The sequence below is a fragment of the Leptolyngbya sp. 7M genome (genome assembly GCF_018128485.1).
Window position 1 is genome coordinate 1035143 of sequence record NZ_CP070897.1, and the last position, 57671, is coordinate 1092813.

Consider the following 57671-nt stretch of genomic DNA (forward strand, 5'->3'; position numbering starts at 1 on the left):
ACAATATACGATCGGGATCGGAGATCCCCAGAAACGCTGACGAGATATTCCCCAATCACGAAGGCGATAGGTCGTCGCAGCCTCACCGAAACCCTGCTTTTGAGCAAAGGCGGTCATCTCCCGTTTAGCATCTTCTGATGCTTTGCCGCTCCAAACATCAGAATGGACAAGCACGCCGTATTCAGTTAGTGGGGCCTCAAGGGCAAGTGCGTGGACTGAGTTATGCTCGTGCACCATATGCGGCTCAGAAATGACCTGACGGACCGGAAGGCCGAATCTCTTTGCGAACTCGAAATCGCGCTCATCATGAGCGGGGACGCTCATTACGGCGCCCGTCCCGTAATCCATCATCACATAGTTGCCGACCCAAACGGGGAGATCCTCGCCGCTAAATGGGTTGGTGGCTCTTAGACCTGTATCTACCCCGTCTTTTTCGATCTCGGCATCATGCTCCACAGGCTTCGCCTTCTCAACAATTATATGATCGATCTTCTCGACGACTTCAGGTGCGAATTTCCTGCGATTTGCTAGTACGATCGGGTGCTCTGGAGCCAGCACAATTGAACTAGCTCCGTAGATGGTATCGATACGTGTTGTAAATATACGCACACTCTGGTCAGAACCAACGATCTTAAAATCAAGTAACGCTCCTTCGCTTCGCCCTATCCAGTCACGCTGGCGTTTGATGACATGCACCGGCCATCCCGATTCTATGATCTTGAGATCATCCAGCAGCTGGTCGGCATAGGCAGTCGTCTTCAAGAACCATTGCTCAAGCTCCTTTTTGGTAACGGGATTTCCGCATCGCCAACATAGGCCGCCGCTAGCCTGTTCATTTGAAAGCGTGGCTTGGTCGTTCTCGCACCAGTTAACCTGCGTTTTCTTTTTATACGCAAGGCCTCTCTCGAACATTTTCAGAAAGAACCATTGATCCCATTTGTAATATTCCGGACGATGAGCCGCGATCTCGCGGGTCCAATCGTAACTTAGTCCGAGCCTTTTCAATTGTCCGCGCATCGCAACGATGTTGTCCTCCGTCCAATCGCGCGGATTCACACCCCGTTTTACGGCAGCATCCTCTGCTGGCTGGCCAAAGGAATCCCAGCCGATCGGATGCAGAACATTAAATCCTTTCAGTCGCTTGAACCATGCGAGAGCATCGCCGACGGAATAATTCCTTACGTGCCCCATATGAAGGTTTCCGGAAGGATATGGCAACATCTCAAGTTGATAGAACTTCGGACGAGACGTGTCGTCAGTTACCGCAAATGCACCGCTTTCGGCCCATTTTTTCTGCCACTTTGCCTCGACCTTTTTTGCAAAATATTTCTCGTCCATAGAGCTTTTGAGCTGGAAAAAGTCCAATTCTAACGGAAAGCTGGTATGCTATCCAATCCGGAAGCCAACTATTGTTGATTGAGTTTTTGAGAATGTGTTCCGCCACCCAAACGGCCGTAGGCCGCGAGTGGCTAAGTAAGGGCGAGGTTGTTGTTGAAGCTCAACAGCATAGACTAAAATTTATAGCCAAACAGTTTCGCTGTCAAATTTTCTTGTTGATAACTACTAGGTGTGGTATCCTGAAAAAACCGTTAAGGTAGGAGTTTTATCACACGAAAGCTGTAATGATGAGAAAAATTCTAACGCGGACGGCACCGGAATGACATTTTCGTTTCGGCCCTGCTGTCCACCGCTACGGAAAGGAGGGTCACGAAATGGTCAACCGAAACTTCACATCTGCTCCTAAAGACATCGATAAGCTTCCTGATACACGTGCTGAACGTCTTATTCCTTCGGACACTGCACGAACAAAACATATTACGGCTGATGAAATAATAGCTTCACTGGCTGGTGCATATGAGAATGTAAGGGCCCGTCAGGTCGGTGAGTGGGAACGTTCTCAAAGAGCGTTTTTCGGCCGCAAAATATAAAACAATGAGGATACATCGAATAAGATGGATGCGATTCTTTTGTGATCCCATCCATCTTATTCTGTTCCTGTCGGTTTTCATTGCGTTTTGTGAATTAACAAATGGACAGGCATCAGATCGAGTTGATCAACTGAGTCGGGTGCTCAGGTCAGGTGATGATGAGACAAAACGGACAGCTCTTTTCGAACTTCGGAACATTGCCTCCCCCGAGGCTTCTCGTGCTGCACTCCCAGCATTAACAGACCGCAGCGAAATTGTGCGGGCAACTGCAGCCGGCAGTGTGATCTTCCTCGAGAACAGCGAAGGAGTAAATGCCTTACGTCCGCTTTTATCTGACAGAATGCCTTTTGTGCGCAGAGAGGCGGCATATGCTCTCGGTAAGATCGGGAATTGGTCCGCCACTGAGCCGTTAATAACTGCTCTAGATCGCGAACGTGATGCAGAGGTCCGGCTTGCCATCATCATCGCATTAGGCAACATCGGCGATATCGAATCGATGCCGATCCTAAACAATATTCTCCGCCAACGCCCACGTGAAGAGAACGAGATGATACGCCGTTCTGCTGCTCGCTCTCTTGGCCAGATAGCGATGCTGATCCGCACCGGGACTAGCTATACGGTCTCTCCTGAAAGCTTTCTGCCCGAAAAATTTAAATCGTTAGGCGACCCCACAGCTATTTTGGCAAATCGAATTGATTCTGATGCAGAGCCTACGATCCGTCTGTTGATACAAGTCCTCGATGATCGGAATGAATCGAATGACACGCGGCGTGAAGCGGCATTTGCACTGGGGGTATTTGGAAACGCGTTAGCGTTGCCAGCTCTCGAACGTTACATTAGTGATGCGGATCCCTATCTTGCAGAGATCGCTCGCGAAACCATAATAAAGATCCGGGCCGTCGAAAGACTACGAGTCAGAAACTGATCCTGATCCGTCCAAATCTTTGCATTCGCTCTACTTTTTGTTTTAATAGCAATATGCAAGCGGTAACGAGCGCCCAGATGGCTTCGGCAGATCTAGCTGAAGCATACCGTCGTGTTCGTGCCCGGACTGAAGAGCTTTGTGAGCCGCTTGAAATAGAAGATTACATTCCTCAGCCGATCGTTGACGTTTCGCCTCCGAAGTGGAATATTGCCCACACCACTTGGTTCTTCGAGGAGATGCTCTTAAAGAGATTTGCTCCCGGTTATCAGGTTTTTGATCCTAATTTCGGCTTTCTCTTTAATAGTTACTATAACTCTGTTGGTGAGCGCACCTCTCGCGACCATCGTGGGGATCTGAGCCGGCCCACAGTAAAGCGTGTTTTCGAATACCGCAAATATGTCGATCAAGCAATGCTCGATCTACTTAGCGGGAAAGATTCGAAAGCTTACCAACCTGAATTGACTGATGAGCCAACGCTCTCTCCGTCACAAAGAGAACTCTTTGATCTTGTTGTTCTCGGCCTAAATCATGAACAGCAGCATCAGGAACTTTTTCTTACAGATCTGAAATACACGTTCGCGCAAAATCCGCTTTTTCCTGTTTATAAAGCTGGATCCGAAATTCACGAAAGTGAGAGACCCAATGCAGGATTCATAAACGTCCCTGCTGGCATTTATGAAATCGGACATTCAGGTGACGGATTTTGCTTTGATAATGAACTCAGCAAACACAGGGTATTTATCAATGACTTTTCGATATCAAATCGATTGGTCACGAACAGCGAATTCCTCGAATTCATTGCTGACAATGGTTATAAAGATCATAGACTCTGGCACTCGGAAGGCTGGGATTGGATAAACCGTGATAGTGTTTCATCGCCGCTTTATTGGCATTTCCATGAAGGTGCATGGTCCCACTACACTCTCGGCGGGTTCGAAAAATTACCTCCCGCGGACAAGGGCTAATTGGCCGCGACAGGCTACCCGTTGATTTTTGTGGCCTGGCGGCTGACAAGGCAAAGCTGCTTTTCTGGAATCACGAGCGGTTCGACCTGCCTCTCGTCTTTCTTGAAAACGACGAGCTAGTGCATAAACTTGGGATCTGCCTCGACTTCTCCGAAGAGGTTGGCGCCGCACTCCGCTTTGGTGTCAAGACTTTGGCTGATGCGCTTGAGACGCAGCGTGAAACGTTCTCGACCGAAGCAAATTACTGGTCGTGGATGGAGGTGCGGTTTCATCGCTTGCTCGGGGAACTTCCGGTAAAGGGTGATGAGGAGATGATAGCGTGGTTTCGCGATACCCAGCGAATTGCGTTAGATGCATTTAACCAGACCGTTATGAGCCTGAGCGGTTCGGCCGCGGAAAACAAGGCCGCGGTTGCGGCCGAGAACGCGATGCGCTCTTCGATCAACAAAGCGATCAAATCAAACGCAACCCTTTGGGCACCTTATCTGCCCGAGAAATTTTATGCAACAGGAGGTAATCAATGACAGACACATCAACACAAACAGCCGAGCAAAGATCTGAAAGCGGTTTGATCGGATATCTGCGCGGGCTTGCACAAAAACAAGATCGAGCCGCTCTGGCACATCTTCGCCGCGGCCTTGGCCGCCCGCCCGGCGATGCGATGGAGATGTATCCATACATCGGTCGCTACGCCGGCGAGGAAAAAGGCCGCGCAAACGAACGTGCAGTATTCCTCACCTCGGCTCTTTTTGCCTATTACCCCGATGCCTCGCAGAACGCTGGCGATCTGGGCAGTTCGGTAAAGCAGATCGCAGAAAAATCGGACAGCATTGAGCGCCGCTTTGTAGCGCTGCTCGATGCAGATGCCGAGGACCTGCATTACTACCTGCGGCAGATGATCGGCTTGCTAAAGGCTAACTCGGTTCCCGTCAACTGGGAACAGCTTTTCAGGGATATACGAAATTGGTCGCACGACGACCGATTCGTTCAGCGCAAATGGGCACGCTCATTCTGGGGCAGCAAGGAAACCAAAGAAGGAAACAATTCAGAAACTACAGGAGGAGAACAACAATGATCTTAGAACTACACCTTATACAGAATTTCGCACCGTCAAACCTTAACCGCAGCGATACGGGCTCGCCAAAGGACTGCACCTTCGGCGGTGTCCGCCGCGCACGCATCTCGAGCCAATGCTTTAAGAGAGCAATGCGGACTTACTTTCGCGATAAGTTCGAAAAGCCTGGAAATCTCGCCGAGCGTTCTACCCGACTAATCGAGAACATCGCCCAGCGTCTTGTTGCAAAGGGGCGAGATGCGGAGCCATCCCGTAAGGTGGCTCTTGAGGCACTTACCTCCGTAGGCCTCAAAGCGTCTAGAAAAGATGCCTCGAAAACAGAATACCTGCTCTTTATGGGCAGAGATGAATTGGATCGCATAGCCGCGACGTGCGAAGAGCACTTTGATGAACTTGCAAGTGACAAGCCCTCAGACGACACAAAAAAGGCGGTCAAAAAGGCATTGATGGATCTTATGAACGAAGGCAAGGCGGCGGACCTCGGCCTATTTGGTCGAATGCTCGCAGATCTTCCTGAGCGCAATCGCGATGCTGCATCTCAGGTCGCTCATGCCATCTCCACCCACAAGGTCGGCCTTGAGTTCGATTTCTTCACGGCGGTTGACGACCTGCGGCCCGAAGATACTGCGGGCAGTGATCACCTTGGTACGATCGAGTTCAATTCCGCGTGTTTTTATCGGTATGCGAACGTCAATATCGACAAACTCCGCGAGAATCTGCAAAAGGACGAAGAGCTCACGAAAGCCACTATCGACGCATACATACGCGCGGCGGTCGAAGCTCTGCCGACCGGCAAGCAAACCACGTTTGCCACGCACGAAAAGCCGTCGCTTGTCTATGCCGTTGTTCGCGACACGGGAATGATGTCGTTGGCAAATGCTTTTGAAAAGCCGGTTTACTCGCCCAATGGCGGCCTGGTTGATGAATCGATCAAAGCTCTTGCCGAGCATTACGGCAAGATAACTGGCGTTTATGGCGATAACGCGAAGTCCCGCGTTTTCATCACCACCGGCGATGCTGACACGGCGGCCGCCTTGGGCGACAACGCCGGCACGTTCGATGCACTTCTCGACCAGACAATATCAGCGATCTTTAACGGCAAGGAGGCGTGAAGCTATGGCACACATACTCTTTATGCGTCTGGCTGGGCCGATGCAGTCGTGGGGCACTATGTCCCGTTTCACGCGTCGCGATACAGGCAAGGAGCCGTCAAAATCCGGCGTCATCGGTCTGATCTGCGCGGCGATGGGAATCGACCGCGAAGATGATCATAACGACGGCCTGAGAAAACTTGTCGATGCTCGACTCGGTATTCGTGTGCTACGTCAGGGCGATATGAAAAGCGATTACCACACGGCGAGCAACATAGCCAAGGCCGAGAAGGGCACCAAGGACACAGAGCTTTCGACGCGGTTCTATCTCTCCGATGCGGATTTCATAGCGGCTTTGGAATCTGATGACCAACGCCTTCTCGAACGCGTCCACGATGCGCTGAAACAACCCAAATGGCAGCTCTTCCTCGGCCGCAAGGCATTTGTGCCTTCGCTACCCGTCTATTTTGCTGATGACGCGGCGATCATCGACAGCTCTAAAGGCCTGAAAGAAGAGCTGGCAAATGACGAACTTCTTTCGCGGCTCGGCATCAGCTACGACAAAAAGCGTCAGGATGATCCGCAGCGGCTCGTGATCGAGGACCCGCAGGGCAGCGAGGTTCGCTCTGACGTTCCGCTTTCATTCGCTGAGCGTCGCTTTACAATTCGCCGCGTAGCAACTTCGTTCGTCGATATTAAAGGAGGTGATAATAATGGAACTATATCTTAGCCGTCTCTATTTGAATCATCGTTCGCGAGCGGTAATGAAGGATGTTAGCGATCCGCGGATGCTTCACAGAACAATTTCCGGTTGTTTTCCGGCGATCGAAGGACAGGAGGATCGTCCGCAGCACGAGCGTGAAACGCCGCGAAGTGCTTTCAACATACTTCACCGACTCGAGCGCCGACGTGATGGCTTCGTGCTTTACGTTCAGTCAACCGCACAGCCCGATTGGTCGCTGCTTACGCCCGGCTATGCCAACCGCATCGACCTAAAGCCGATCAACGGAGCTTACTCGAACATCGCCAACGGCACACGCCTGGTGTTTCGGCTCGCGGCAAACCCCACGAAGCGTGCCGGGAAAAAGGACGAAGGCCAGGAGAAATTCCGCGACGAGAAACGCCGTCGTATCGATATCCGCGACGACGAGGGCCGCATTCGCTGGCTCGAGCGGAAGGGTGCCGATTGCGGTTTTTCGCTCTGCCGCGTCACTGCTCGAAACGATGTTGCCGCGGTCGATGCAATACCGCGGCCTGCCGTGCGCTTTAGGCACGACACAGGCCGCGTAACGCTCGGTTCGGCCATTTTCGATGGCGTGCTTGAGGTTACAGATGCCGACGCATTTCGATCCGCACTTGCTAAAGGCATCGGCACGGGCAAAGCATACGGCTTTGGACTTATCTCTGTTGCACCGGCACGATAGTTCAACGTTTTGCCATCGCCAAATGGCGTCGGTTGCAGGCGGGTCACTATGGCCCGCCTATTTTTGTCGAGGAAATATGAAACTAAAGGATCTTGCGACTTTGCCCAAAGTGCGTGATAGCTACAGCTATCTTTACGTCGAACACTGCCGTATCGAACAAGACGCCAAATCAATTGCCTTCTACGATCTCGATGGAAAGACGAGCGTTCCCGCGGCAAATCTTTCGCTACTGATGATCGGTCCTGGCGCCGCGATCACGCACGAGGCCGTCAAATCGCTTGCCGATAACGGCTGCCTGATAATGTGGTCGGGCGAAGGAGCGGTTCGTTTTTATGCGATGGGCCTGGGCGAAACGCGCGGCAGCCGACGTCTGCTGCGACAGGCATATCTGAGTTCTCTGCCGTCGCTCAGACTCGGCGTCGTCAGGCGGATGTATGAGATGCGCTTTGCCGAAGAGCTCTCAGATGATCTCACGCTCGAACAGATACGCGGCCGCGAGGGCGTCCGCGTCCGCACCGCATATTCTCAGGCATCGGCTGAGACCGGTGTTCCTTGGCATGGACGCTCTTACAACAAAGGCTCTTGGTTTGACGCCGATCCGGTCAATCGGGCCTTGTCCGCCGCCAATAGCTGCCTGTACGGCATCTGCCATGCGGCGATTGTCTCCGCCGGCTATTCGCCCGCACTCGGCTTTATCCACACGGGCCGGATGCTTTCGTTCGTTTACGATATTGCCGATCTCTACAAAGCCGATATCACAATACCGCTTGCGTTTGAGATCGTCCGCGAATCCGAAGAGGAGATCGAGCGGCGCGTCCGCTACAACCTGCGCGATATGTTTCACGAAACTCGGCTACTCTCACGTATCATTCCCGATATCGAGCACGCACTGGATATCCGCACCGATGATGCCGAGGTCGAGTTCGATCTGGACGATTTTGCCTTGGGAGGCCTCTGGGATGGCGGCGACCGCTCCGTCCCCGGCGGTGTGAATTATGCTGAAGAATTTCCAGAGGCCGAAAATGAGGAGGAGAACCAGTTATGATAGTGCTGCTGCTGGAAAAAGTGCCGCCTTCGCTTCGCGGCGAGATAACCCGCTGGATGGTAGAACTCAAAACCGGCGTCTTCGCCGGTCATCTTTCTGCCCTGGTACGCGATAAATTGTGGGACCATATCTGCTCAAAGACCCGCGGCGGCGGCGCTATGATGCTCTACAACGCCGCGAACGAACAGGGCTACGACATCCGTACCCACGGCGAAACCTCCAGAAAGATCCGCTCTTTTGACGGCCTTCTGCTAGCAACCGTGCCCAAAAAAGATAAAAAAGAACCGCCGTAAGAATTCGTAACATCGCCGCCGAGACTTAGCTTGCAAAAATCTCCTGAAACATAGTATTTTCCAAGTGATGTCTCCACGCATGTGGAGATGAACCACAGGTCGCTGATTTTCTTACCACCGAGCTTGAGATGTCTCCACGCATGTGGAGATGAACCGATATCGCTCCGATGTCTATAAATGAATTCGTGGATGTCTCCACGCATGTGGAGATGAACCTAATGGAAGACCTGATCGACCGGATCAAAACCGGATGTCTCCACGCATGTGGAGATGAACCAATAGTAGGGGATAGATACTGAAACCCTCTAGCGATGTCTCCACGCATGTGGAGATGAACCGTTAGCAAGTCCGAACTGAAAAAATTGGGCTACGATGTCTCCACGCATGTGGAGATGAACCTCACCCCGGATCAATGCCGCCACCGCTCGAATCGATGTCTCCACGCATGTGGAGATGAACCGACAACACGATCTTCGGATTCAACCCGCTTTTGGATGTCTCCACGCATGTGGAGATGAACCTTTTCATCGACGAACTGAAATCACTGCTAACGGGATGTCTCCACGCATGTGGAGATGAACCTGTGCATACTGCTGTTAGTTGCCAGCTTCCCTCCGATGTCTCCACGCATGTGGAGATGAACCTTCGTCGAGTCCGTCGTAGGTGTGCCAGAACGCGATGTCTCCACGCATGTGGAGATGAACCGCTTTTATAGCTTATGCTCGTACCCTGGGTTTAGATGTCTCCACGCATGTGGAGATGAACCGTCGGTAAAACGGCACGAGTAGCTTGCGTATGCGATGTCTCCACGCATGTGGAGATGAACCTTCTGCAACGTTAAATTTGCCAGCACTTCGCAAGATGTCTCCACGCATGTGGAGATGAACCGAAACATAACCCCCGTTACCACGCTCAACGTCAGATGTCTCCACGCATGTGGAGATGAACCGTCGGCGACAAAATTTGACGCTGTAGTTTGAAAGATGTCTCCACGCATGTGGAGATGAACCGAATAGCCGCCGAACACGCGAACACGCCGCAGGGATGTCTCCACGCATGTGGAGATGAACCTACACTACCGTTATCTGGAGCCAACCAAAAAAAGATGTCTCCACGCATGTGGAGATGAACCGTTTAATTCTTCAAGAGAAGAAGCGGTATATAAGATGTCTCCACGCATGTGGAGATGAACCGCACCACGCACTATCAGGGAACTTTATGACACAGATGTCTCCACGCATGTGGAGATGAACCGCGATAGCCCGCCAACAGTTGCGACCTGGCACTGATGTCTCCACGCATGTGGAGATGAACCTTTCCATAGTTTCACGCCAGTTAATCCTCTCATGATGTCTCCACGCATGTGGAGATGAACCGACCCGACCGAATTCCAGCGTCTTTTGCTTCTTGATGTCTCCACGCATGTGGAGATGAACCGCGTCACCGTCAACCTGCCGTCGTTCCGAAAACGATGTCTCCACGCATGTGGAGATGAACCGCTAAAGACTGTGCTCACATCAATGCAGCAGGAGATGTCTCCACGCATGTGGAGATGAACCGAGGGTCAGTGGGAGGATCGGTCTATTCGCGATGATGTCTCCACGCATGTGGAGATGAACCGCGAAAGCAATTTTTTCTCACGTGGCTTACGTGGATGTCTCCACGCATGTGGAGATGAACCAGTGATTGCCGATAGGCAAGCACTCGTAGAGTTGATGTCTCCACGCATGTGGAGATGAACCACTGGTGTTCCTACTATCGCGGCCATCGATATAGATGTCTCCACGCATGTGGAGATGAACCTGATCTTGGTTCGCGAAACGTTGCGAAAGGAAGATGTCTCCACGCATGTGGAGATGAACCGCAACACGTCGAAGCTGAACAGATCGCGGCTCTGATGTCTCCACGCATGTGGAGATGAACCGTTCCGCGGCGAAGAGATCTAAACACTCAAACAGATGTCTCCACGCATGTGGAGATGAACCGTCAGGGATCAGATACAAGCGACGACGTCGAATGATGTCTCCACGCATGTGGAGATGAACCTAGACAACAAACTATCGATGCGGAACTTGCTAGGATGTCTCCACGCATGTGGAGATGAACCAGGCCTTGAGGCGCGCCAGGCGTTGTTCGTTGGGATGTCTCCACGCATGTGGAGATGAACCGGCCGTCTTTCGCTTTGCAGAGCTCCGCGCGGCGATGTCTCCACGCATGTGGAGATGAACCGATGACAGGCATCACGACCGATCAGGGGACGACGATGTCTCCACGCATGTGGAGATGAACCGCGACGTGAGACTTTTTGATTTAAAGGCAAAGCGATGTCTCCACGCATGTGGAGATGAACCGTCCTTACGGCAGTACCTTGCAGAGTGGATGCAGATGTCTCCACGCATGTGGAGATGAACCGATTTTTGGGAGGCGAAACTAATGCAAATCATCGATGTCTCCACGCATGTGGAGATGAACCTTCTGCGTTTCACGAAACGGCGGCAACCCCTTGGATGTCTCCACGCATGTGGAGATGAACCTGGCCGAAATCGTCCGCGAAGATCGCAAAGAAGGATGTCTCCACGCATGTGGAGATGAACCGTTGTTGAAAGAGGCCCTCTTTGGCGACGAGGAGATGTCTCCACGCATGTGGAGATGAACCGGTGGTGAGTAGGTTGTACATAGGAGGAGAAGCGATGTCTCCACGCATGTGGAGATGAACCGATCGAGTCCAGGAATTCTTTTGCCTCGGACTTGATGTCTCCACGCATGTGGAGATGAACCGCAACGTCGTGGATTCGTCGCGGTAACCTGCATGATGTCTCCACGCATGTGGAGATGAACCTCGACCGACGACACAGAACGCAGAGACGCGGCGATGTCTCCACGCATGTGGAGATGAACCAGCTGCCTAGACATTCGAACATTCGATTCCAGCGATGTCTCCACGCATGTGGAGATGAACCGGGCGTCTGGCGTCATTATGACATCGGACCACCGATGTCTCCACGCATGTGGAGATGAACCGCCTTCAAGACAAATTACGCCTCGGGTTCTGTGGATGTCTCCACGCATGTGGAGATGAACCACGAGCGGTTGCATCGGTCTGTAACTAGGTCTGGATGTCTCCACGCATGTGGAGATGAACCGTTCTACCGCATTCGACAGCCTACGAATGTGGTGATGTCTCCACGCATGTGGAGATGAACCCTTGCAGTGAACCTCCCTAAACGGTGGTCATATGATGTCTCCACGCATGTGGAGATGAACCCGTGCCGGTCTGGTGATAACCTGTAGATGTTAGGATGTCTCCACGCATGTGGAGATGAACCACGTAACTCGGCTATACGCTTGATCTCAAACGAGATGTCTCCACGCATGTGGAGATGAACCATATCAGATACCCGCCAACGCCAGCCGCGATTAGATGTCTCCACGCATGTGGAGATGAACCACTGAGATCCGATGTCAACAAGAATCTTAAGGCGATGTCTCCACGCATGTGGAGATGAACCTCCAGATTTCCTTTTATTCGCACTTTCCCAATTGATGTCTCCACGCATGTGGAGATGAACCACTAGTGATGGGCGGCGGTTACGGGTTAATGGTGATGTCTCCACGCATGTGGAGATGAACCCACCCGAGCGGCGCCCGCCGCACTGATACAGGTGATGTCTCCACGCATGTGGAGATGAACCTTTGTTGATTCGTTGAATCACAGGCGCCGCCGCGATGTCTCCACGCATGTGGAGATGAACCGCCGGATGTTTTCGAACTTAATCTACTGACTACGATGTCTCCACGCATGTGGAGATGAACCGCCGAAGCGGAAGCCGCTTCGATGACCTCATCTGATGTCTCCACGCATGTGGAGATGAACCGCCGAACGTGATCAACAGAATTGTCGCCAATCTGATGTCTCCACGCATGTGGAGATGAACCGTTCAGCCGGTAGCTCAATTTTTTGTCGTTGTTTCGATGTCTCCACGCATGTGGAGATGAACCGTTAAATGGTCGCTTATTTGCTCACATAATTGGGATGTCTCCACGCATGTGGAGATGAACCTAAGAGGAGCACATATGCAGACAGAGCACACCAGATGTCTCCACGCATGTGGAGATGAACCGCTTCGCCCGATTAACTCTTGGCAAGCGTTACGGATGTCTCCACGCATGTGGAGATGAACCGGAACTCGGCGAATGCTTTAGGTTCCGCGTCTGGATGTCTCCACGCATGTGGAGATGAACCTTGTTCTTCCAATCGATTAACTAGATTACCGGAGATGTCTCCACGCATGTGGAGATGAACCTATAGGTACAGCTCTAAAGAATTATCAGGTTAAGATGTCTCCACGCATGTGGAGATGAACCTGTCGGAAGTAGCGGTATTTAACATAATTCTAAGATGTCTCCACGCATGTGGAGATGAACCACTCGCGCCGTTTCCGGCTGGAATATACGAAGTGATGTCTCCACGCATGTGGAGATGAACCTCGATTTTGACCGAGTCATCTCTGTCTAGGGTTGATGTCTCCACGCATGTGGAGATGAACCCGTCTGGCGAATGTCGAACCAATCTTCGAAACGGATATCTCCACGTATGTGGAGATAAGAATTAGAGTGACTAGATGACTAACCGAGATGAAGATGGCAAGCCAAAGAGTAGTTTAGGTCAGGGATATTTGCCTGCTGAGGGTGAAGATCTGTACAAATTATCAAAATAAATGCGCCACCAAACGATGATCGTTATCATAATAGGAAACTCTGTGTGTCTTTTCATATCAAAACCCACAGAGTTCCACCTAAATACAAAGAGCGGGTGATCTGATCGCTGGTGTTTCTTGATATTTAACCTGAGAATATTTACGCCGGTTCCTGAGCGTGGATAAGACGGCGTGTTTGATCGCCAAAGAGCACGTCTATCTTCTGCGGTTCGAGAACGGCAGTAACCTCACCGTGGCCAAATTTATCATGCATCATTGCCTGCCCCTTTCTGTATTTCTTAAAACGATCATAGGGCGCGGCTGTCTTGCCTTTGCCAACGGAGACGCTTGTTTTTACACCACGATTGAAAGTGCTTACACCCTCACATTCGCTGCAGATAGCTTTTGATATTTTTCCAAGCTTAGTAACAGTTTCGATAGTATGGGGACGCTCATCATCACACCCCGAACACATCATCGTTATCGAATCACCAACCGCATATTTTTCTGCTTTCATAATTTGCTAAATAAAGTCCCCACCAAGGTCGGGCAGTCCTCTACAGGCTTTTATTATAGCGCAGAATGGCGGGATCTTGTTGCAAACACGCGTTACGGAAATGTTCGCCGAATGAAGTCCGCCGCAACGTCTTTTGGGGTTTGTTTGTCTCCATCCACTTTTAAGTTCATTCCCCGCATTTCGTCTGTTGAAATGCTGTTGCCAAGTCGATCTAAGATCGGTTGAAGTGTAGCCTCAACCTCTTTTCTTACAACAAATACGGCCTGGTATGGCGGGAAATAGCGACGGTCGTCCTCAAGCTGAAAAAGATCAAGTGCGGAAATAAGGCCGTCAGTTGAATTACCGGCGATCATATCAAGCTCACCGGACGCCAGAGCACGGTATGTTAGCGCTAGGTCCATTTCGCGAGGCTGTTTTGCAAAACGAAAGCCATAGGTTCCTGCAAAACCCGCGTATCCATCGGCTCGCGACATAAAATCTTGCCCAAATCCGGCCTGCCAATCTCTCGAAATGGGAACCGCATCTGAAATAGTATTCAAGTTAAGTGATCTCGCAACGTTGCCGCGTACCAAGATCGCAAAATCGTTTGCAAATCCAAGAGGTGCGCTCAATGTAAGTCCAAAACGGCTTTCATATTCGGACTTCGTCTCATCGTAAACCGCGATAGGCTCCGTTTTCGGAGTTTTCTTAAGGATAGCAGTATATGCAGTTCCGGTGTACTCGGGATAAACATCGATCTGCTTTGCTATCAGAGCCTCATGCACAAGATTTCCACCTAACTCAAACTGCCTAATAATCTCAAGTCCCTGTTTTTCAAGCATTTGGGATAATATTTCCGCCAAAATGATCGATTCCGAAAAGTCCTTTGAGCCAACAACGATCTTTCGCCCTCCAGTGGGCAATTCGATCTGATCCTTGTTTTCCAAGTTAGAGGCTTTGGACTTAAATCCCGGAATAAAGCCAAGAAATACGATACCGATTAGCGTGATTCCGACGACAGGTCCAAGAATTCTTCCTGCAAAGTTACCTTTTCGCTTTGAAACGGAGAAAGCCCGTTCGATCTGCCCAAGACCGTAATCACAAAGTAATGCCAGCAAAGCAGATGCCAAGGCTCCTGCGATCAAAAGGTTATTATCATTTTGCCTAAGGCCACGAAATATGTAGGTTCCTAAGCCGCCGGCGCCAATAGCGGCCGCAACAGTGGCAACCCCAACAGAGATAACTACGCAGATCACCATCGAGAAAGATAAGTTTGTAACCGCCTGTTCCCGGACACTCTGCGCGGTAGAAAACGCCGTTCTCGGCATCGGGCTTGAGTTTTTTACAGGTTTTACCGGACAGATCGGTATAGACGCTTTTGATCTTCGTCGTTTGCGTCAAACCCTCAGCCGATAAGAGCGTGGACATGACCGCCACCATCAATATGCGTTTCATATATTTCTTTATCCGGCATTCGCCTTGGTCAATAAGCTTGGTTACGAACATCATTAGTTGGATCATTCTTAATACTGAAATTAGTTGCACGGGTATTGTCCGTTATAGATCTCCCGGCTTTCGGAGTTAGTTTTCAAGCTCATCTGGAAATTTGAGCCGAGACGGCCGCGGAACGAACTGACATATAAAGTGCCTGAGGCATTGGGCCCAAAAACACTGGTTTGAAAATACGCCGACCTTTCGCTGTTATTTCTTCTACTTGAACTGAGAAACGCGAAAAAGCCAGGCTCAATCGGTTCGCCGAGAATGCTCTTTACCTGCCTGTCATTTTTTATTTGCGAGATCGCACATTTGTATTCATCCGTGTACTTCACTGAATACAAAAAGACACCGGCAAGCACTGCAAAAAATGCTGCGGTCGTTACGGCAGTGCAACCAATAACAATAGCTGCGATGACAAATGGCCGCTTGCCGTATCCGTTTAACTTTCGACCTGTCAATGGTTGCTCGATCATCTTCTGTGAATTTCCGTATCCGGAATAAAATATTATGCTATCGGGTCTTCACACCCGCGATCACCACCTGGTCAGTGCCGGGAACAAATTTAACGTCCACAATATTGCCCGGCTGAAACGATGGAAGATGCACGACCGAGATCGTTTGTCTTATTTGTGCCGTGAACGCCGGAGCATTATAAGGGCGGACTTCCATCGAAATATCGATCAAAGGATTTTCGTTGATCCGCGTACCGGTATCTTTAAGTGCAAGTATTCGGGCCTCAGCAGCCTGTCCGTGCTCGAGTATCCGGGATTGCTCACGCATACCGGAAAACAGCGGGATCAAGATAGACCCGATCATCAGAAGAATGCCAATTAACGGTATGAGCACAGCGGCTCCGATCCCCACGATCAAAACTATCGGGAGAAGATCTTGATCTGCAGCGAGTATTTCGTCGATCTTTTCACCGAAGAGCAAGGATGATATTAAGCCGCCAAACAACATCACGATCATCGTGCCAATGACCAGGAAAAGACCGCTTATGAACATAAATCTGTTCTTCTTCATAACTTTCTTATCTCCGTTTCTCCGTTGAAACGGTTACCGATCCCGACACTGACCCCAGAATTTTGAGGTTCAATTGTGAGCACCTCGCCGCAGCCTGGACCTAGGCGGAGAGCATGGACTCCAAGATCGACTCCAGGCAAAAATATAAATGTCGCTCTTCCGTGATTCGCACATGAAGGTCACCGCTAGACACTCTTTTGCTCAACTGCAGGGGATCTGTTCCGCTTATGGCAGATAACCCCTCAAAGGACAGCCATTCAACCCTTTTCAGGCAGACCTTGCAAACAGATTCAGGTGTGTTTTGCCGGGAACTCAATTCGACGATGATGCGCTCACGGATTTTTTTCTGATAAAAAGTTTCTTTTCGTTCCATGTCTTTTGCGTTAAACTTCCATCGGATCACTTTTTTCGATACTTCCAAACTGGATAATCTGTCCTAAAGGAATGTAAAGTCTTTTTCCTTTTTCAAAGATTTCTCAAAGATTTCTCATTCTCTTTAATGAGCAATAACGACAACAACTTACGACGATTCGACCGTTATGCGATCGACCTGGAAAGAAAGATCCTCTGGGCCGACGGGGTGATCGTAGATCTGCCCGTTAAGTCGGTTGAATTGCTTTGTGTGCTTGTCGAAAGAGCCGGGAATGTAGTTACTAAAAACGAACTACTCGATCAGGTTTGGCAAGATGCTTTCGTTGAAGAAGGAGTGCTGCCGCAGAATGTATATCTTCTGAGGAAAACCTTCAAGCAATACGGTTCTACAGAGAACCTGATACAGACTGTTCCCAGACGCGGATATCGTTTCACGGGAGAGTGGACGGAATCGTACCCAAGAGGAACCCTAACTATCGAGCGGGAATTTATAGAGCAGAGTTTTGAGAAGCAAACGCAGATATCGGAATCCGAGTTTGAATTGATCGCAAATGAGCTAGATGTGTCCGAGCATTTGTCAGTCGCATCAGAAAGACCGAATGCCCCCAGTGGCTTGACGCGCACCAATCAACGTCTTTTATATTTTGCGCTGCTCTCTGTTCCTGTCGCTCTGCTGGTTGCTGTGGCTGTACTTTTTATCAGTTTTCAACCGTCGGAATCGTTTTTGATCCAGTCGCAAGGTTTCGGCGATCTTAAATACGAAAGGATCACCGCCTCGGGGCGAGCTTTCATGGCCGGTCTATCGCCGGACGACCAAAACGTTGCTTATGTCGTTCACACGCCGGACGATAAATACGGTCTTTTCCTACATCATCTGCCAACGGGAAGCGAAACCGTTATCCTGGAACCACAGGAACTACATCTTTTTAGTATCCAGTTCTCGGCGGATGGCAACTACATTTATTACAGTGGACAGAATGGGACAAAACGGAATTCCGTTTACCGAATCCCTCTTTACGGAGGTTCACCGCAGTTGGTAACGGATCAACTGGCTCATTGCTTCTCGTTATCGCCCGACGGCGAATGGCTTGCATTATATAGACGCGTTCCTGATACCGAAACGCATCATTTGGATATTTGCCGGTCGAGTGATTGCAGTGAACGCAGAACCGTAGCTTCACGCAGCAACGGATCGGGGTTTATTATCTGGGGGGCTTCGCCATCCTGGTTTCCTGATGGCTCCAAACTTCTCGCAGCGGCTTTTACAAAAGACCCGAACAATGGGCGTGCAAAACGCAATCTGATCGAGATAGACCTTATAACAGGTAAGCAGGACGATATTTCCTCCCCAGATTGGTTTGGCATACACCAGGCGTATTGGACAAAAGGTGGGTCAGAGATCATTCTTTCGGTCAGGGAAAACGCCGGAGAACCGGTTCAAATATGGACTCTTAAGTATCCGTCCGGTAAGGCTCAGCGTATTACAAACGACGCCAATGATTATAGGGAATTTCGTCCTGCCTCAGATCTTAGCTTCATACTTACCGCAACCTGGACAAGATCCGATAATCTCTTTCTCATCCCGGCGGATGACTCTCAAAATGCAATTCAATTGACGTTTGATGTTGGTGCTTCGAATGGAGCTTCGGGAATAAAATGGACCCCGGACGGTCACGAGATCATCTACACTAAGACCAGTAGGCACGGGATAGGAAATCTTTGGCGGCTTGCCCCCCAAACGATGAAAGACTCCCAGATAACGTTCGATAAATCTGCGGCTCAAAACTCGATCGATGTGTCGCCAGACGGAAGATCCGTCGTTTTTGGATCAAATCGTACCGGGAGGTCTCACATCTGGCAAATAGATCTGGATGGAAAAAACTTAAGGCAGATAACGAATGGCGGCGGCGAAGGCGACCCCGCATTCTCACCCGATGGTAAATGGCTCTATTACGGCGGCAACGGTTTGTGGAAAATGCCCGTCGAGGGCGGCGATCCGGTCCGCGTTCTTGAACATACGCCCCGATTTCCGAACATTTCCCCAACTGACCCGACGAGATTTGTAGCTCATTTCTACGACCAAAAAGAAACGGAAGGCCAGCCCTACAAGATCGGATTATTTACAGAAACCGACCCGACGCAGCCAAAGATCTTACCATTTACAAGAAGTCCTTTTGACTGGAAACGCGACGGCAGCGGTATCTATTATGGGCATAATGGCGAGACTTTCGGTAACATCTGGTTCATCCCGATCGACGGAAAAAATCCCTTCCAAATCACTAAGTTTACAGATCAAGTTATATCCAACTTTAGTCTTTCGCCGGATGGTAAGACCTTCGCTGTGTCAAGAGGCTCTATTGTGGGTAATATTATTAAGATCCAACTCCGAAATGCGGATCGCTAGCTGGCTCAGTTTTGTCTGGTCGCAGTGAATATGCCTCTGGTTACTGACCAGTTCTATAAATCTATATCTAGTTACGATCTATATTCATATGTCTAAGCGCCTATTATTGATCTCGATATTTTTGGTGTCCTCTTGGCAATGCATACTTTATGGCCAGAATTTTACCGAACTTCAGATGCCGAAGATGCTTACGCAGCGGGAGCAGATGGAGGTGAGAGAGCGCTGGTTGATGGTGCGGTTAGGGTCGAAGCTGCTGCCGATGATGAAGCGGCACGGCGTCGAGATGTGGATAGTTGTAAATGAAGAATTCAATAGCGATCCGGTCACGCCATACATTACGCCGCCGATACCGATAGTCGGCCGACGGGATATTTTTATCTTCATCGACAAAGGCGAACGGATCGAGCGTATAGCGATGGTCCGTTATGACGAAGAACGCCTGAGAAAACATTATCGATTCGTAATGCCCGCCCGCGATAAATTTGGCGAGGAGCTCAGAAAGATCGTGGATGAAAACAAGCCTAAGACGATCGCCTTGAACATTGGCGGGAGCCGCGGCCAACAAAGCGGCCTTTCACACGATTCATACAAGTTCCTTGCCGAATCACTTGGAGCGGAGAACGAGAAGAAATTCGTTTCGGCGGCAGATCTGTTAACCGAATTTTTCGACACCCGCATTCCGGATGAACTTGAACATTATCGCAATGCCGTTACAGTTACCGATGTTCTCACACGACGAGCCTTTTCGAACGAGGTCATCACACCCGGCAAAACGACAGTTGGCGATATACGCTTCTGGCTGATGGAACAAGTGAACAAGCTTGGCCTTACGGTCTGGTTCCAGCCCGATCTGCGGATCCAGCGGCAACGTGCGGTGACCGAGACCACTGGCCCATTTCTTTCGACCGCGAAAGAATCAGAGGTAATTCAACGCGGCGATCTGATCCACGTAGATTTTGGGCTTGATTACATGGGGCTTTCAACTGATTGGCAGAAGCATGCTTACGTTCTGAAAGAAGGCGAGAAAGATGCCCCCGAAGGGCTAAAGGCCGCATTGAAAAATACTATCGGCTGCAGGACATTTTGTTTTCTGTTGCTCGGGCCGGAATGACCGGAACTGAGGTCTATGAACAAACCATGGCCGAGGCAAAAAAGCAAGGCATTGAAGCGATGATATATTCGCATCCGATCGGCACCCACGGCCATGGTCTCGGCCCCTCGATCGATTTTCGGGGCAATATCGGTGGCGGCGGAAACAAGATACTGCCGGGATCATATATGTCTATCGAGTTGAACACCTCAACCACAGTTCCCGAATGGAACGGGCAGAAGGTTACAATGATGGCCGAAGACGATGCATATATGACCGAAAGCGGCTACAAATGGTTCCGCCCGCGGCAAACTGGGCTTTATTTGATCAGATAGATGCACAGATGACGAGCTAAAGCCCCGGAGAATACCCCGAAACCGGCTATCGCCTTTGCGGTTTTATTTGCTCCGAAAAAACTCACTATGATCCCGGTCAAGAAAGCCCTTTCGATCATCGAAAAGAGAACAAAGCCTCTTGGGATGGAGTCCGTGCCTTTGAACGAGTCGGTCGGGCGTGTATTGGCGGAGGATATTGTTGCTGACCAAGACCTGCCGCCGTTCGACCGTTCGCAGATGGACGGCTATGCCGTCAAGGCGGCTGATACTGCGAATGTACCGGTCACGCTGAAACTTGTAGGCGAATCAGCCGCGGGTCGCGGCTGGACCGGAAGATTGAGAAAAGGTGAGGCCGTCCGCATAATGACCGGTGCGCCCGTTCCAGCCGGAGCCGACGCCGTTCAAAAACTAGAAGTTGCGAACGAGTCAGACGGCTACCTCCTTCTTTCAGAACCAACCGAAAAGGGCCGATTCATCGTAAAACGCGCTGCCGAGGTGAAAAAGGGTTCGATCGTATTGAGCAAAGGGGAACGGATCACGTCAAATTCTTTAGCGATCCCGGCTGCGTTTGGTTATTCGACAGTAAAGGTAACAAAAATGCCGCGTATTGCGATATTTTCCACAGGTTCTGAGATCGTCGAAATTCATAAAAAGCCAAAAGCAGATCAAATACGAAATTCAAATTGTGTAATGCTTGGCTCTCTCACCCGAGAAGTTGGTGGGGATGTTAATATTTGGCCGATCGTCGGGGACAATATCTCCGATCTCAGATCTCAGATCACGCTTGCCGCCACATCAGCAGACGTCTTGATAATGACTGGCGGTGTCTCCGTGGGAAAATATGACCTTACAAAAGCCGCATTGCGTGAGCTCGGTGCTGAATTCTATTTCGACAGGGTGAGATTGAAGCCCGGAAAACCAACAGTGTTCGCTCGTTTGGGTAAAACCATTGTATTCGGCTTGCCGGGGAATCCTGTATCGGCGGCAGTTACGTTTCATCTATTTGTCAGGAAGTGTGTGTTGTTGATGCAGTCGGCTAATGTATGCGACCTCTCAAGCGGATATGCCGTGCTGGACGATCCGGTGAAAGGAACTAAGGAACGAGATTCCTATCTACCTGCCATAATAGCTACTAATCCGAGCGGACACTTGATCGCATCGCCGATCAGATGGCACGGCTCATCTGATCTTGTCGGATTCTCTCGCGCCGATGCTCTGATCTTTGTTCCGAAAGATGTTTCTTGTGCTGCCGGGGATCGCGTTGAAGTAAGATTTCTCTGATCAGGCAGATCAGGTCGATCAGTAAAGCGCCTGTCAGTAACCTGAACCTATTTTTAGAACGCCAAAAAGCTTCATCCTAAAGGAACTTTCAGGTAAACTATTTCGTAAATTGATAAACTTACTCTTAAGACGAGGGAGAATACTATGAGATACAGAGTCGCACGCGAAGCAGAACCGGCTTTAACATTGCTGATCGTCGCAACGATCGTAAGCATTGGACTTTGGATCCTCTCATGGTATCTCCCATTTTTGGCATATCTTACTTATCCATTGCGGATATTCACCACATTTGTTCACGAGGGCGGACACGCTCTTGCAACGGTTTTTACAGGAAATTCAGTACAAAGCCTATCCGTTTCGCCGGATGGAAGCGGAGAGGTATATTCTCTTGGCAGCGGCTGGCTCTCATCCCTTATGATCGCTAGCGCCGGCTATCTTGGCACTACTGCGTTCGGGGCCGGGCTTTTAGCATGGATGCGCTTTGACCGGTCATCTCGGGTCGCGTTACTTTTCTCCGCGGGATTTGTCGCAGTGATGACCATCGTATTCGGCCTTATCTCGCCATTATTTAACCTATTCACTACCTCGACCGTCGGGGGATTCCTCTTCACCATCTTTTCAGGTGCCTTGCTTGCAGCGGGATTGGCCGCGATCGCCAAATTTGCAAATGATAAATGGGCCAACTTCGCTGTAGCATTTCTAGCAGTTCAATGTTTGTTGAACGCTGTGTTCGATCTGGTCAATGTTTTCTTTATATCAACAATGACCTCTGCACATTCGGACGCTGCAAATATGGCGGCGGCAACAGGCATACCGGGTTTTGTTTGGGTGATCGTATGGATGTTTATCTCGATAGCGATGATCTCTATCGGCCTGAGGATCTACGCCGTTAGCAAACGGAACACTTCAGCAGATTCGCTATTTGAGGATTAGAATGCGCCATTTCTTTGTGTTGCTGCTAACCTTGGCCGCTACAGCAGGCGGATATTCGCAGATAAAGACCGAAACCGAATTGCAGAAGCCTCCGCCCTTCGCTGAGGCTCTTCAGATAGTCGTAATAACACCACCCGATTGGAATTCCACTAAAGCCCCCGGAGCGATGTTCGAACGTGCATCGCTAAAATCAGTATGGAAACGAAAAGGTAGCGATTTTGAGGTCGTGCTTGGACGCAACGGCTCGGCTTGGGCCATTGGATCCGCACCTGGATCTATTAAGGAATTCAAGAAGGAGGGAGATGGACGAAGTCCCGCCGGAATATTCCCGTTGCGTTCAGCCTTTGGCTTTGCCGCGAAACCTGAATCTCTAACCTATCCATATCTCCGAATAGAGGAAAGCACTGAGTGTGTTGACGACCCGGATTCGTCGCATTACAACAAGATCGTTGACCGCTTTAAGGCAGGGAACTTTGATTGGAAAACGAGCGAGAAGATGCGCGAGTTTGTCCCCGAATACGAACTTGGGATTTTCGTTGGATATAATTCATTTCCGGTTCGTCGCAGCGACGGCTCGTGTATTTTTCTGCATATCTGGAAAGATGTGGCAACCCCGACGAGTGGCTGTATTGCGATGGCCCGATCGGATCTGGAACAAATAGTTACCTGGATCGATTCAAAAAGAACCCCTTACCTGGTGCATCTCCCGATCGATGCATATAACGCATTTGGAGAAGGATACCGTCTTCCCAAACTGAAATGACCCTGGGCGATTTGCATCTTGGTTCGCGTCTTTTGTATCGCTCAAAAAAAGATTGGCGTACAGCGGTAGTTTCGCGGATCGCCGAAGATGGGATCACGATATCCGTAGCATCGCCAACCGGATATAATTACCGAGTAAAACGCCCTACGGACGATCGTCTTGAGTTTCACGGAGCGATGCCCTTACTGGTGTCGGACTTCGGCGATCTTTGGCAAGAGAATTTTTCAAGTTATGACAAAAGATGGTAGCCGCCGGGGTTTGCCACTTACTTTTGTTACTGTTGCTCTACTTTTCCACAGGACTAAAAATTGTAAATATATCCTTCTGGAAGTATTCACTTTTCCGGAATAAAGATGCGTTATCGAAAGAAACCCACCGAACAGATGTTTGTTCGCTCACACGGTGTTACTATGCGGGTCCGCTCAAATTCGCAAGAAGCATTCGGACTCGCCACGCCTTTGATCGAAGCAAGTCTTCCGGGCTGTGAGATCACAATGGCAGCTCGGCCTTTTGACCACGACTTTGTTTACATTTGGAACAAGGTTCCCTTTGACGCTGTTTACAAGAACGGTGAAAAAATAGACGCTCGTCGCAGCCGTGAAACTGCGCCGATACTGCTAGCCGCACAGCTTAGGCTTTGTGTTGCCGAACACTCTCCTGATTTCACCTTTGTTCATGCGGGAGTAGTTGCGGTCAATGGCAAGGCGATCTTGCTTCCAGCAAAAAGCTTTCACGGAAAGACCACGCTAACGGCTGAGCTCGTCCGTCGCGGGGCAAAATATTACTCCGATGAGTTTGCCGTGATCGACAAACGCGGTCGCATTCACCCTTTCCCAAAAGACCTTTCTATGCGCGGGATAATTGATGATCTCCAACAGGTTGAGATCCCCGTTGAGGAGATCGGCGGCAAGGCCGGAAAACGTCCGGTTACGGCCGGTCTGATAATATTTACTGAATACGTAGAAAATGAGAAATGGGCCCCAAAGAAATTAACTCCGGGACAGGCATTACTGGAACTAGTGAACCATACTATCCCAATTCGGGCGAATGCCGCCTCAGCAATAAAAACTCTTTCCCTGGTAGTTCAAAATGCTATTTGTATAAGCTCAAAGCGTGGAAACGCTTCGGAAACCGTAGATCGCATACTTGAAATTAGACAAACTGTATAAATAAGACCAAAATCTTGCTATCAAACGAAAGCGTCAAAACAACTCAGCATTCGGCTAACTTTATGAAGAACAAATCTTCTGTCTTAAATGAGCATTTGGCAAGGTCACTTCCGGGAATCCTGAAATACCACGAAACGATGCTTGCCGACGGCGTCCGAAATAGCCTTCTTGCCAGATCGATATTTGATGCCATCCGTCCTGGCTCAAGCTTTCTCGATGTTGGGGCGGGGACCGGAATTTGGGCCGTTCTCGCAGCAAAATTGGGAGCTAAGCGAGTTGTCGCAATTGAGTCCGAAGAAGCTCTCATACCTTTGATCCATTCAACTGCAATTGAAAACTCCGTATCAGAACGAATAGAGATAATTCATGGCCGTTCAACTGACGTAAAGATCCGCGAGCGTTTTGATGTCATCGTCAGCGAACTTTTTGGCAACGACGCCTTGGGATTCTCGACGATCGAGGCAATGATGGATGTTCGCGACAGATTCCTGAAAAAAGACGGCGTATTTCTTCCGCAGAAACTTTCTCTCTTCGCCGTGCCCGCTCGCATCAAGACACAAGAGCTTGGACTTGAAGGGAAACACGCAATTTCGGTTCGATCTTTTTCAGATCTGAAGAGAAATTTTGCTTCACCGATTCCCATCAACGACCGCGCAAACCTCGAATTGCTCGCGGAACCCGCCCTCCTATCAGAAGTCGATTTTCTCAATGTTAAGGAGCCTCCTTCAAAAGAAAACTTAATAGTAAAATGGCAGATGAAACGAATTGATCGCGTTAACGCAATTGTCGTTTTCAATCGTTCTACGTTCGGCCCTCGCCGAGTCCTTGATGGTTTAACCTCACAAAGTTGGGGCGTTACCAGGTATGACCTAGTTCCTTTCGCAAAACGCAGCGGCGAGTTGTATTTCCGGGCAACATTCGACCGAGAACGAGGAACATGGACGGCCGGCGTTTCCGATTCTCCGGAATGCCGCCCGCAGACCTATGGACCGGTATTTGCCATAAGTCGCGTGCAATTCGGCCTTTCGGCAACGCCGCACCGTAAGGTTAAGCCCAAGAAGCCTTCATAGACATACAATCCCATATATGGCGATAAAATTGCCCGGCCCATATCCGCAGGGCTATAATAAAAGTTTGTTCTTGATGTCTGTACGTTGTTTATGCAGCCTGCCCGAAAGAGTGAAGATACGATGTTGGTTCGCGGAGCCCGCGTCCACAATCTTAAGAATGTATCTGTAACTATCCCTCATAATAAGCTCACGGTAATAACCGGTGTTTCCGGCTCCGGCAAATCGAGTCTCGCATTTGACACTATCTATGCCGAAGGCCAACGACGATTCGTTGAATCGCTTTCTGCTTACGCTCGCCAGTTCCTTGAGCAAATGGATAAGCCTGATGTTGACGAAATAACGGGAATTGCACCCGCCATTGCTATCAGGCAAAAAAACTCTACCAAAAATCCTCGCTCCACCGTTGCCACCCAAACCGAGATATATGACTATCTTCGACTGCTGTTTGCCCGTGCGGGGCAGACCTTTTGTCATTTATGCGGGCGTGAAGTCAAGAAAGATTCACCGGAATCCGCTGCCGAGGAGGTATTGGGTGAACTTCAGGAAGGCATCCGATTTTATGTACTGTTCCCCCTGGATGATGGCTCTCCCGAGGTCTCCGACAAACCCGTGAAAAGCAGGAAAAGTCCGGGACAAGCTTCGCTAAGCGTGCAAGGCCAGACAGTGATCGATTTTCCTGTTCCTGATGCAAAGACCTACGCCGAGGGATTAGATCTAACAGAACGATTTATCAAGAAATGGCAGGGACACCCACTGATCGTACCGGCCATCGCTCCGCATGCACCATACACCGTTTCAGAAAATAATCTGACGGATGCTCGGGCGATGTCCGATCGACTGAAAGCCCCATTGTTGATCCACTTAGCCGAGGCCGATACTGAAACCAAAGCGATCCAGGAAAAATATGAAGGCAAGCGGCCGATCGAGTTCCTAGAAAGCATTAATTTTTTTAATGAACGCACGATCGCCGCTCACGTCGTCCACGCAAATGAAAATGAGTTGGACATTTTGAAGCGCCACAACGTAGGCATTGCTCACAACCCGCAGTCGAATATGAAGCTCGCCGCAGGAGTTGCCCCGGTCCCGATGATGCTCTTCAAGAATATGAATGTTGGACTGGGCACAGACGGAGCGGCCTCGAACAACGACCTGAATCTTTGGGAAGAAATGGACACAGCAGCAAAACTGCATAAGGTCTTCTCGGACGACCCAAAGGTTGTTTCGGCTGAACAAGTTTTTGAGATGGCAACGATCCGCGGAGCTCGGGCACTTCATCTAGGAGACAAGATCGGATCGATCGAAGCCGGAAAGCTTGCCGACATTGTTATCATAGATATCGACGGGCTTCATCAAACGCCGATGTACAACATTTATTCCCATCTGGTTTACGCCACAAAATCGTCCGATGTTAGAACCGTGATCATAAACGGGCGCACCGTAATGCGAGACCGCCGTTTGCTCACGTTAAACGAAAATGCTATAAAAATAGACGCAAACACATACCGTAAGAAAATCATCGAAAGCCTTAAGAATTGAAAAAAGGGCCCACAAACCCACTTCGATGTCTTTTTTAAACGGACGTGAATGGGTCATTAAAAGTGAGCATGCCCCGGAGTAGTTCGCTTGGCCTTTACGGAAAATTTAAGTCTCTTGAGACAAGAAAGGAGGACTATAAATGCCGGTAAATGTCAGAAGGTTCTGCACTTCGGTCTTGTTAGTTTTATTAAGTTCTTTCGCCATCATAAATGCACAGACGCCGCAGGCGTCATCCGAACCGCAGCCGCAGAACATCAATCCCGTTGTATCTAAAGCGCCAACATCGTCAGAGATAATGCGTGACCGCGTTTCTAAAGCAAAGGCATTCATCGCTGCACGTAATTATCCTTCAGCTATATACGAGCTTGAGAATATAAAGCGCGAAACCAGCGACCCAACCGTTCACAATGTTGTGAATGTCCTGCTGATGAATAGCTATTTGGAGCAGGGTGACCTTCGGCGCGCTGATGAAATGCTGAAAAACCATTTTGCCAGCTTGAAGCGAAACAATGCGAACGCCGAGACATTCTATCAGGCGCTAGCGGCTCAGGTTGTTCGATCAGCCCGTAGCCAGATAGAACGCTACCGTTCTTTTGGTCTTCTGGTATCTGACCGCAATCTGCCTCTTGAAGCCGTTCGCGAGATCGAGGGTATGCGGTCGATGCTTGAAGCAGTGGTTGAACAGGCAAAAGAAGTTTCGTCTAACGCACAGCAAGCCAATTTGGGCATAGCACTGCTCGAAGAAGCTACGACCGTTCGTGCGGCCTTGGCTCGTGACGAGTATGATGCACGGCGCTGGCGTGATGAGGTTGCCGATGCTCGCGAATTGATGGCCACATCGAGAAGCGTTGTAAAAAATGCGTTTGAACTTTCATCCGGAGAACCTGCGGCCTCTGTTATCACTGAAGGTCAAGGTTCGGTAGCTACAACGCGATCAGCTGATAATGGTGTATCATCTTCGAAGCCAGATGATCCGAAGTCCCCATCCGCCGAACTTGTAGCATCAAATTCATCTGTTACAAAAACTGAACAAACGGGAACCTCAGCCGCAAATTCTAATCCCCCGGAGCGTCCGGTCATGGTCGTCGGAGCATCGCAGACAAAGAACACCAGTGAAAAGGAAAACAAGCCGGAAGCTGTACCGTCTTCGATTGTTCTCAAAAATGAGAATCCGGATCCGGTCAATGTTGGCTCACTGATACAGTTTGCGACCCGACAAGCAGCTCCTACTTATCCGGCTCCTGCACGGCAAATGCGTGCTTCGGGGGTTGTCAGAGTCGATCTGATAATTGACGAAGTCGGAGAGATAATTGAGATAACACATGTCTCCGGACACACTCTTCTACAGCCCGCAGCTCGAGATGCGATAATGAAATGGAAATTCAGGCCCGTTGTGCGTGACGGACAACCCGTAAAGGCAACAGGATTCATTACATTTAACTTTGCCTTATAGCTACGTTATCGCCTCAAATCAGGATCTCTCCCATTAAGAGACCCTATGCCGATGCCGGAGCGATCTTTTCTGAGACCTCAGGCTCGCTTGCAGCAGATATCTCGTCTGTGTCTTCGATAAGAGCGTTATCCACTATCTCTTTTTGTTCAAGCTCATGGATGGCATAGGATCCCGTCGCCGGTGATGCAGAAGGCACACGCCCCACGTAACGGAGCGACATCGTCTCGGGCATCATCTTCCTCAGTCTTGGCTCTACGAAAAACCAACCGCCCATATTCTGCGGCTCTTCCTGCACCCAAAACAGCTGAACAGCGTTTGGGTAGCCCGCAATTATCTCTCTTAACGCCTCACCGGGGAAAGGATAGAATTGTTCAAGTCGGACAATTGCAACGCGATCATCACCTGAATCTCCTCGCCCTGCATCCAGATCGTAATAGACCTTTCCTGAACAAAGTACGATCCGTTTCACAAGCGAACGATCTTTGATCTTCGCGTCATCAACTACGGGACGGAAGCCGCCGGAACGAAGCTCTTCGATCGTGGAGGAGGCAGCCGGCAGCCGTAATAAGCTCTTCGGCGTCATAACCACTAACGGCCGGATCGTTTCCTGTTTCACTTGTCGTCGCAATAGATGGAAATATTGGGCTGGCGTTGTTGGATTGCACACCTGAAGGTTGTTTTCCGCGCATAGTTGGAGAAAACGCTCAAGCCGTGCGGAAGAATGCTCCGGTCCCTGCCCTTCGTAACCATGCGGCAGCAGCATGACCAGTCTGCACCTTTCTTTCCATTTATCTTCAGACGCCGAGATGTACTGATCTATTATTACTTGAGCACCATTGGCAAAGTCGCCGAACTGGGCCTCCCACATTACAAGATCGTTTTGACAAATAAGGGAGTAGCCATACTCAAATCCAAGCACGCCAGCCTCGGAAAGCGAACTGTCGAAAACATAGAATCGAGCCTTTCCATTGTCAGGATTTCTGAGCTCGGTTAGCGGTGACCATCGCTCACCGGTCACGGTGTCATACATAGAGGCGTGACGCTGCGAGAATGTTCCGCGGCCCGAATCCTGCCCTGAAAGCCGGACCGGATAACCTTCCTGAACCAATGTGCCGATCGCCATTGCCTCCGCAAAACCCCAGTCCATGGGAACTTCGCCGGCACCCATTTTTGCGCGCCGTCCTAGCTGGCCGACCATTTTCGGATTTATGTTGAACCCTGCCGGCACCAAAGAGATCTTTTCAGAGGCCGTCTGTAAATGTTCAGAAGAAGCTCCGGTTTCGAAAACCGTCGAACCATCCTCTTCGATGACCGGCTCCGGTACAGACAATTGTTTCGGCTTCTCTGACGCGATCTGTTTTGCCCGTGAAAGAATACCTTCGTATTTATCCACGACCTTATCGGTCATTGTCTTCAGCTCGTCCTCTGTGATCACACCTTCCCGTATCAGATACTGGGCATATAAATGACGAGTTCCCGGGTGAGCCTTCACACGCGCGTACATTACCGGCTGCGTGTAGCTCGGCTCGTCACCTTCGTTGTGGCCTAGCCTTCTAAACCCGACCAGATCAAGTACGACATCCTTATTAAATCGATGGCGGTAATCAAGAGCTATCTGTATAACGCGAAAAGCAGCCTCCGGATCATCACCGTTGATATGGAAAATGGGTGTTTGGGTTATCTGCCCGGCGTCGGTCGAATAGATCGAGCTGCGTCCTGATTCAGGGCCTGTCGTGAAACCGATCTGATTGTTGATGACGATATGAATGGTGCCGCCGGTGCGATAGCCGGGAAGGTTTGCGAGTTGTAGAGTTTCCATCACAATTCCCTGACCGGCAAAGGCCGCATCGCCGTGGAGCAATACCGGCATTATCAGATCGTAAACTTCCTCTCGTGTACGTCCGTCACCGTTCCTCAGGTCATCCTGGCGGCCGCGGGCCATACCTTCGACGACCGGATTAACAAATTCAAGATGGCTCGGATTGCAAGAAAGCTGGATCTTGATGGAATTTCCTGATTTTGTTTTTTTGACCCCTAGAGCGCCTTGATGATACTTAACGTCGCCTTCGTCAGCAGGAAAGCTGGGATGCGACGTGCCTTCAAATACAGTAAAGATGCGCTCGGCCATATCTCCCGATTCCGCATCACCTACAATGTTTGAAAGCACATTCAGCCGGCCGCGGTGTGCCATTCCCATGAATATCTCTTCGATACCACGAGCTCCGGCGCCTTCAACCAATTGATCCAGCATCGGTATTACTGTCTCACAGCCTTCAAGTGAAAAGCGTTTTTGTCCTAGATATTTCTTGTGCAGAAATTGTTCGAACTGTTCTGCCTCGATCAATTTCTGAAGCAGATCTTTCCGCAGCTCCGGTTCCAGAGGGGTTTGATCTACAAAGTGTTGGCGGATCTGGCCACGGATCCATTCTTTTTCTTCTTTGCTCTGAATATGCCGATACTCGATGCCTACTTTTCCGCAATAAGCCTTTCGAAGAATGTCGAGTATCTTTCTGAGAGTTAGTGTTTTCTCTCCGTGGAGTCCGCCTGTGATAAATTCACGGTCGAGGTCCCAGATGGTCAGTCCAAAATTCTCAAGTTCAAGTTCGGCTTCGCGATGTCCCGTCATATTGAGCGGATCGATGTCAGCAAGCAGATGCCCCCGTATCCGATAAGCATTGATTAGCTGCAAGACGTTCGCCTGCTTTTCGGTCTGTTCTGCGATGCGGTCGCCACCAAAAAGTGAAGGATTGAAATCCTCCGACCAACGAAGCGGTGAATGGTTTATCTCAAGATCTGCGAATATCTCTTCATAGAAGCCGTGCTGGCCAAGCAGGAGTTCGTGAATATAGGCGAGAAATAGGCCGCTTTCGGCACCCTGAATAACACGATGGTCATAAGTGCTGGTCAGCGTTATTGTCTTACTTATGCCCAACTGCGATAGGGCGGCCGTGGTCATTGCCTGGTACTCAGCCGGATATTCAATAGCACCGGTAGCGATTATCGCGCTCTGTCCGGACATTAATCTTGGGTTAGAAGCACCTGTGCCGATAGTGCCGGGGTTGGTCAGGGAGATCGTCGTGCCCTGAAAGTCGGATATTTCAAGTTTTCCGTCGCGTGCGCGCTTTACGGCATCGTTATATGCTGAGAGGAATTCTGAGAAATTCTTTTTCTCACATTCCTTGATGTTAGGGACGAGCAAGTTTCTCGTGCCATCGCGCTTCTCAATGTCGATAGCGATACCAAGATTTATGGACGAGTTCACGATCCGGGCAGGTTTGCCATCAACTATCCCAAATCCATTGTTCATTGCCGGGATATTTCGCGCGGATCGTACGATCGCCCACGCGATCAAATGAGTAAACGAGACCTTTCCCCCGCCGTGGGTCGCAAGATGTTGATTTATTATGCGTCGATTCTCTTCAAGGAGTTTTACAGGCATTGTCCGAACGCTCGTAGCGGTCGGAACGCTCAAGCTTTGCTCCATGTTCTCGACGATCTTCTTAGCCGGACCGACCAATGGCTTCGCCTCACTGCCCTCAGAAAGCACCGGTGTTTCAATCGACTCGGTTTTCGAGACGGAAACAGCCTCTTCCGTGTTTTCTTTCTTTGTTTCTTGAAGCAACGTGGTTTGTCCGCGCTCCGTATCACGGCTTGCTGCGTTCGTGGTTCCGTCCGTACCGGCAAGCATCTCACCGAAGTAAACCTGCCAGGATTCGTCCACTGACGTGGGATCTTCCTTAAAACGAGCAAATAGAGCCTCTACATAGCTCGAATTCGCACCAAAATTCGCTTCGAAGTGTTCGGAAATATTAGTGATGGGGTTACTCACAGCGCAAATTAAACCTCTTGGGTTGATTATCTTGATAAGCTTTTAGTTTAGCCTAACGGAAAAGAAAGATAAACATCGTGGACGGTCTAGAGCCTGTTTACGACCCGAGACGACTGCCCCTGAGAGGGTTCGGATGAGCAAATTCGAAATCGACAACCACTACCCGTTTGTGGCTGAAACCGTAACGTCGGAATTTGCCAAACACAAACATTCGGCCAGTAACTGTCCATTCGACCTTAGAATCGAAGACCTCATTCAATACGCCGCGGATCGCTCCAGTGACCGGAAGGAAGATCCGAACCGGCTCTGGAAGCTCAACGGTTACACCTTTCTTGAACTCGAACGGGCGAACATATTCTTCCGGGTGAACAGCGATCCCGTTTACGCGTACATCATAAAAATCAAGAATCTCCACCTTTCCGCTCTGAAACTCTGAGCGTAATTCGGCGTCCAAAAGGAACGTAGATCCGGTCAAACCGATCTCAGATACCCTAAGATCCTTAAAACTAACAGTTACCGGCGAATCTGCATCGGAAACAGAAGACCTTTCGATCTTGATCACATCCCGATGGACGCGATATCCACGGATATTCTTCGGAAGCGACTGGGCATAAAGATCCAACACTGGTAAATGCAGGAATGCCCCCGACCAGATAAATATGAAGCCAATAAGCTTGAAATGCCAACCGGAGAAGTTGCTTAAAGGTTGGGCCAGAAAGGGTCTCATTGCGAAAATGCCCGCTGTGAAGTACCATCCTGCTCCGGTTGCGAAGTGGTCTCAATGTCCATTTTTATTCCGTCGAGAATTCCGTTTATAAACTGTGTGGCTTCGTAAGTGGAGAATCTACGCGTTATCTCGAGGGCTTCATTTATAACTACAGTATGGGGTGTGTCTTTGAACAAAAATTCGTAAACTGCTAGCCTGAGGACATTCCTATCCACAACAGCCATCCTCTCGATTCGCCAGTGTTCTGCTCGGGTCTTTATTCGATCGTCGATGGTCTGTAAGTTCTTTAGGGTTCCAACAACTATATCTGCGGCAAACGACCGCGTCTTTTCATCAAGCGACTCATCCCCGAGTTCGTCCCAATACGTAGCGGTCAATTGGCTGCTATCCGTTTTTGCCAGATCGTGCGCAAACAGCATCTGAAGAGCGCATTCTCTTGCTTTTCGGCGCGTGCCTGAACCTTTGGCTGATTTTTCAAGCGACATGCGGAACTGCTCTGTCCTTACCCTTTTCCTTGTTCTTTATCTGTTTATGCAGATGTGCGGTCTCGATCGCAGCGAGAGCCGCTTCAAACCCCTTGTTCCCTGATTTTACGCCGCACCGGTCGATGGCTTGCTCAAGCGTATTGGCAGTTACCACACCAAAAATGACCGGGATTCCCGTACTCATTGCTGCTTGCTGGATACCACTCGCAGCTCCGCCGGCGACATGATCGAAGTGTGACGTTTCCCCACGGATAACTACGCCCAACGCGACTACAGCATCAAATCTGCCGCTTTCGGCAACGACCTTTGAGGTTAAAGGCAATTCAAAGGAACCCGGGACCATAAATATCTCAACATTGTCCTCGGGCACGTTGTGCGATCCAAAGGCATCAAGAGCGCCTTCCTGAAGTCTCGACGTCAAAAAATCGTTCCAACGGCTGACGACAAGTGCAAAACGCATTTCGCCGGGGTCGATCTTTCCGCGATGGATAGTTGGTCTCACTATATTCTGCCTCATCTCCAGACCGGGTCAGTTACTAAAGTATAGAGAACACGGGTTTGAATTGACAAGCAAAATAAATGATTTGAAACTGAATCTGCAGTAGTAATAATCTGTTCCTAATATGGACAGACAGTTCATAAGCACCGAAGAAACCCTAGTGGTCGAAACTCCGGAGCGTGTCCCGATCGAATTGCCGATGGCATCGATCGGGAATCGTTTTCTCGCGGTTCTTGTCGATCATCTGATCCAATATGCGGCTATAGCGTTGATTTTGATATTGTTCTCTCTATCTTTAGGCGAGGGCCTCTGGTCAGAGATTGAGTTTGCAGAGACCACCCGTACGGGTTTATCAAACTGGATGCTGGCGATCCTTATCCTTGTGGTCTTCGCCGTGTTCACCGGCTATTTCATTTTTTTCGAATGGCTTTGGAACGGACAAACACCGGGAAAACGCTTGATGAGATTGCGCGTTATCCGGGATGATGGCCGTCCGTTAACACTGTGGGAGGCGATCGCCCGGAATCTAATTAGAATTTTTGATGCGGTACCCGGATTTGTCGTACCGATCTATTCGGTCGGCCTGATCACGATCTTTCTCAATCGTCGTGACCAACGGGTCGGAGATCTTTTCGCTGGGACCGTCGTTATTAGAGAACGAACAGATGAAGCTCCGACATTCGCCGAAACATTTTCAAATCCTGTTGCAGATGCCGCGCTCCGCCGCGTTCAGAAGCGTACCGAGTTCAGCGCTGACCTTTCGAAGCTCACCGAAAAGGAGATCGAAGTAGTAGAAAACCTGCTTCGTCGCCGTTGGGATCTTGATGAACGCCAACGCGAATGGATGGCATGGCGGGTTGCGCTTCCCTTAATGTATCGGCTTAAACCTGATTACGATGAAAAGACCTTTACATACGAGGGCTTTTTGGAGGAATTGATCCACAAATATCAGGTTCGAAACCGACATCTGAACTAGGAGAAACAGCTTAGCTACACTGCAACAATCTGAGATCGGGCAGTTTTTTTAGAAACTGCAATTATGCAGTTTTGCCCGCCTTTTAGATGTGTGATACGGTTTAATTTACGGTTGACCCGTTTAGACCTTCATCAAATAACCAAAAAATCAAGTGAAGAAAGACGTACTCATAACCGGGGGGGCTGGCTTTATTGGCTCGCATTTGGTGGAAAATTTGCTCCGAGAGGGCGGGTGGCAGATCACTATAGTTGACGACCTGAACGATTTTTATTCGCCGGAACTTAAGCGGGCAAATCTAGCATCCTTTCTCGGTGATCCCAACGTAAATTTTGTTAAGGCTGATATTCGCAACGAAGAAGACCTAACAGCAGTTTTTGATGCTCAGCGGTTCGAAATGATAGTGCATCTTGCTGCCAGGGCGGGCGTCAGGCCTTCTCTTTCTCAGCCAAAGCTTTATTGTGAGACGAATATAAAAGGGACGTTAAACCTTTTGGAGCTTGCCCGTTTGCACGATGTGCCTCATTTTGTGTTCGGATCCTCGTCAAGCGTTTATGGGGTAAACAACAGCATCCCTTTTTCAGAAGATGATCCGGTACGCAAGCCGATCTCACCTTATGCCGCGACGAAGGCAGCGGGCGAATTGCTGTGCCATACATATTCCCATCTTTACAACATCCGCACTGTCTGTCTCAGATTCTTCACTGTGTATGGAGCACGACAGCGGCCCGATCTCGCTATCCACAAATTTACTCGCTTGATAGCGGAGGGCAAACCGATCCAGATGTTCGGCGATGGCACCACACGACGTGATTACACATTTATCGATGACATAATTCAGGGTGTGCGCGAAGCAATGAATTATGCCGGGTCGATGCATGAGGTGATAAATCTTGGTGAATCGGAAACTACCGAACTAAAGCAGCTTATTGAGCTGATCGAAGAGAACATTGGTGTAAAAGCCATGATCGAGCAGCAGCCAATGCAGCCCGGCGACGTCCCAATGACATATGCGGATATCTCCAAAGCCCGCCGCCTGCTCGGCTATGACCCGAAAACGAAGATCGAGGCAGGAATACCTAAATTCGTCGAATGGTTCCGCACTACCCAAGACCAACATTCAATTCCGACCAGTATGTTTTGAGGATTATGAATACCGGTACTTCACCCATCATTTATTGGATGACAGTGTGACCGCGATACCAAGTTCATCCAATTGCGAATTATCCACATCACCTGGGGCATCCATCATCAGGTCCTGAGCAGACGCGGTCTTCGGAAAAGCCATCACGTCGCGGATATTTTCGGTCCCGCACAATATCATGCAGGTGCGTTCGATGCCTGCGGCGAAACCGCCGTGGGGCGGCGTGCCGTATTCCAACGCGTCGAGGAAAAATCCGAAACGCTCGCGTGCTTTTTCCGGCGTCAGACCCAAAGCTTTGAAATTCAGAGCCTGAATGTCCTTCTGATGGATACGTATCGAGCCGCCCGCGCATTCGTAGCCGTTGATCACGGCGTCGTAGGCCTTCGCACGCACGTTGCCGAGCAGATGATGCTGCGACGGGTCGTTCACCGCCGTTTTGAACATCTCAAGGTCCTCGTCCATCGGCGATGTGAAAGGATGATGCGCGGCCACATAGGCGTCAGTTTCCTCGTCGTGTTCGAACATCGGAAATTCCGTAACGATCAGGCACTCGAATTTGCTTCGGTCGATCAGATCCTCGCGTCGGGCGATTTCGTTCCGCAGTGCCCCAAGGGCCGCTGCAACGACGCTCTTCTTTCCGGCGACGATCAGAACCGCGTCGCCTCGTTCAGCACCGGCTGTCGTTATGAGCTGCCCGATCTTTTCTTCGCCCAGCGCCTTCATCAGCGACGACGTTACTTCGTCACCAATTTTGATCCACGCCATCGCACCGGCACCGTAGCGTTTGACGTATTCCTGCAGCTCGTCGGTCTGTTTTCGCGAATAATCTGCCTTGCCATTTACGACGATGCACTTTATTTCGCCGCCCTTTTCCAGGGTCTCAGCGAACGGTGCGAAATCCGTGTCTCGCAGATCGTCGCTCAGATCTATGAGTTCCATTCCAAAACGCAGGTCCGGCTTGTCCGAGCCGTAGCGGCGCATCGCCTCGGCATAGGTCATTCGCCGCCACTCGGCGGGCAGCTCGATGCCGCCGACCTTTCGCATGACGTGGTTGAACATGCCCTCGATCTCGCGATAGACCTGTTCGCGGTTGACGAAGGACATCTCCATATCGAGCTGCGTGAATTCCGGCTGGCGGTCCGCCCGCAGATCCTCGTCGCGAAAACATCGGGCGATCTGATAATACTTGTCAAAACCCGCGATCATCGTGATCTGCTTCAAAATTTGCGGCGACTGCGGCAGGGCAAAGAATTTGCCCGTGTGAATGCGCGACGGCACGATGAAATCACGTGCGCCTTCCGGCGTGGATTTCAGCAGAATGGGCGTTTCGATCTCGATGAACCCTGAGTGGCTTGAAGAAAATGGTATCCCAAAAGATGCCGTGATCGCACTTACGGTTGGTAACTTCATTGACAGAAAAGGCAGATGGACGCTACTCGATGCAGCAAGGCGCATTATAAAGACCGATGGAGGCCGCAATATCTATTTCCTTTGGCTATCGCCTATGCCTATGAGTGAAGAAGATAGGATTCGTGTCGGGTCTTATCAACTGGGAGCTAGGTTTAAGTTAATCGATCCTGCAACGCTAGGCTCAGGGCGGACGAATGTGCTCAGATTCTTCCAAGTTGCCGATATTTTCGTACTCCCGAGTTTTGTAGAAGGACTCCCCATTTCGCTCCTCGAGGCGATGGCGTTCGGGATCGCTCCGATATCCACAAGGGTCTATGGCATTCCGGAAGCGGTCGAACACGAGAAGACCGGATTGTTGATAGAAGCGGGGGACGCTGAGGCCTTGGCTAATTCGATGATCCGGCTTTCAGATGAGCCACAACTGAGACAGCGAATCGGTGAGAATGCCCGAAAGATCGCTCTCTCCAAGTTCGATGAGCGTAATGTCGCTCGGGATGTAGTGAGGGCATATCTTAATGCAATAGACCGGTAATGGATAGGCGTGACGAACAAAAAAGGCGCGGACTGGCAACGAACTCGATATTCGGTGTTGCGGCCTGGTTTCTTCCGCTCGCTCTGGGATTCATATCTACACCCATAATCGTCCATTCCCTCGGCGTTGAGCAATATGGTGTTTATGCGATCGTTCTGGGTTTTCTTAGCTATTCTTTCACATTTGGCATAGGCCGGGTGGCTGCTAAGTACGTAGCAGAATTCAACGCTGCGGGGCAAAAAGATAACGCTGCACGAGCGGTTATCGCAACATTCTTCTTCACCATTCTGATCGCTGCCGTTGGTGCCGGTGTATTAATAGCTCTAACGCCCTGGATCATTTCTGACGTACTTCTGCTGCCTGATGAGTTTGTTGAGCCGGCAACCATAGCGCTGTACATCGCTATTGCGGCTGGCGTAGCCACGATGTTGTCCCAGGTGTTTCAATCCACGCTGCAAGGTTTACATCGATTTGGGACCTATCTTGGAATATCTACGACGTTTTCTATCTTGTTGACCGGCGGCAATATTTTGATAGCCAAAAGCGGTCACGGACTTGTGGCCTTGATCGGATGGAACCTTTTTACAACGATCACTTCGGCGATCGTTTTTTATTTCTTTGCCGTTACGGGCTTGAAAGATTTCAGGCCGACAGTGCATATCGGTAAAGACTTGATCTATGCCGTTGCAACATATGGTCTGAGCATCATCCTCTATCAAATTTTCGGAAATCTTCTATTCATATTTGAAAGAGCTTGGATCGTTAGAAATCATGGCCCAGAGGAATTAACATTTTTCTTCGTCCCGATGCTGCTAGGTATTTATCTACATGGGTTCATTTCCAGCTTCTCGCTCGCCTTATTTCCAAGATTGAACGAATTGCTGACAGATAGAGGACAGATGGAAATGCTTTATCAAAAAGCGACCGCCGTGGTCTTTTCGATAGCGGTGATGGGCGTAGTCACCCTGATAGTTAGTGGGAGGACATTTCTTGGAACATGGGTCGGTACCGAGTTTGCACTTCGTTCCTATCCTATGCTTGTGATCCATAGCATCACGTTCGGTTTGATCGCGCTTTTTGTTGTCGTTTGGGCTCTTTCTGAGACTTACAAGGCCCCGTCGTTCAATGTTCTTATTACATTTGTGTGGTTGATCACGGCTGTCTTCATTGTTCTTGCGGCAGGATCTGAAACTGGCTCCATTACGGTGGCTGCTGCTCGTCTTATAGGTGTGGTAGTTACCGTTCCGATGATCTTGTATTTAGAACATCGCTTCCTGGGCAGAATACAATTAAAATTTTGGTTGCGAACTGTATTTTTTGTCACGTTGGCGTCGGCCGCTCTTTCCGCCATTCAATCGGTGGCATTACGGGCATTCCCCAAAGATTGGATAGGACTGATCGCCGGAATGGCAGTTGGTGGGGCGGTTTACGTGTCTTTGTTAATATTCACGGGTATATTGGAACGGACACAGATCGACGCGATTCTAAAGAAAATACTTGGAGAGAATAGATATCAGCCAGAATAGTGATGAGAAGACCGCCATTAGTATTGCGAAGAGAGACTCTTATATCGCTTTCAAAAGGAAAGAAAGTGCTTCATCTGGGGTGCACAAATCATCCATATACTCAGCAGGCGATCGAGAATGATATGTTGCTCCATTTTGAGATTGGCAAGGTTGCTTCGGAGCTGACGGGATTCGATAACGATGACGATGGCTTGAACATTTTGCGAGATCACGGAGTTGAACGCCTCTATAAGGCTGATCTAGAACAGTTAGAGAGCGTTGGTTTGCAGGATAGGTTTGAGCTGATCATTGCTGGCGAAATGATCGAGCATTTAAACAACCCTGGCCTCTTTCTGAATGGTATCAAGCGGTTTATGGACGAAGGCTCACGGTTGGTCATTACGACGATCAATGCCTACTGTGCGCTCAGATTCGTTCTCTATGCTCTCAGGGGAAGGGGCGGAGTGCAAGAGCCTGTCCACCCGGATCATGTCGCATATTATTCTTATTCAACCTTGAAGTTGCTGCTGGAACGCCATGGGTATTCTGTTGAGGAGATGATGTTTTACGATATCGGCAACGAACACCGCCCTCACAATCCCAGGAAATACAATATTATCAATGATATAGCGGTCAGATTTTCTTCTCAATTATCAGATGGGCTCATTGCAGTTTGTAAACTCGAGAGAACATAGGGAAGTTGCTTTAGGCGGACCAAGTGCAGGAATTTACTTGGTTCACAGAGGCTTTCATCTCCCTGATTTGATAAAATTAAGCCTCTTGTGAATTTCGTTTATGCAGCCTCGTTCCCTAGCGATCAATAGAACACAACATCGGTCCAGAGCGTCCATCCCTGGCAAAGGTACAGGAAGGATCTTATATGCAGTTGGGCTGTTGTGGGGGGGCGTGCTGATCGTTTCGCTGGGATTGCTGTGGTTGGGCGGTGCCTTTGAGCAAAGAAGCGGATATTCTTATCTGCTTCCGTGGTGTATTGCGACAGGAATCTTGCTGGTATCTCCAATAGTCCATCAACTCTATACCGATACCTTTGATCCATTTCATCCGGTAGTTTTTGCCTCGTGGACATATCTCTTTCCGGGCTTTTTTATCGGCGGATTGGCGCTGATCTTTGGGATATCAGAGCCATACTATTTGGCCTATGTGCTTGACGAGCGCGAAAATCTTCCGCTCACTTTCTTTTATGTGATGTTGGGGTTTGCGGGACTGTGGATCGGGTTCCTTTTACCCTTTGGACGGCGCTTAGGCGGTGCGATCGCAAAACGTCTCCCTGATTGGAATTGGCGGCCAGCGGATGTCGTGAAGCCGGGACTGATATTGATGGCTATCGGCCTGGTAAACACCATTCTCGCCTTTACATTCGGTATCCTCGGATTTCAGCGTGTCGATGAAATAGGCGCTTATGACGGGCTCATTTATATGCTCTCGCTCTATTGGCTTGAGGCCAGCTTTCTTCTGTGGCTATTCATCTTCCGGTCTGAAAGATTTAATGCGATCCATTATATTGTACTTGCCGTCTTGATAGTTACTTCACTTACAAAGTCTGCATTTCAGGGAAACCGAGGCAGTTTGATCACCATATTTATTCTGGTTACCTGTGCCTATGTGATGACAAGGGGAAAGATCGGAATAAAGCAGACTCTTGCCGGCGGATTGATAGTTGTTATATTGCTGATGATCGGGATGGTTTACGGAACCACCTTTCGAAGCATCAAGAGGGATCAGGAAAACATTAGCATGAGCGAGTATGCCGCTTATGTAGGTGACACATTTTCGGCCATCGGCTCCAGTAATGTAATTGACAATTTATCAAAGGGATTTGGAGCTTTAGGCGACAGGTTGGATGCTGTAAGTTCCCTTGCAGTTATAGTATCAAATCACGAGCGACTTTCTACCTTGGAAGATGCATACGGATTTTCCAATAATATTTGGAATGAATTTTCGACATTTTGGATCCCTCGTATACTCTGGCCTGATAAGCCGGTCACTATCGACCCGGCAAAATACGGCGACCTATATTTCAACTACAGCGATAATGCCTTTGCAGTAACGCCATTCGGAGATCTGCTTCGCAACTTCGGTCCATGGGGAGTACCGCTCGGGATGATGCTTCTTGGTTTTATACTTAGAACTCTATACACTTCATTGCGAGAAGGACAACCATTCTCATTCTGGCGGGCCGTCATGTATTACATGCTGCTTACTTCAGTGTCTTATGAAGGAACGTACAGCGCCACGATCCCGTTTTTGGTAAAAGTTTTGCTTATAGCGTTTACGGGCATTTTGCTGATACGCTTTTTTGCAGGACCAGGGCGTTTGAGCATGTCGTCAGACCCGATTTGACCGATTACCATATGGTGAGAACAGTTTTTACAAACGGATGTTTTGACCTGATCCATCCAGGCCATATAGATCTTCTCCGCCGTGCACGGGAATTGGGGGATCATTTGATAGTTGGCATAAACAGCGATGAGTCCGTACGTCGGATAAAAGGCAATGGACGTCCAATAATGCCGCAAGAAGATAGACGTCAAGTACTTTTGGGATTGGATTCTGTCGATGAAGTATTTATTTTTGATGAGCTTACGCCAGAGAACTTGATAAAGCACATTAACCCGGACATACTAGTAAAGGGTGGAGATTGGAAGCCTGAGGAGATCATCGGCTCAGATCATGTTCTATCGAATGGTGGAAAAGTATTTTCGCTTCCTTTGGTTCAGGGTTATTCATCGAGCAATTATTTCAAGAAGTTGATTACAACAGAGAAGGCAAAGGAAATGGACAGTATAGTCGCCAAAACCACATTTGAGCGATCAATAAATGAACATATTGCGGTGTTCTCGGAGTTGCTTAAAGATCATCGCGAAGTGATCGAAGAATGTGGGGAACTTCTTATTAGAACCGTTAAAGCGGGAAATACTATTTTATTCTGTGGAAACGGGGGCAGTGCGGCCGACGCACAGCATATTGCAGCTGAGTTCGTCGGACGCTACGAAACCGAACGTATTGCTTTACCTGCAATAGCCTTAACTACTGATACTTCTGCACTTACGGCTTTAGGAAATGACTATGGATTTGAAAGAGTTTTCGCCCGTCAGGTTGAGGCTCTTGCAAAACCTGGCGATTGTCTGATTGGTATAAGCACCAGTGGGAATTCGCCGAACGTCATTGCTGCAGTGATGGCCGCAAGAAAGAAGGGAGCGTCGGTCATAGGAATGACTGGTGCAAACGGCAAGAAGTTAGCCTCGCTTAGTGATAAATGTCTTATGGTCCCTTCGACACGGACCGCTCGAATTCAGGAAGCCCACATTACCGTCGGCCATATCTGGTGTGAGATGGTTGACAAGGCCCTATCAGAGGCAAATGATCTTGAATAAACTGATTGACAAGCTCTCAAATACTAAGGTCTTGGTCGTTGGCGATATTATGCTCGACCGATATTGGTGGGGCAATGTCTCGCGAATTTCGCCGGAAGCCCCCGTACCTGTTGTTCGCCTTGATCGGTCAACCCTCGCTCTTGGCGGGGCTGCCAATGTTGCTCTAAACGTAAAGGGCCTAGGGGCCCAGCCGATACTGATGGGCTGTAGCGGAGCTGATCCTGAAGCTGATCAATTTACATCGCTTCTTCTAGAGTCTGGTATAAGCGATGAACATATGATACGCGATGCGGAGCGCGTTTCAACCGTAAAAACACGTGTGATCGCCCACAGTCAGCAGGTGGCACGGGTCGATCAGGAGACCATAAAACCTATTTCGGCAGGAACCGAAACGAAGGTTGTTTCAGAGTTAGAGACACTCGTTAGCTCTGTGCATTCTATTATTGTTTCTGACTATGCGAAGGGTTTCTTAACAGATAAAGTTCTCAGGGCAGTGTTTAGACTTGCTCTGGATAATGATATCCCTGTGCTTGTAGATCCAAAAGGTAAAGACTACTCAAAGTATTCAGGTGCCACGCTCCTTACGCCAAATCGGAAAGAAGCTGCGGAGGCATGTAACATAGATGATATCGGAAAACGTACTGTTCAATTGGCTGGAGAAAAATTGCTGTTGGATCTGGATGTTCAGTCCATACTTATTACTGAGGGAGAAGACGGGATGACGCTTTTCTCCCGTGGCTCTTATCCAGTACATATTCCGACATCGGCTCGAAAAGTATATGACGTTACAGGAGCTGGAGATACGGTGATCGCTGTGCTTGCTTCAGCGGTCGGTTCAGGGGCGGATCTGGAGACTTCGGCTCGGCTTGCTAATCTGGCCGCTGGAATCGTAGTGGAGGAGATCGGAACAACGGCTATCTCTGCCGCACGTCTTGCCGCAGTTTGGGCTGATGAAAATAGGTCGAATGAATCAGCCGCTTGATCGCATCTTGGTATTTCGGATAGGGCATTTGGGCGACAATCTGGTCGCCCTTCCGGCTTATTGGACGATCAGAAAGGCATTCCCTGACGCTCATTTGTGCCTTTTGAGCAATGCCGACTCACAGAATCCACATTACATTTCAGCATCGAGCGTTATCCCAAAGACCGGGCTTTTTGATTCCTATTTGAGCTATCCTACATCTGTTTCATCTATCGAACGAATTTTGCGTTCGATAGAGCTTGTTTGGAAACTCAGATCGCAGCGTTTTGATGCGGCGTTTTATCTGATGCCGAGAATACGTACTCTAAAACAGATAGAACGTGATATGAGCTTCTTCCGACTTGCTGGAATAAAGAAGGTTTTCGGGGGAGATCATTTAAGAAATAAGATCCTGCCACGACGGGCAAGTGGAGGCACTCCGCGGGTCGAGTCAGAAGCTCAGTATTTATTGGATTGTATTGCAGAATCCGGCATAGATACACGCGGGTATGAAGTTTCAGAGCCGCTTCAGCTCACTAACGAGGAAATTGCAATCGCAGAGCAATTCATCTCGCATAACTTTGACAAAAGACAATCAACTAACCTTATTGCCGTCGCACCTGGCAGTAAATGGGAATCCAAAGTTTGGCCGGAGGATAACTTTGAAGAAGTCATCAATAAATTGGTCCAAGATTTCAAAGTTCAACCGATCGTCTTTGGTGGGATCGAGGACATAGAAAAGGCTCAGAGACTGGTTGTTAAATGGGGTACCGGAGCTATTGCTGCGGGTAGGCTCAATGTGAGGGAATCCGCAGCTGCTCTTAGTCGATGCTGTTTATACATTGGTAACGATACAGGGACTATGCACCTCGCTGCTGCGGTTGGGACGCCTTGCGTGGCTATATTTGCAGCGGTGGATTATCCGGGAAGATGGTATCCCGTAGGTGAAGAACACCGCGTGTTCCGAAAGAGTGTGGAGTGTGAAGGGTGTCAGTCTGCCAATTGCTTCAATCACGGGCTCTGTCTTAGTTTGGTCAGCCCTGATGAGGTTTACGAAGCCGCCGGCGAGATTCTCAAGAGTTCCTTAGCTGTCGTGGCATGACAATTTAGAACATACATTAACTATGAAGGTCTTAATTCTGGGAATAAATGGGATGCTTGGACATAAACTGTTCCAAGTATTTGGCAATCGATTTGAGACCTTTGGAACTTGTCGGGGTAAAGCGCACAATTATTTCTCAGGTTTTCCCTCCAGAGGCAGCTTGATCTTCGAAAATGTTGATGTAAAAGATGAACAGAAAGTCAGGGCAGTTATTGAAGATGTACGGCCGGACGTCGTTGTAAATGCTATAGGCATCATAAAACAGATTCCGACCTCCAGGGATATTGTAACGACCCTGTCTGTTAACTCTATCTTTCCCCATCGGTTGGAGAGTCTTTGCGATGATCTTGGTATCAAAGTAATAACTTTCAGCACGGACTGCGTTTTTAAAGGTGATAAAGGAAATTATTCGGAAACAGACATTCCCGACGCCTTGGACCTGTATGGGCAGAGCAAGCATTGGGGGGAACTCGATTCAAAACGGCATTTAACAGTTCGCTCATCCATAATTGGTCATGAATTGGGGCATCCTCACAGCCTGGTTGATTGGTTCCTTTCAAACCGCGGTGGAAAGGTGAAAGGGTTTAAGAACGCCATTTACACTGGCTTTCCAACAATAATATTTGCAGATATAATCGGCAATTTGGTCGAAAGTCCTGAGATCTCCGGCATTGTGCACATTTCTAGTGATCCGATAAGCAAATTTGATCTTCTTGAAATAATAAATCAGGAATATGATGCGGGGATAACTATTGAGCCTGATGAAGAATTCAAGATAGACCGCAGCTTGGATTCGACCAGATTTCGCGAGACAAACGAATTTGCTCCCGAGCCGTGGCCGGATATGATCGCGACAATGCATTCTGATTCAGGCGTCTATAAAAAAATAGGGCATTCATGAAACCTCTTGAGAATAAACAAATCCTTGTTACCGGTGGGACCGGTTCACTTGGACAAACCCTCGTACGACGTTTGCTTGCGGGTGAGCTGGGCTTACCGCGCCGAATCGTTGTTTTTTCTAGAGATGAAGCAAAGCAGCACTATATGCGGCTCGACTATATGCGCCGCGAGACTGCGACAGACGATGTTATATATGAGAATTCGCGAGATCGCCTTGTATTTCGCATCGGAGATGTTCGTGACCCGAACGCGCTTAGATCAGCGTTGAAGGGCACGAATGTGGTCTTTAACGCTGCTGCACTCAAACAGGTGCCTTCTTGTGAGTATTTCCCGTATGAGGCGGTTCAAACCAACATTATTGGTGCCCAAAACCTGGTTGAAGCAGTCAGGGATCACGGCCAGGAGGTTGATACCGTTGTTGGTATTTCGACTGACAAGGCCTGCAAGCCGATAAACGTTATGGGGATGACCAAGGCTCTCCAAGAACGAATTCTCTTGGAAGCCAATCGTGAAAACCCCGAAACGAGATTCATGTGCGTCAGATACGGGAATGTGATCGCTTCTCGGGGTTCTATCGTACCGCTTTTCGTCGAGCAGGTTCAACAGGGATTGCCTATGACCGTTACGCTGCCGGAAATGACACGATTCTTGCTAAGCCTGGACAAGGCCGTCGATACTGTTTTCGCAGCTATCACAGATGGACGGGCGGGCGAGACCTTTGTACCAAAGGTACCCTCCGCGAACATCGTTGATCTTGCTAAGGCGATCGCGGGAAAAGATGATGTGCCGATCGAGTTCACTGGCATACGTCCAGGTGAGAAGATCCACGAAATAATGGTTTCTGAAGAAGAGTGCTTCCGTACGGCCGAACGCGGTAATTATTACGCAATAATGCCCGTCCTGCCCGAGCTGCGCGGAAATGGTGAATTTCAGCAAGCTCTTGAAGGTGAATATTCCTCAAAAGATGGAAACCTCTCGGTGCCGGAGATACGCGAACTTCTTGCGGGTACCAGCGGCGAGATCGGACGCTTTCTCTCAGCAGGCAAATAGAGATCACCTATGCGAATAATGACCATTTTCGGGACGCGTCCCGAGATAATTCGGTTAAGCCTCACAATAAAATCTCTCGATCATTATTGTGACCATATTATCGTTCACACCGGTCAGAATTATGATCCGAACCTTAGCGACGTATTTTTTGGCGAGCTTGGCGTTCGTGAGCCTGACAAACATCTTGGGATCAGGACAAATGCATTCGGTGAGCAAGCCGGTCAAATAATCTCGGGCATTGATGCTCTCCTAGGTCAGATTCAGCCCGATCGCGTCCTTATTCTTGGTGATACAAATAGCGCTTTGTCTGCGATCCCCGCCGCACGCCGTGGAATTCCGGTCTTTCATATGGAAGCAGGCAACAGGTGTTATGATGACCGAGTTCCGGAGGAAGTAAATAGGCGTATCGTCGATCATTCCAGCACGGTCCTTCTTCCATATACATATCGAAGTGCGGAGAATCTGGTTCGAGAAGGGATAGAGCGCGAACGCATTTTCGTTACCGGTAATCCGATATTCGAAGTTTTAGAAAATTTCTCGTCGCGGATCGAGGAAAGTGACGTTTTGGATCGGCTAGGTACTCAACCGGGCGAGTACTTTCTGGTTACCGCTCATCGCGCCGAGAATGTTGATATACCTAAGCGTCTCCGGGCGATCTTTGATTCGCTTACGAAGGCCGCTGAAACTTACCAGAAACGTGTATTCGTAAGCGTTCACCCAAGAACGCGTGAAAGACTGACGGACAGCTCTATCGGGATCGATTCAGCAAAGGTAGTATTGCTTGATCCGCTTGGTTTCTTTGACTTCGTCCAGCTTGAAAAGAATGCATTTTGTTTAATAACGGATAGCGGGACCGTGCAGGAGGAATGCGCGATATTCAACGTTCCAAATGTTACGATCCGAGATGTTACCGAACGGCCGGAAACGCTGGAAGCGGGAAGCAATATCATAAGTGGTGTTGAGGAAGAAGCTGTTATGCGATGTATAAAGATCGCCGTCTCCAGAAATCCCGGGTGGACCCCGCCTGCCGAGTATCTTGCCAGCAATGTCTCTGAAAAGGTTTGTAGGTTATTGCTAGGCCATTTATCGCTTCGTCGGCATTTTTGAAATTACCTCCGATAGGACGTATTCAGATCTCAGAATAGAATTGAAGCCATTGATCGAAATTATTCCGGATTTCCATATTTCGTTCTACATAGCATCTTGCTCTCGACCGATAGCCTGCATATTCTTCTTCTGGCATTCTGAGTATTTCGTCAATGGTATTGGCTAATGACCGAACATCATTTTCGATCCAATGCCCTATCCGCTCATCTTCAAGCGATCTCCAGGGTGTTCCCTTGGATGCGACGACAGGTGTTCCTTGTGCAAGGGATTCAACAACAACGTTACCGAAATTCTCTGAATGTGAGGGCATAAAGGTGAAATACGCATTGGCGTATAGCTGCTGCTTATTAACGCCTTCGACCTGCCCAAGAAACTCGACCGCGGAAGCAAGACCAAGCTCGTCTGATAGTTCTTTGAGGTAGTTTTTGTAAGGTTCCGGCCCCGCCCCGGCGATCTTTAGCTTGCATCCTTTTGATCTGAACTCTTTCGATGTTGCCACCGCACGAAGCAATAGATCGATTCCTTTTTTATGATTTAGCCGTCCAATGAAGAGCAGATAGTTTGAGGGCTTTCTGTCGAGCATCGGCTCGATCTCCACAAAGTTAATGATCTGCCGAATTCGGGCGTCAATTCCAAACCGTTTTCGAATAAGCGATGTTTCTTCATCAGATAGCTGCCCTCGGCGGCCGCCCGATACTTGCCGCAATTATCGGAAACGATGCTGCGGGCGATCTGCTGATCAGCGAACTTGAGCGGATGTGCGTTTCGACCGGCACGATCGTTCGAACTTCGGAGGTTCTAACGACCACTAAAACCCGTGTTCTAGCCGGCCATCAGCACGCTCCAAAGAATCAGGTGATCCGTATCGATCATGAGCCGAGCGGTTCGATCCCGAATGGCGTAAGGAATGAATACCTTTCCCTAGTGAGAACCGCGATCGAGGATGCGGATGCGGTGATTTTCTCAGATTATGGTTACGGTGCGGCAGATGAGCATATTTTTGAGTTTTGCAGAGAAGCTACAGCTAACCGCAGTGTGCCTCTTATTGTCGATTCGCGGTTTAGGCTTTCGGTCTTTCGCGGTGCGTTTTCTGCCACGCCCAATCAGGAAGAAGCTGAGGCCGCCATCGGCGGACCGATCAATGACGAAAGCTGTAAGGAGCTTCTAAAGAAGTTCGGTCACCGCGCATTGCTTGTAACCTGCGGAGGACGGGGTATGCGGCTTTACGAAGCCGATAAGCAATGCAAAGTTATACCTGCGATCGGTTCGACTGAACCTGTGGATGTTACCGGTGCCGGCGACACCGTCATCGCGGCCTTCGCCCTAGGGCTCGCCTCGGGTCTGGATGTCGCCGATGCGGCAAGTATCGCAAACCATGCAGGCGGTATTGTGGTTATGAAAAAGCGAACTGCGGTCGCATCAGCCGATGAACTTGCCGCCTCGCTTGATCGGGAAGCTGCGAGAGCGTTTCACCGTCCTTGATGAAAGATGAGCCTAAACCATACTGCCATCATAGCCGACCGCTTGCGTCTAATGGAGATCGTTTCGGCGGCTCGCAGCCGCGGCGAAAGGGTCATTCTCACTAATGGCTGTTTCGATCTTTTTCATGTCGGACACATCCGCTATCTACATGCAGCAAAGGAACTTGGCGGTTTTCTGATAACCGCCATCAATTCTGACCGTCAGGTCCGTGAACTCAAGGGCAATGGGCGGCCATTCATGCCCGAAATGGAAAGAGCCGAGATCATCGCCTCGCTTCGGTTTGTCGATGCGGTCACTATCTTTGATGAACCAACGGTCGAGCAATTATTGCTTGCCCTCAAGCCCGACATTCACGCGAAGGGAACTGACTACACAACGGAAACTGTCCCTGAACGTGAGATAGTACGCTCGTATGGCGGGACCGTTGCGATCGTGGGTGATCCGAAGGACCATTCATCGACTGATTTGATCGCACGGCTGAAATTGCGACCTTGAAAGATAGGGCCTGTTAAGTATTATCCTCGGTGCGTCCCGCTTGCGGCAGCTTACGCATGATCCGATATTCAAAGAACAGCTTTGTATGCGGCAAAAGGTTTCTATCGAAGAGCTTGTTTCAAAGACTAAAGAAGACCTCGTGATCGAGGCTTGGGAAAAGCTCGATTGCGAAAGCGTTGGAGCTGATGAGATAAAGGCGATCGAGGCTCTATTAGAGGCCCGGTTCGGGCCTGCGGCCGTTGTTTCGCCGATGCGGCTGGCACGGATGCTTGCCGACGAGGGAGCCGAGCTTAGACACGCTGAGATAATGGAACTATACGTCGAGCGGCGTGCGGAAACGTTATATGATGCGGCCCTCAGAAACCTGATCGATATATCTTCGCTGGAAAAGGCGTCTGCTTCCATCCCGCGAATGACGTCGCTTTATAAGAAGTTCGCGGCCGAAGACGATCGCCACGGTCTCAGGCTTCTTCGAGAAAAGGCGATAAGATCAAAGGAGGACGCGCACGAACGTTCGCTAAGTTCAAAGGCCGATCAAGAAACACGGCTGATGTTTGCGGAGATAGCGGAATGGTTGACTATTTGGCTGCGCACGCCGGACTTATTCGATGATTGGTTGAAGCTTCGCGTCCGATCCGCTGAATTTAAACAATGGTTCGGCAACAAACACTAAAATGCATAGATTTTTTGCACCGGCAGAATCGATATCAGGAGATGAGGCGGTTTTAGATACCGGCGAAACACGTCATTTGCGGGATGTGCTGCGGATCAGGCCGGATGAATCTGTCCGAGTTTTTGACGGCATCGGCGGCGAATACGAATGCCGCGTCAAAGAGATCGGAAAAATGCGGACAAAGCTTGAGGTCATTCGCCGCCTTGAACCATCCGCACCGGAATCGCCGCTCGATCTTACCGTTGCAGCGGTACTAACTCCGCCGGACCGCTACGATATTGTTGTGCAGAAATCTGTAGAGCTTGGCGTAAAGAGTTTCATCCCACTGCTTTCCGATCGCTGTGAGATCAAGGTAAAAGACGCGGCGAAGAAGATCGAAAGGTGGCGCCGCATTGCTTTCGAGGCCGCAAAACAGTGCGGACGAGCGACCTTAATGAATATCGCCCCAATAATCGAATTCGAAACGCTTTTTGCAGAATCTGCTGGAGAGATAATTCTTTTCAGTGAACGCGACGGAGCGGGTTTTGACCAGATGGAGCCCTCGCGAAAAATAACGATCGTCTATGGACCAAAAGGCGGATGGAGCGACGGGGAATTGGAGCTGGCGAAAAAGGCGGGGGCCCAAATAATTACATTCGGCGGCCGAATACTGAAGGCCGAAACGGCGGCCATCGGGCTGACCGCCATTATCCAACATCGCTTCGGCGATATGAATTAAGTATCCGACTTCTGCTGGCGCGGTCGGTAATATGCGTCGCCGCGTTGCGTCATTCCCGCCTTCTTGCCGACCGTGTGGATCACCGATTCAAGCAGTTCTTTGCTAGAAAGTTTGAAACTTACGGCACCGCGAACATCTGCATCAGCGTCATTGAAATTTATTATAATATAACGCCATTTCTCTTTGATCAGGCCGCCGAGCATGCTTCCCGGAAGCGGGATGTTACGGACGATGTTCCCCGTGTTTGAAGTTACGGAGCGCGATTCCGGATAGATCATCTGCATATCGTCGAAGGAAAGCGAGAATTTCTCCTTCCCGTCCTTCGCGTAGAATACGATTCTTTCGTTAATATCGTCGATGCGGATCGTTCCGTCCTCGCGTTTTCCGTAGCCGAACATTCCGCCCTCATATTTTGCCGGAAATCGCTCCGGAGCCGGAGTAACATTTACGCCTGTTGGGCGTTCATCTTTCTCGACCGGGCGGATCTGCGACGCAGTCGGCAACGCGAATGTTAAACATACGATCAGGAGCAAAAGTTCTCGCATTCGGATGACCTCAACTTTTCTTGTTTTGAACAGAAGAATAGACGCTTCAGCGGCCGTAAAAGTTGTCATGCGGCGGCAAGAATATCCTTATCGCCAATATAAGGTTCAAGGCGTTTTTCGGCAAGCCTGACGTAGTCGCGGCTGATCTCTGACCCGATCCAGCGGCGCTTAAGCAAATGGGCGATCTTTGCAGTGGTCCCGCTTCCGATGAATGGGTCATAAACTATCTCTCCCTTGTTCGACCAGCTCTTTATCTGATCTTCTGCGAGCTGTTCGGGGAATATGGCCGGATGTTCAAATGCGATCTTATCTTTCGAACTTGAAGTGCCGACGTTGTAGAAAAAAATGTTGTTAACCTTACGCTCTTTCGGGGCTACGTGGTCATGTGCCAGGTCGTTCCGACCAACCTTTGTGATGCGGAATGATTTGAACGCTTTTTCCTGCTTTATCGGCTGCATTATCGGATTAAAGGTCTTTGGCTGTCCTTTTGAAAAACAGAACATATACTCAAAGCATTGCCGATATCGCTTTCCGCAATCGGACGGGATCGGGTTGTTCTTTGCGTAGATCATCGTGTCGTGGATCCGGAAACCCGCTTCGCGGAACGCGAAGGCGTGTTTGAAACTTGTGAGCGTTTCATCTCCATTTACGGTCCTGTCGCCGACCACCCATATGACCACGCCGCCCTCCTTTGTTTTAGAGAATAGATGTCCAGCTATCTCTTCAACCGGGAAGTGATAACCATTATATTCGCGCAAGTCATCGTAAGGCGGGCTTGTAATGGTCATATCTACAAAACCATCCGGCATCCGCCGCATCGTATCCAAACAATTCTCCGCGTAGATCTTGCCTAGTTGTAACATAAGATATCAGAATCTTGATTCGCCGAAGGTATATTTCCAGATAATGGACCGCAGAAGAACATTTAGGCGCTTTTGCTCAGCCTCATTGCCGTCGGAAGAAAGCTGCTCGATGATGTATTTTGCAAGCGGAAGCCCGAGCCCTCCGGCGTGCGTCATTATCCCGGAAAGATAGTGGAGCATAAGGCCGCCAGTCGCATCAGTATGAAACTGACGGATAAGTTCTCTGTCCATTAACGAAACCTCCGTGTTCGCAGGGACAACAACCCGCGGCAGCTCTTGCCGTGCGAAACCATCAGCCATAGTGCCGAGCAAAAGTACCGCTATTAGAGATTGCCGTGATTTTTGAAGTTCACCTGCAACATCGGAAAGGGCGTGTTCGCTTTCCGACCGTGGAGACATCCTAAAAAGTTCGGGATTTGTGAGACGAGAGTCTGAAACAACGCCCACCACCGTTTCATTGCCGACGTTCACCGATACGAACGAACCAAAAAGATCGCGCACGTTGTCTCCGTCATCGAGCCGAGCGATATACGTAACGTGCGAAGTAGAACCGATGATGCTGGCGATCTTCATTGGTTTATCGTTGTTCCGACAATGTCGGGATCAGGTAAAGAAGCCACCAAAGCCCGAGTTGGGCACAAAGTATCACAAGAGTCGCCAAAAAGAGTTTAAATGTTACCTTGATCTCATTGCCGCGGATGAATGAAACGGTAGCGAAGATGATGGAAACTGGAACGAACACGATGCCCACCAATGGAACAAGCGAGTAAACGACCGATGCCCACGCGGCACTTTCAGATAACGCCCGCTTCGGGCCAAAGATCGAATAGGCCTTTTCTCTTTCATCAGGCCGCTTCATTGTCGATTAGTTTTTCATTTTTTGCGCGCCGTTGCAAGGTCGGCGCACACTGGTTAATAATATTTAAGCATCGTCCCATTTGGCAAGAAATCTGCGGATATGGTCGTTATCTTCCTTAGCCGCTTCAGTTTCAAGGAATGTGCGGAAGTCTTCCTGCTCAGTAAAATATTCTTCTTCGGTAAGTTTCCCGGCAAAATTCACCATTCTAAGCCAGATAAGATAGGTGTTAAGTGTATCGATCTGGTTGTATTCAACGATCTTTGTTATGTCACCGGCGAGCCACATATCTACTACCTGATCGCCGGTTGCATCTATCTTACCCGGAAACCCGCAAAGCCGTGCCATATCATTGAGCTTCGGCGACATTGCACCGCGTGAGAAGCGTTGGAGCAGGTCAAGATGTGCTTCGCTATTGCGGGCGTCGAAATAATCGCGTCCTTCCCAAGGTTTCGGCGGGCGCATGCTGAAGCTTTCAGCCCTTATCTCATTCACCATTCCGCGCTGGATCAATACCTGAAGATCTGATTCCGCGGAATTGAACCCGACCAGCTGCGGATTTCGATGACCGATGTAATGAAGGAATTTGCCGATTATCTCTGCTTCGTCAACCGTGGTTTCATTGGACGGAAGTTTTGGAAGGGAATTGATCGCGAACTCGATGTGCCGCTCGCCTTCACGATGAATCACGCGTCGTGAGAGGAACGCGATCGAAACGACGCGTGAGAACAGATATTTTACAAATGGCCGCGGGTTCTCTGTCTCGTCATAATCTTTAGTTTCCTGCCAAAGCCTTTGCATCGCCTCCAGTTCGGGTGTGTCGGGCGGAAGATCGAAAAGACGTATCGCACCCGCAGCGTCCGGGACCCATTCAAGATCAAAGAACCAAACTGTATCGTGAATATCTGATTTGAGCATTGCGGCGAAAGTCTAACACAAGAGAAACGGACCGGGCTACTAAAGCCGGTCCGCATCAGGCTGCCTAAGAAAAAGCGATTATTTTTGGTCAGATTGTTTAGCTGTCGAAATATTCGAGCTTGAACTTACCGCAAGTTGAAACTGTGTGCCCTGCTCGAGCTTTAGGTTGGCTCCGGAAAGCGATAGCGTTGAACTGCCATTTGCCGAGGCTTCCGTAGAATTCATTATTTGCAGTCCGCTGATAGGTCTAGCGACGTTTCCCACAGCCGAGCCTGCAGTATTCCCGACAGTATTTACTGTTGAACCAATAGCATTTCCTGCAGTATTGACCACGCCGCCCACAGTGTTTGTTACGCCGCCTAAGAGACCTCCAGAATTGGCTGAACTTGTTGTCCGTGCCGATGCTGTGGACGATGCTGATGATTCTGCGAAAAGATCATTGCCCGCCGCGGCACGCGTGGCCGCATTCGCGATAGCAAGAATACTAACGTTTACCGGAACAGAACCGCCATCCTGTACGAGCGTGTCAAATAAAACCCCCAATCTCGAATCAGCGGCCGTCTTACTTTTTCGCTGAACTTCGGTAACGCGGCCTATTAACTTTGCTCCTTTTTCTATTATTATCTCGCCGTTTTGTTTTACGGCTTTGGTTGTCTTGAGCACCACTTGGTCACCAACTTTCGCCTTTTCAACATCGAGCGACTTTTGCAAAGCTGCCGAAATGGTGGTGGTAGATTCAAGCCCTAGATCTTTTTCGGCTTTTGAGACCTTTGTCGAGCTATTGGCTGAACCTGAAACAGTATTTGTCGAATTCTGGCCACTAATTGATATGGCCAGCATAAATGTGAGGCTGAGGAACGCTATTTTCGTCTTCATAAAATCTCCCCTATTTGTTTTTCAAATTCTGTACATTTGGGGGCATTGTGGAATTTAGTGTGGACGGACCTTTAGATGTCCAAATGATCAGGACAGTTTGCCGTAGATATAAGAGTCGCCAAAAGATCACAAGAAGCAATAAAATAGTACGCAGCGGGCATTGAAAGAGTTGTTTGATGATAGAATGGAATTACTGATTATGGAATTAACGGTTGCGATAACTGGTGCTTCGGGAACTATTTACGCAAAAAGAACGCTGCAGCTTCTGGCGGCCAGCGGAGTTGTAGAGACCATTAATTTGATAATGTCCGGTACCGCCGCCACGGTCGCTCAGGTCGAGTTGGGTGTTAATCTAAAAGATCCGACCGCCGAAAAGATCAACGAATGGCTCAGTCTTGAGAAGGATTCAAGATTGATCAGATATTGGCGTTTGGACAATCTTGCGGCGAAACCATCATCAGGATCGAACAAACAGGCAGGAATGATAATCGTTCCATGCTCAATGGGCACGCTTGGTGCGATAGCAAGCGGGGCGGGCACGAATCTTATACATCGTGCGGCGGATGTTTGCCTTAAGGAGCGACGAAAACTGGTACTCGTCCCTCGTGAAACTCCGTTCAATGCGATCCATCTGGAGAATATGCTGCGGCTTTCCCATGCCGGAGCGCAGATCCTTCCCGCAAGTCCGGGCTTCTATCACCGCCCTATAACTATCGAGGAGCTCGTCGAACATCTTTGTTTCCGTATTTTGGACCAGTTCGATATTCCTCATTCAAATAAAACTCAATGGACAGGCGACGAGATCGCCGATGACTAATTTTTATGAAGATATTTAAGGTTGCTCTGTTCGTTTTTGCTCTTGCTGCATCAATCTATGCACAGGAACGTTATGTAACACCGGTTGATGAAGCCATAAAGGATGCATCCTTTATGGCTTTTCGCACCAAACTGATCGCCGCCGCCGAACGGAAAGATCTGGCATACGTAAAAAGTATAATGGATCCGAACATAAAGCTCAGTTTTGGGGGACACACGGGTTTGAAAGGTTTTGATCAGCTTTGGAAGAACAAGGCCGATTTTTGGGATCAGTTCCCGCCCGTGATCAAGAACGGCGGAAGATTTACCGGTGAAGGGCGCAACAAGATGAATTCATTTACCGCGCCCTATCTTTACACCGAAATGCCTGATGACCTAGATGCCTTTGATCACCACGTGATATTCGGGAACAACGTAAATCTCCGCGAGCGGCCATCGATGCAGGCAAAGGTCCTCGACCAGCTCTCGTACAACGTTGTGAAGGCGAAAGATACCGTCTTCTCTGCATCCGATCGTTCAAAGCCGGAATGGATACGGATAGAAACGCTCGGAGGCAAGACCGGTTATGTCAACGCTCGATACGTCAGAAGCCCGATAGATTACCGTGCCGGCTTTGAAAAGAAGCGCGGCGTTTGGAAGATGACGTTCTTCATTGCCGGAGATTAAATGTTGAGAACGGCGGAGCGTTTCTCAAACCGCATCGAAAATTACGTCAAATATCGACCGGGTTATCCATCGGCGATGATGGGATTTTTTCGCGAACGGCTTGGTCTTAAAATGCATTCCGTTGTCGCCGACATCGGCTCAGGCACGGGCCTTTCGTCGGAGCCTTTTCTGGAATTTGGCTGTAAGGTTTACGGCGTTGAGCCCAATTCAGGGATGCGTGCGGCGGCCGAGAAATTTCTTTCCAAGTTTGCGGATTTCGTGAGTATTGACGGCACGTCT

General features: G+C 49.5%; 59 protein-coding genes and 1 CRISPR repeat array (2 of these 60 running past the window's edge). Of the genes, 41 read left to right on the forward strand and 18 right to left on the reverse strand.

From position 1 onward, the window contains the following. On the reverse strand, positions 1-1338 hold the 5' portion of the coding sequence (leuS, locus tag JVX88_RS04910; protein WP_211626216.1) for a leucine--tRNA ligase. 1317 nt of this gene lie to the left of the window's left edge; 1338 of the gene's 2655 nt are visible here — the first part of the coding sequence; the start codon lies at positions 1336-1338; the stop codon falls past the left edge of the window. Positions 1339-1712: 374 nt separating this feature from the next. Here leuS and JVX88_RS04915 point away from each other — a divergent pair, with 374 nt between their 5' ends. From JVX88_RS04915 to cas2e, 10 genes are all read left to right on the forward strand, one after another. Further along, entirely contained in the window at positions 1713-1928 is a 216-nt protein-coding gene (locus tag JVX88_RS04915) for a hypothetical protein (RefSeq protein ID WP_211626217.1), read from the forward strand. Between the two features lie 28 nt (positions 1929-1956). Next, positions 1957-2853 carry a HEAT repeat domain-containing protein gene (locus JVX88_RS04920; RefSeq protein WP_211626218.1) on the forward strand — a complete coding sequence of 299 codons (897 nt, stop codon included), beginning with the start codon at positions 1957-1959 and terminating at the stop codon, positions 2851-2853. Positions 2854-2906: 53 nt separating this feature from the next. Continuing rightward, positions 2907-3818, forward strand: a complete 912-nt coding sequence (locus JVX88_RS04925) for a DinB family protein (protein WP_211626219.1) — start codon at positions 2907-2909, stop codon at positions 3816-3818. After that, positions 3761-4342 (forward strand): type I-E CRISPR-associated protein Cse1/CasA, encoded by a 582-nt coding sequence (locus JVX88_RS04930; RefSeq protein ID WP_211626220.1) that lies wholly within the window; start codon positions 3761-3763, stop codon positions 4340-4342. Before JVX88_RS04925 ends, JVX88_RS04930 begins: the two co-directional genes overlap by 58 nt. Then, on the forward strand, positions 4339-4893 hold the full coding sequence (gene casB / locus JVX88_RS04935; RefSeq protein ID WP_211626221.1) for a type I-E CRISPR-associated protein Cse2/CasB: 555 nt from the start codon (positions 4339-4341) through the stop codon (positions 4891-4893). The genes JVX88_RS04930 and casB overlap by 4 nt, the downstream gene beginning before the upstream one ends. Beyond that, positions 4890-6005: a type I-E CRISPR-associated protein Cas7/Cse4/CasC gene (gene cas7e / locus JVX88_RS04940; RefSeq protein WP_211626222.1), complete on the forward strand. Its 1116-nt coding sequence runs from the start codon at positions 4890-4892 to the stop codon at positions 6003-6005. The genes casB and cas7e overlap by 4 nt, the downstream gene beginning before the upstream one ends. Before the next feature lie 4 nt (positions 6006-6009). Further along, on the forward strand, positions 6010-6714 hold the full coding sequence (gene cas5e / locus JVX88_RS04945; RefSeq protein WP_211626223.1) for a type I-E CRISPR-associated protein Cas5/CasD: 705 nt from the start codon (positions 6010-6012) through the stop codon (positions 6712-6714). Further along, complete coding sequence (gene cas6e, locus JVX88_RS04950) at positions 6698-7408, forward strand: type I-E CRISPR-associated protein Cas6/Cse3/CasE (RefSeq protein WP_211626224.1); 711 nt, start codon at positions 6698-6700, stop codon at positions 7406-7408. The genes cas5e and cas6e overlap by 17 nt, the downstream gene beginning before the upstream one ends. 76 nt (positions 7409-7484) lie before the next feature. Next, positions 7485-8453 (forward strand): type I-E CRISPR-associated endonuclease Cas1e, encoded by a 969-nt coding sequence (gene cas1e, locus JVX88_RS04955; protein WP_211626225.1) that lies wholly within the window; start codon positions 7485-7487, stop codon positions 8451-8453. Further along, on the forward strand, positions 8450-8746 hold the full coding sequence (cas2e, locus tag JVX88_RS04960) for a type I-E CRISPR-associated endoribonuclease Cas2e (protein ID WP_211626226.1): 297 nt from the start codon (positions 8450-8452) through the stop codon (positions 8744-8746). Before cas1e ends, cas2e begins: the two co-directional genes overlap by 4 nt. A 66-nt stretch (positions 8747-8812) precedes the next feature. Continuing rightward, a CRISPR array of direct repeats spans positions 8813-13294; the repeat unit is 28 nt; unit sequence GATGTCTCCACGCATGTGGAGATGAACC. 309 nt (positions 13295-13603) lie between these two features. Here the strand turns inward: cas2e and JVX88_RS04965 are convergent. Both JVX88_RS04965 and JVX88_RS04970 read right to left on the reverse strand, forming a co-directional pair. Then, positions 13604-13960 carry a hypothetical protein gene (locus JVX88_RS04965; RefSeq protein WP_211626227.1) on the reverse strand — a complete coding sequence of 119 codons (357 nt, stop codon included), beginning with the start codon at positions 13958-13960 and terminating at the stop codon, positions 13604-13606. A gap of 92 nt (positions 13961-14052) precedes the next feature. After that, a complete protein-coding gene (locus tag JVX88_RS04970; protein WP_211626228.1) occupies positions 14053-15069 on the reverse strand; it encodes a glycine betaine ABC transporter substrate-binding protein in 1017 nt (338 codons plus the stop codon). A gap of 91 nt (positions 15070-15160) precedes the next feature. Here JVX88_RS04970 and JVX88_RS04975 point away from each other — a divergent pair, with 91 nt between their 5' ends. After that, complete coding sequence (locus JVX88_RS04975) at positions 15161-15355, forward strand: hypothetical protein (protein WP_211626229.1); 195 nt, start codon at positions 15161-15163, stop codon at positions 15353-15355. Between the two features lie 119 nt (positions 15356-15474). On the opposite strand, the gene JVX88_RS04980 is transcribed toward JVX88_RS04975, so the two are convergent. The 3 genes from JVX88_RS04980 to JVX88_RS04990 all read right to left on the reverse strand — a co-directional run bounded on the left by JVX88_RS04980 (position 15475) and on the right by JVX88_RS04990 (position 16832). Further along, positions 15475-15909: a cytochrome c oxidase assembly factor Coa1 family protein gene (locus JVX88_RS04980; protein ID WP_211626230.1), complete on the reverse strand. Its 435-nt coding sequence runs from the start codon at positions 15907-15909 to the stop codon at positions 15475-15477. A 37-nt stretch (positions 15910-15946) separates the two neighbouring features. Further along, on the reverse strand, positions 15947-16459 hold the full coding sequence (locus JVX88_RS04985) for a hypothetical protein (protein WP_211626231.1): 513 nt from the start codon (positions 16457-16459) through the stop codon (positions 15947-15949). 100 nt (positions 16460-16559) lie between these two features. Beyond that, on the reverse strand, positions 16560-16832 hold the full coding sequence (locus JVX88_RS04990; protein WP_211626232.1) for a hypothetical protein: 273 nt from the start codon (positions 16830-16832) through the stop codon (positions 16560-16562). A 126-nt stretch (positions 16833-16958) separates the two neighbouring features. Here JVX88_RS04990 and JVX88_RS04995 point away from each other — a divergent pair, with 126 nt between their 5' ends. The 11 genes from JVX88_RS04995 (at position 16959) to JVX88_RS05045 (ending at position 28865) form a co-directional block, all read left to right on the forward strand. Beyond that, positions 16959-19235: a winged helix-turn-helix domain-containing protein gene (locus JVX88_RS04995; protein ID WP_211626233.1), complete on the forward strand. Its 2277-nt coding sequence runs from the start codon at positions 16959-16961 to the stop codon at positions 19233-19235. Positions 19236-19323: 88 nt separating this feature from the next. Next, positions 19324-20346 carry a hypothetical protein gene (locus JVX88_RS05000; protein WP_211626234.1) on the forward strand — a complete coding sequence of 341 codons (1023 nt, stop codon included), beginning with the start codon at positions 19324-19326 and terminating at the stop codon, positions 20344-20346. Further along, entirely contained in the window at positions 20319-20660 is a 342-nt protein-coding gene (locus tag JVX88_RS05005) for a M24 family metallopeptidase (protein ID WP_211626235.1), read from the forward strand. Before JVX88_RS05000 ends, JVX88_RS05005 begins: the two co-directional genes overlap by 28 nt. 87 nt (positions 20661-20747) lie before the next feature. Continuing rightward, complete coding sequence (gene glp / locus JVX88_RS05010; protein WP_211626236.1) at positions 20748-21941, forward strand: gephyrin-like molybdotransferase Glp; 1194 nt, start codon at positions 20748-20750, stop codon at positions 21939-21941. Positions 21942-22085: 144 nt separating this feature from the next. Further along, complete coding sequence (locus tag JVX88_RS05015) at positions 22086-22874, forward strand: M50 family metallopeptidase (protein ID WP_211626237.1); 789 nt, start codon at positions 22086-22088, stop codon at positions 22872-22874. Position 22875: 1 nt separating this feature from the next. Beyond that, positions 22876-23637, forward strand: coding sequence for a L,D-transpeptidase (locus tag JVX88_RS05020; RefSeq protein WP_211626238.1), 762 nt, complete (start codon positions 22876-22878; stop codon positions 23635-23637). Then, positions 23634-23885: a hypothetical protein gene (locus tag JVX88_RS05025; protein WP_211626239.1), complete on the forward strand. Its 252-nt coding sequence runs from the start codon at positions 23634-23636 to the stop codon at positions 23883-23885. Before JVX88_RS05020 ends, JVX88_RS05025 begins: the two co-directional genes overlap by 4 nt. A 105-nt stretch (positions 23886-23990) precedes the next feature. Then, the gene (locus JVX88_RS05030; protein ID WP_211626240.1) at positions 23991-24806 is read left to right on the forward strand and encodes a hypothetical protein; all 816 of its coding nucleotides are present in this window, start codon (positions 23991-23993) and stop codon (positions 24804-24806) included. A gap of 62 nt (positions 24807-24868) precedes the next feature. Further along, on the forward strand, positions 24869-25876 hold the full coding sequence (locus tag JVX88_RS05035) for a 50S ribosomal protein L11 methyltransferase (protein ID WP_211626241.1): 1008 nt from the start codon (positions 24869-24871) through the stop codon (positions 25874-25876). Positions 25877-25996: 120 nt separating this feature from the next. Then, complete coding sequence (locus JVX88_RS41735) at positions 25997-27412, forward strand: amidohydrolase (protein ID WP_211626242.1); 1416 nt, start codon at positions 25997-25999, stop codon at positions 27410-27412. Between the two features lie 139 nt (positions 27413-27551). Next, positions 27552-28865, forward strand: coding sequence for an energy transducer TonB (locus JVX88_RS05045; RefSeq protein WP_211626243.1), 1314 nt, complete (start codon positions 27552-27554; stop codon positions 28863-28865). A gap of 43 nt (positions 28866-28908) precedes the next feature. Here JVX88_RS05045 and JVX88_RS05050 read toward each other — a convergent pair whose 3' ends face one another. The 4 genes from JVX88_RS05050 to ribH form a co-directional block, all read right to left on the reverse strand. Next, complete coding sequence (locus JVX88_RS05050; protein WP_211626244.1) at positions 28909-32694, reverse strand: multifunctional oxoglutarate decarboxylase/oxoglutarate dehydrogenase thiamine pyrophosphate-binding subunit/dihydrolipoyllysine-residue succinyltransferase subunit; 3786 nt, start codon at positions 32692-32694, stop codon at positions 28909-28911. Between the two features lie 97 nt (positions 32695-32791). After that, positions 32792-33421: a hypothetical protein gene (locus JVX88_RS05055; protein WP_211626245.1), complete on the reverse strand. Its 630-nt coding sequence runs from the start codon at positions 33419-33421 to the stop codon at positions 32792-32794. Next, positions 33418-33906, reverse strand: coding sequence for a transcription antitermination factor NusB (gene nusB / locus JVX88_RS05060; protein WP_211626246.1), 489 nt, complete (start codon positions 33904-33906; stop codon positions 33418-33420). Before nusB ends, JVX88_RS05055 begins: the two co-directional genes overlap by 4 nt. Continuing rightward, positions 33896-34408, reverse strand: coding sequence for a 6,7-dimethyl-8-ribityllumazine synthase (ribH, locus tag JVX88_RS05065; protein WP_263975471.1), 513 nt, complete (start codon positions 34406-34408; stop codon positions 33896-33898). The genes nusB and ribH overlap by 11 nt, the downstream gene beginning before the upstream one ends. Before the next feature lie 121 nt (positions 34409-34529). Here ribH and JVX88_RS05070 point away from each other — a divergent pair, with 121 nt between their 5' ends. After that, positions 34530-35381, forward strand: coding sequence for an RDD family protein (locus tag JVX88_RS05070; protein WP_211626248.1), 852 nt, complete (start codon positions 34530-34532; stop codon positions 35379-35381). Positions 35382-35532: 151 nt separating this feature from the next. Further along, positions 35533-36522, forward strand: coding sequence for a GDP-mannose 4,6-dehydratase (locus tag JVX88_RS05075; protein ID WP_211626249.1), 990 nt, complete (start codon positions 35533-35535; stop codon positions 36520-36522). Positions 36523-36549: 27 nt separating this feature from the next. Here the strand turns inward: JVX88_RS05075 and aspS are convergent, their stop codons facing one another. Next, positions 36550-37908: an aspartate--tRNA ligase gene (gene aspS, locus JVX88_RS05080; RefSeq protein ID WP_225931475.1), complete on the reverse strand. Its 1359-nt coding sequence runs from the start codon at positions 37906-37908 to the stop codon at positions 36550-36552. Between aspS and JVX88_RS05085 the strand changes: the two genes are divergently transcribed. The 10 genes from JVX88_RS05085 to wecB all read left to right on the forward strand — a co-directional run bounded on the left by JVX88_RS05085 (position 37802) and on the right by wecB (position 48484). Then, positions 37802-38464 (forward strand): glycosyltransferase family 4 protein, encoded by a 663-nt coding sequence (locus JVX88_RS05085; RefSeq protein ID WP_225931340.1) that lies wholly within the window; start codon positions 37802-37804, stop codon positions 38462-38464. The genes aspS and JVX88_RS05085 overlap by 107 nt on opposite strands. After that, on the forward strand, positions 38464-39990 hold the full coding sequence (locus JVX88_RS05090; protein ID WP_211626252.1) for a hypothetical protein: 1527 nt from the start codon (positions 38464-38466) through the stop codon (positions 39988-39990). The genes JVX88_RS05085 and JVX88_RS05090 overlap by 1 nt, the downstream gene beginning before the upstream one ends. Positions 39991-39992: 2 nt before the next feature. Further along, on the forward strand, positions 39993-40664 hold the full coding sequence (locus JVX88_RS05095; protein ID WP_225931341.1) for a class I SAM-dependent methyltransferase: 672 nt from the start codon (positions 39993-39995) through the stop codon (positions 40662-40664). 100 nt (positions 40665-40764) lie between these two features. Further along, positions 40765-42330 (forward strand): O-antigen polymerase, encoded by a 1566-nt coding sequence (locus JVX88_RS05100; RefSeq protein ID WP_211626254.1) that lies wholly within the window; start codon positions 40765-40767, stop codon positions 42328-42330. Between the two features lie 11 nt (positions 42331-42341). Continuing rightward, entirely contained in the window at positions 42342-43364 is a 1023-nt protein-coding gene (locus tag JVX88_RS42950; RefSeq protein ID WP_211626255.1) for an SIS domain-containing protein, read from the forward strand. Further along, positions 43357-44346 carry a D-glycero-beta-D-manno-heptose-7-phosphate kinase gene (gene rfaE1 / locus JVX88_RS05110; protein WP_211626256.1) on the forward strand — a complete coding sequence of 330 codons (990 nt, stop codon included), beginning with the start codon at positions 43357-43359 and terminating at the stop codon, positions 44344-44346. The genes JVX88_RS42950 and rfaE1 overlap by 8 nt, the downstream gene beginning before the upstream one ends. Next, positions 44315-45427 carry a glycosyltransferase family 9 protein gene (locus JVX88_RS05115; protein ID WP_211626257.1) on the forward strand — a complete coding sequence of 371 codons (1113 nt, stop codon included), beginning with the start codon at positions 44315-44317 and terminating at the stop codon, positions 45425-45427. The genes rfaE1 and JVX88_RS05115 overlap by 32 nt, the downstream gene beginning before the upstream one ends. Before the next feature lie 22 nt (positions 45428-45449). Then, positions 45450-46328 carry a dTDP-4-dehydrorhamnose reductase family protein gene (locus tag JVX88_RS05120; RefSeq protein WP_211626258.1) on the forward strand — a complete coding sequence of 293 codons (879 nt, stop codon included), beginning with the start codon at positions 45450-45452 and terminating at the stop codon, positions 46326-46328. After that, complete coding sequence (locus tag JVX88_RS05125; protein ID WP_211626259.1) at positions 46325-47377, forward strand: polysaccharide biosynthesis protein; 1053 nt, start codon at positions 46325-46327, stop codon at positions 47375-47377. Before JVX88_RS05120 ends, JVX88_RS05125 begins: the two co-directional genes overlap by 4 nt. A gap of 9 nt (positions 47378-47386) precedes the next feature. Continuing rightward, a complete protein-coding gene (gene wecB / locus JVX88_RS05130; RefSeq protein ID WP_211626260.1) occupies positions 47387-48484 on the forward strand; it encodes a non-hydrolyzing UDP-N-acetylglucosamine 2-epimerase in 1098 nt (365 codons plus the stop codon). A gap of 22 nt (positions 48485-48506) precedes the next feature. On the opposite strand, the gene JVX88_RS05135 is transcribed toward wecB, so the two are convergent. Continuing rightward, entirely contained in the window at positions 48507-49067 is a 561-nt protein-coding gene (locus tag JVX88_RS05135; protein ID WP_211626261.1) for a glycosyltransferase family 4 protein, read from the reverse strand. Between the two features lie 71 nt (positions 49068-49138). On the opposite strand from JVX88_RS05135, the gene JVX88_RS05140 reads away from it, so the two are divergent. From JVX88_RS05140 to JVX88_RS05155, 4 genes are read left to right on the forward strand one after another with little or no spacing between them, the layout of a single operon-like run. Continuing rightward, entirely contained in the window at positions 49139-49966 is an 828-nt protein-coding gene (locus JVX88_RS05140) for a bifunctional heptose 7-phosphate kinase/heptose 1-phosphate adenyltransferase (RefSeq protein WP_211626262.1), read from the forward strand. Positions 49967-49972: 6 nt separating this feature from the next. Then, positions 49973-50461, forward strand: coding sequence for an adenylyltransferase/cytidyltransferase family protein (locus JVX88_RS05145; protein WP_211626263.1), 489 nt, complete (start codon positions 49973-49975; stop codon positions 50459-50461). Between the two features lie 40 nt (positions 50462-50501). Next, positions 50502-51134: a hypothetical protein gene (locus JVX88_RS05150; protein ID WP_211626264.1), complete on the forward strand. Its 633-nt coding sequence runs from the start codon at positions 50502-50504 to the stop codon at positions 51132-51134. A gap of 1 nt (position 51135) precedes the next feature. After that, a complete protein-coding gene (locus tag JVX88_RS05155) occupies positions 51136-51852 on the forward strand; it encodes a 16S rRNA (uracil(1498)-N(3))-methyltransferase (protein ID WP_211626265.1) in 717 nt (238 codons plus the stop codon). Here JVX88_RS05155 and JVX88_RS05160 read toward each other — a convergent pair. The 6 genes from JVX88_RS05160 to JVX88_RS05185 all read right to left on the reverse strand — a co-directional run bounded on the left by JVX88_RS05160 (position 51849) and on the right by JVX88_RS05185 (position 55910). Next, positions 51849-52466 carry a hypothetical protein gene (locus JVX88_RS05160; RefSeq protein WP_211626266.1) on the reverse strand — a complete coding sequence of 206 codons (618 nt, stop codon included), beginning with the start codon at positions 52464-52466 and terminating at the stop codon, positions 51849-51851. The two genes, JVX88_RS05155 and JVX88_RS05160, sit on opposite strands and share 4 nt — an antisense overlap. Continuing rightward, on the reverse strand, positions 52463-53260 hold the full coding sequence (locus JVX88_RS05165) for a DNA-methyltransferase (protein WP_211626267.1): 798 nt from the start codon (positions 53258-53260) through the stop codon (positions 52463-52465). Before JVX88_RS05165 ends, JVX88_RS05160 begins: the two co-directional genes overlap by 4 nt. 6 nt (positions 53261-53266) lie before the next feature. Further along, on the reverse strand, positions 53267-53833 hold the full coding sequence (locus JVX88_RS05170; protein ID WP_211626268.1) for a hypothetical protein: 567 nt from the start codon (positions 53831-53833) through the stop codon (positions 53267-53269). Between the two features lie 4 nt (positions 53834-53837). After that, positions 53838-54119, reverse strand: coding sequence for a hypothetical protein (locus tag JVX88_RS05175; RefSeq protein WP_211626269.1), 282 nt, complete (start codon positions 54117-54119; stop codon positions 53838-53840). Between the two features lie 63 nt (positions 54120-54182). Further along, complete coding sequence (locus JVX88_RS05180; RefSeq protein ID WP_211626270.1) at positions 54183-55034, reverse strand: ribonuclease H-like domain-containing protein; 852 nt, start codon at positions 55032-55034, stop codon at positions 54183-54185. 78 nt (positions 55035-55112) lie between these two features. Further along, positions 55113-55910, reverse strand: coding sequence for a hypothetical protein (locus JVX88_RS05185; protein ID WP_211626271.1), 798 nt, complete (start codon positions 55908-55910; stop codon positions 55113-55115). 184 nt (positions 55911-56094) lie between these two features. On the opposite strand from JVX88_RS05185, the gene JVX88_RS05190 reads away from it, so the two are divergent. The 3 genes in view from JVX88_RS05190 to JVX88_RS05200 are tightly spaced (at most 5 nt apart) and all read left to right on the forward strand, a layout consistent with a single transcriptional unit that may run on beyond the window. Then, positions 56095-56727, forward strand: coding sequence for a UbiX family flavin prenyltransferase (locus tag JVX88_RS05190; RefSeq protein WP_211626272.1), 633 nt, complete (start codon positions 56095-56097; stop codon positions 56725-56727). 5 nt (positions 56728-56732) lie between these two features. After that, complete coding sequence (locus JVX88_RS05195; RefSeq protein WP_211626273.1) at positions 56733-57392, forward strand: SH3 domain-containing protein; 660 nt, start codon at positions 56733-56735, stop codon at positions 57390-57392. Beyond that, positions 57393-57671, forward strand: the start of a protein-coding gene (locus tag JVX88_RS05200; RefSeq protein ID WP_211626274.1) for a class I SAM-dependent methyltransferase. 477 nt of this gene lie beyond the right edge of the window; only the first 279 of its 756 coding nucleotides appear in the window; it begins with the start codon at positions 57393-57395; its stop codon lies off the right edge, out of view. It begins immediately after the preceding gene.

Excerpts from the sequence above, each read along its gene's own strand:
- JVX88_RS04915 (WP_211626217.1), top strand. The coding sequence starts at position 1,713 with ATGGTCAACCGAAACTTCACATCTGCTCCTAAAGACATCGATAAGCTT.
- JVX88_RS04920 (WP_211626218.1), top strand. The coding sequence starts at position 1,957 with ATGCGATTCTTTTGTGATCCCATCCATCTTATTCTGTTCCTGTCGGTT.
- JVX88_RS04925 (WP_211626219.1), top strand. The coding sequence starts at position 2,907 with ATGCAAGCGGTAACGAGCGCCCAGATGGCTTCGGCAGATCTAGCTGAA.
- JVX88_RS04930 (WP_211626220.1), top strand. The coding sequence starts at position 3,761 with ATGGTCCCACTACACTCTCGGCGGGTTCGAAAAATTACCTCCCGCGGA.
- casB (WP_211626221.1), top strand. The coding sequence starts at position 4,339 with ATGACAGACACATCAACACAAACAGCCGAGCAAAGATCTGAAAGCGGT.
- cas7e (WP_211626222.1), top strand. The coding sequence starts at position 4,890 with ATGATCTTAGAACTACACCTTATACAGAATTTCGCACCGTCAAACCTT.
- cas5e (WP_211626223.1), top strand. The coding sequence starts at position 6,010 with ATGGCACACATACTCTTTATGCGTCTGGCTGGGCCGATGCAGTCGTGG.
- cas6e (WP_211626224.1), top strand. The coding sequence starts at position 6,698 with ATGGAACTATATCTTAGCCGTCTCTATTTGAATCATCGTTCGCGAGCG.
- cas1e (WP_211626225.1), top strand. The coding sequence starts at position 7,485 with ATGAAACTAAAGGATCTTGCGACTTTGCCCAAAGTGCGTGATAGCTAC.
- cas2e (WP_211626226.1), top strand. The coding sequence starts at position 8,450 with ATGATAGTGCTGCTGCTGGAAAAAGTGCCGCCTTCGCTTCGCGGCGAG.
- JVX88_RS04965 (WP_211626227.1), bottom strand. The coding sequence starts at position 13,960 with ATGAAAGCAGAAAAATATGCGGTTGGTGATTCGATAACGATGATGTGT.
- JVX88_RS04980 (WP_211626230.1), bottom strand. The coding sequence starts at position 15,909 with ATGATCGAGCAACCATTGACAGGTCGAAAGTTAAACGGATACGGCAAG.
- JVX88_RS04985 (WP_211626231.1), bottom strand. The coding sequence starts at position 16,459 with ATGAAGAAGAACAGATTTATGTTCATAAGCGGTCTTTTCCTGGTCATT.
- JVX88_RS04990 (WP_211626232.1), bottom strand. The coding sequence starts at position 16,832 with ATGGAACGAAAAGAAACTTTTTATCAGAAAAAAATCCGTGAGCGCATC.
- JVX88_RS04995 (WP_211626233.1), top strand. The coding sequence starts at position 16,959 with ATGAGCAATAACGACAACAACTTACGACGATTCGACCGTTATGCGATC.
- JVX88_RS05000 (WP_211626234.1), top strand. The coding sequence starts at position 19,324 with ATGTCTAAGCGCCTATTATTGATCTCGATATTTTTGGTGTCCTCTTGG.
- glp (WP_211626236.1), top strand. The coding sequence starts at position 20,748 with ATGATCCCGGTCAAGAAAGCCCTTTCGATCATCGAAAAGAGAACAAAG.
- JVX88_RS05015 (WP_211626237.1), top strand. The coding sequence starts at position 22,086 with ATGAGATACAGAGTCGCACGCGAAGCAGAACCGGCTTTAACATTGCTG.
- JVX88_RS05020 (WP_211626238.1), top strand. The coding sequence starts at position 22,876 with ATGCGCCATTTCTTTGTGTTGCTGCTAACCTTGGCCGCTACAGCAGGC.
- JVX88_RS05025 (WP_211626239.1), top strand. The coding sequence starts at position 23,634 with ATGACCCTGGGCGATTTGCATCTTGGTTCGCGTCTTTTGTATCGCTCA.
- JVX88_RS05030 (WP_211626240.1), top strand. The coding sequence starts at position 23,991 with ATGCGTTATCGAAAGAAACCCACCGAACAGATGTTTGTTCGCTCACAC.
- JVX88_RS05035 (WP_211626241.1), top strand. The coding sequence starts at position 24,869 with ATGAAGAACAAATCTTCTGTCTTAAATGAGCATTTGGCAAGGTCACTT.
- JVX88_RS41735 (WP_211626242.1), top strand. The coding sequence starts at position 25,997 with ATGTTGGTTCGCGGAGCCCGCGTCCACAATCTTAAGAATGTATCTGTA.
- JVX88_RS05045 (WP_211626243.1), top strand. The coding sequence starts at position 27,552 with ATGCCGGTAAATGTCAGAAGGTTCTGCACTTCGGTCTTGTTAGTTTTA.
- JVX88_RS05055 (WP_211626245.1), bottom strand. The coding sequence starts at position 33,421 with ATGAGACCCTTTCTGGCCCAACCTTTAAGCAACTTCTCCGGTTGGCAT.
- nusB (WP_211626246.1), bottom strand. The coding sequence starts at position 33,906 with ATGTCGCTTGAAAAATCAGCCAAAGGTTCAGGCACGCGCCGAAAAGCA.
- JVX88_RS05070 (WP_211626248.1), top strand. The coding sequence starts at position 34,530 with ATGGACAGACAGTTCATAAGCACCGAAGAAACCCTAGTGGTCGAAACT.
- JVX88_RS05085 (WP_225931340.1), top strand. The coding sequence starts at position 37,802 with ATGAAATCACGTGCGCCTTCCGGCGTGGATTTCAGCAGAATGGGCGTT.
- JVX88_RS05090 (WP_211626252.1), top strand. The coding sequence starts at position 38,464 with ATGGATAGGCGTGACGAACAAAAAAGGCGCGGACTGGCAACGAACTCG.
- JVX88_RS05095 (WP_225931341.1), top strand. The coding sequence starts at position 39,993 with ATGAGAAGACCGCCATTAGTATTGCGAAGAGAGACTCTTATATCGCTT.
- JVX88_RS05100 (WP_211626254.1), top strand. The coding sequence starts at position 40,765 with ATGCAGCCTCGTTCCCTAGCGATCAATAGAACACAACATCGGTCCAGA.
- JVX88_RS42950 (WP_211626255.1), top strand. The coding sequence starts at position 42,342 with ATGGTGAGAACAGTTTTTACAAACGGATGTTTTGACCTGATCCATCCA.
- JVX88_RS05115 (WP_211626257.1), top strand. The coding sequence starts at position 44,315 with ATGAAAATAGGTCGAATGAATCAGCCGCTTGATCGCATCTTGGTATTT.
- JVX88_RS05120 (WP_211626258.1), top strand. The coding sequence starts at position 45,450 with ATGAAGGTCTTAATTCTGGGAATAAATGGGATGCTTGGACATAAACTG.
- JVX88_RS05125 (WP_211626259.1), top strand. The coding sequence starts at position 46,325 with ATGAAACCTCTTGAGAATAAACAAATCCTTGTTACCGGTGGGACCGGT.
- wecB (WP_211626260.1), top strand. The coding sequence starts at position 47,387 with ATGCGAATAATGACCATTTTCGGGACGCGTCCCGAGATAATTCGGTTA.
- JVX88_RS05135 (WP_211626261.1), bottom strand. The coding sequence starts at position 49,067 with ATGCTCGACAGAAAGCCCTCAAACTATCTGCTCTTCATTGGACGGCTA.
- JVX88_RS05140 (WP_211626262.1), top strand. The coding sequence starts at position 49,139 with ATGTTTCTTCATCAGATAGCTGCCCTCGGCGGCCGCCCGATACTTGCC.
- JVX88_RS05145 (WP_211626263.1), top strand. The coding sequence starts at position 49,973 with ATGAGCCTAAACCATACTGCCATCATAGCCGACCGCTTGCGTCTAATG.
- JVX88_RS05155 (WP_211626265.1), top strand. The coding sequence starts at position 51,136 with ATGCATAGATTTTTTGCACCGGCAGAATCGATATCAGGAGATGAGGCG.
- JVX88_RS05160 (WP_211626266.1), bottom strand. The coding sequence starts at position 52,466 with ATGACAACTTTTACGGCCGCTGAAGCGTCTATTCTTCTGTTCAAAACA.
- JVX88_RS05165 (WP_211626267.1), bottom strand. The coding sequence starts at position 53,260 with ATGTTACAACTAGGCAAGATCTACGCGGAGAATTGTTTGGATACGATG.
- JVX88_RS05170 (WP_211626268.1), bottom strand. The coding sequence starts at position 53,833 with ATGAAGATCGCCAGCATCATCGGTTCTACTTCGCACGTTACGTATATC.
- JVX88_RS05175 (WP_211626269.1), bottom strand. The coding sequence starts at position 54,119 with ATGAAGCGGCCTGATGAAAGAGAAAAGGCCTATTCGATCTTTGGCCCG.
- JVX88_RS05180 (WP_211626270.1), bottom strand. The coding sequence starts at position 55,034 with ATGCTCAAATCAGATATTCACGATACAGTTTGGTTCTTTGATCTTGAA.
- JVX88_RS05185 (WP_211626271.1), bottom strand. The coding sequence starts at position 55,910 with ATGAAGACGAAAATAGCGTTCCTCAGCCTCACATTTATGCTGGCCATA.
- JVX88_RS05190 (WP_211626272.1), top strand. The coding sequence starts at position 56,095 with ATGGAATTACTGATTATGGAATTAACGGTTGCGATAACTGGTGCTTCG.
- JVX88_RS05195 (WP_211626273.1), top strand. The coding sequence starts at position 56,733 with ATGAAGATATTTAAGGTTGCTCTGTTCGTTTTTGCTCTTGCTGCATCA.